This is a genomic window from Caulobacter sp. GW822-FHT01G02 (assembly GCF_058802865.1).
Window position 1 is genome coordinate 243590 of sequence record NZ_JBXAON010000008.1, and the last position, 54405, is coordinate 297994.

The following is a 54405-nucleotide window of genomic DNA, read 5'->3' on the forward strand; positions in this document are numbered from 1 at the left end:
GCGCCGAGCAGGTCTCGGCGCGCCGCCTCTTTCTTCAAACCCAAGTCCGGAGACAGTCCATGACCAAGTCGTCGATCGAAGGGGGAAGCACGGCCATCGCCGTGTCGGGGCTGCAGGCCCAGAAGAAGCGTATCCAGATCCTGGCCGAGAACATCGCCAACGCCAACTCGACCGCCAGAACCCCCGGTGGTGAGCCTTACCGACGCCAGATCCCGGTCTTCAAGGTCGAGCCCATGGGCGGCGACGAGGGGGTGGTGTTGAGCGGCGTGAAGGCCGATCCCAAGCCATTCCCGCAAGCCTATGACCCTGGCCACCCAGCGGCCAACGCCGCCGGCTACGTGCTCTTGCCCAACGTCAACAGCCTGGCCGAGAGCCTCGACCTCAAGCAGGCCATGAAGGCCTACGAGGCCAATCTCAACGTCCTCGACACCCAGGACGCGATGGAGAAGGCCACCCTTTCCATTCTCGACAAGAAATAGACGCCCGGATCGCGCCCGAAGCCCACAAGTGATCGGTTTCGTGCGTTGATCCCTCAAACTTGGCAGGCGCGTTTCGGCGCAGGGGAAAGGGAGACGTTTTCGATGGGAGCAGGACACGATCACGGCGCGAGCCAGGCCAATGGCCGAAGGCTCGCCATGGCCCTGGCGCTGACCTCCACATTCCTGATCGCCGAGGTCGTGGCCGGCATCGCCTTCAACAGTCTGGCGCTGTTGTCGGACGCCGCGCACATGTTCACCGACGCCGCCGCCCTGGCCATCGCCCTGGCGGCAATCCAGGTCGGCCAGAAGAAGGCGAACGAGGAGTTCACGTTCGGCTATCGGCGATTTGAAATCCTCGCCGCGGCCTTCAACGCCATCCTGCTGTTCGGCGTGGCCATCTACGTGCTGGTCGAGGGCGTCAAGCGCATCGTCAATCCCGAGCCGGTCGGATCGGTGGGGATGTTCATCGTCGCGGTGCTCGGCCTGGTCATCAACCTGATCTCCATGCGTCTGCTCAGCAGCCACAAGGACAAGAGCCTCAACGTCAAGGGCGCCTATCTGGAGGTCTGGGCCGACATGCTCGGCTCGCTGGGCGTGATCGTCGGCGCCGTCGTCATCAAGGTCACGGGATGGCGCTTCGTCGATCCGATCGTGGCCATCGGCATCGGCCTCTGGGTGCTGCCGCGCACCTGGATCCTGCTGAAGGACACCTCCCGCATCCTGCTGGAAGGCGCCCCTCCGGGAATGGCCTTGGCCGGCGTGCGCAAGGCCATCACCGAGATGCCCGGCGTCGCCAGTGTCCATGAGCTGCACCTGTGGACCACCGGTGCTGACCAGGCCGTCTGCACCGTCCATGTCGTGCTGGCCGACGGGGCAGTGGGCGAGGATGTCCGCAAGGCCATCGCTGCGCGGCTGGAGACCGACTTCGACCTGCATCACGTCACGATCCAGACCGAGGTCGTGGAGTGCGCCGAGGAAGATCCGCACGCCTAGGCGGCCGGCTGAATGAGCGTAGGGCGCGTCCGCGTTCCGGGGCGCGCCAGGATTTTAGCGAGTGAGGTGACCCCGTGGCCCAAGACGACCTGCACATCCTGAGGATCTATCTCGACGCCGGCGCGACCTTGAACGGCGTGGCCTATGACGCGGTGCTGATCGAGCGCGCCCGCACCATGGAGATCGCCGGCGCGGCGGTGCTGCGCATCGAGGAGTCTTTCGGCGAGGCGGTGCTGCACGGCGCCAAGGCCCGCGACCTGGCGCCCGAACAGCACCTGATCGTCGAGATGGTCGATACCCGGTCCAAGCTCGACGCTTTGGCCGCGACGCTCGAAGTGGCGGCCGATGTCGGTTTGGCGACCTTGGGCAAGGTCCAGGTCGTCGCCTATGGCGGCCACCGTCATCACAGTGCGCCGCCCGCCTGAGGCCGCGATCAAGCCAGCCCTGACCCGCAAGGGTCTATGTCGAGGAGCCGAAGATGACCGATCCAAAATCCCCGCCCAAGCCAGATCCCCAGCCCGCGCCGCCATCCGATCGTTCGCCCCCCGAAGAGGGCGGCATGATCGACGAGGGCGGCGTCTATCGCGGCAATGTCGAAGGCGTCGAAAGTGAAACCGAGACCCGCCGCGACGGCGGGATGATCGGCGAAGGCTAGGGCGCGCGGCACCAGGAGCGCCACCCGCGTTCGGGGACGCTCGGGCGCCAACCCGCCGACGTCGGGGGACGACATGTATCCAGCAGACCTCAAATCCCTGACGGGCTTGCGCATCGTCGCGGCCGCATGGGTGCTCGTCTATCACTTCCGAAACCGGCTCGGCCTCGACCTCGAGCAGGTCGGCATGATCGACAAGGGCTACCTTGGGGTGGACCTGTTCTTCATCCTGTCGGGCTTCATCCTGTCCCACGTCTATGTGCGCGCCTGGGCGGAAGGTCGCTTCCCCTACGGCTCGTTTCTCTGGGCGCGCCTGGCGCGGCTCTATCCGGTCCACCTTCTGACTCTCGGCGCGACCATCATGCTGTGGGGGCTGGGGCGCTGGGCCGGCGCCCGGTTCGAGGCCGCGGCCTTCGATCCGGCCGCCATCCCCCAACACCTACTACTGGTCCACGCCTGGTGGGCGACGCCGACCGTGCAGTGGAATTTTCCCTCCTGGTCGATCTCGGCCGAGTGGTTCGCCTACCTGACTTTCCCCGCCTTCGCCCTGGCGTCGTTGACCCTGCGCCGACGTCCGATCGTGGCGGTCGTCCTGGCGGCAACCCTGTTCTTTTCGCTCGACGCCATCGTTCAGGCCTACGGCGGATCGCTGACCAGGCTGACCGCGCACGGCGGCGTGCTGCGGATCATCCCGTCCTTCGCCATGGGCGTGGCGCTCCATAGGCTCGGTTCGACCCGCGCGCCGCCCACGCTGGTGGCGCACACTGGCATGGGCGTCGCCGTGGTCTGGATCGTCGTGGCCGCGACGCTGGGCCTGGCCGATCGCTGGACCTGGCTGGGTCTGGCGGCGCTCATCTACTGCACCGCCGAGACGGCGAAAGCCGGGCGGGGGGGAGTCCTGGCCGCGCCGCTGATGGTCTATCTGGGCGAGGTCTCCTACGCCGTCTACATGACCCACCTACCGGTCGACATCGCCTATTTCGAGCTGCTCGATCGCTTCGTGCGGCCGGTCGGCGGCTGGGCGTGGGTGGCCTGGGGCGGTGTCCTGGTCTTCTGCCTGTTCGTCTCCGTCGCGGTCTATCATGGCGTGGAGCGTCCCGCGCGCGGCTGGCTACGCCGCCATGATCCGTTCGTCAGGCGGCCCGAGCCCCATCAGCCGGCCTGACGAGCGGGCCTTGGCCTTAAGTCTTCAGCCCTCCACCTCCGTCCGGGTGGAGGAGCGCAGGACCGCGTCGTAGAGCGCGCCGTCCTTCTCGGTCCCGTCAAACAGGACGACGAACTCGCTGACCGTGGAGCCGCGGGTGAGCGACACGTGCGCCACGAACGTTAGGGGCTCGCGGACCTTGGCGGTCGACTCCAGCCGTCCGTTCCGTCGGTCGAAAACGAACCTCTGTCCAAGGCCGTCGGCGCGCAGCGTGGCGACGACGACTTGGTCGGCTTGGAGGCTTCCCAGGAGCGGGGTTACGCGGAAGTTCCAGGCCGCCCGGCGGCGAATGATCTCCAGCCGAATGGCCCCATTGTCGAGATAGATGCAATGGGGGTCTCCGCCATCGCCGTCGTGGTAGAGCGCCAGCACCCCCTCGAACCGGTGCATCCAGACCAAGATCAGTACGGCGATCAGGGCGATGAAAACCAGCAGCACGGCGGCCGTCAGGGCCCAGGGGTGGGCGGCGGCATAGAGCGTCAGATCGTGGATCGGGGTCACGAGGCGTTGCTTCCGGCTAGTGACGGGTAGGACAGGAGGGGGCCGGCGCGCACCGACGCGCAGAGCCGCGGCATGCGGCCGATAGATTTCTGAGACATGGAATTCCTCGAACACGAAGGGCGCGGCCGTGGCCGCGCGGTCTAGGCGATGGATTCGAGATCGGGTTTGGGCGGACGGTCTTGCGGGTTGCTGGTCAGGCCCGTGCTGCGGTCGTTCGTCAGGTGGAACCGGACGACCATGGCGAGCGAGACCGTGGGTTCGATCGCATGGGCGGTCGACCCAAAGAGGGAGGGGCCATCGGCATGGTGCTGATGGGCGCCCGAGGCGGGCGATTCTGAGGTCTGGAGATCGGTCGCCGTCGACGGCGCCGAGACGCGATCATCTGTCCTACCGATGGGGCGCTCCGGGTCCTCAGCGATCGTGGAGGGCGCGGCCCCGAAGAGGTCGGCGTCAAGATGGGTCCGGTCGACCGGCATCAGCAGGGCGAGCACCGCCATTAGCAGGGCGGCCATGGCCACCACCACCTGACGAAGCTGCCCTAACACGCCAATCCCCACGGTCCCCCGCTAGCTGCAATGCCGACACTCTTGCGCTTTCGGCCGATATCTTCAACGCTGCAGGCCGGTTGCGAGTGTGTTCAGCTATCCGTTTCGGACAGCGTTCCGGGCTGCCCGCGGGCTGAGGCCGTCTTTGACCCACTGCTTCACATAGTGGCTCCCGATATGGGCATTCGCCGGACCTGATGCCGATCCCAGCTTTCGGCCAGGGCGGGATACGCAAGACGTCCGGCACGTTCAGGAACGAGCGATTTAGGCTCCATCCCGCCGCCTGAGGCTGCCGCACCGCCCCGGCCTGATGACCCTTGAAGGTGTCGAGGGCTAAGTACTCGACGCGGCGGCCCACTGGAGGTCAATTTCATCTAAAGCCGGCTAGATCGAGGTGAGGCGGGCTGTAGCACTCACCCGCAACACCCGCTGCAATTTTTCTGAATCGGTGGGCACGGAACGTCGCCGTAGGAGCAGTAGACGCAGCAATCGCCCGGCTTGGGCTTCAGCACCGCGCCACAGCCTCGGCAGTCGTAGAAATACTGACAGGCGTCGGTAGGCATGGTCTCGGTCGCCTTGTGGCCGCATTGCGGACAGGTCAGGGTCGACTGAGGTTTGATCTGGACATCGCTCATCGGCGCGCACTCCGGATCAGGCCCAGGGCCCAAGGTTCGATGATCGGCTGCCAGAGCATGGCAAGGACGACGAGAAGGGTGGCCGCGCCCAACAGACCCACCTCCAGCCGCGAGGGGGCAGCGCAGGCGTTGTCGATCCGACACCTCCGCGCCCGTCGCCAGGTCAGGGCCCAGCCCGTGCCGATGGCGCCCAGCGCCAGAAGGGTGAGCCAGGCACGCTGACCCGCGATCCAGCCAAGACCGCCCAAGCCCAGGCCCGCCAGCGCCAGGGACATCGGCAAAATGCAGCAAGCCGCCCAGGCCAGCACCGCACTGGCCGCCGCTGTCAGCGCGGTCCAGCTCAAGGCCGCCTCCGTCATGCGCCGGGGCGTTCCGTCGCCCGGTGTCCCAAGCCCGCGTCTTGTCATCACGCCATCACCTGCTGTTGCGATCCGCGCCAAGATGCCATCTGTAGCGACTACAGACTCAAGCCCTAATCGAAGACCGCGAACCATGGCTGGCCAGGCAATTCAGATCGGCGAACTTGCTCGTCGTACTGGCTGCAACATCGAGACGATCCGCTATTACGAGCGGATCGGCTTGATTTCCGCGCCCCTGCGCCGAGGACGCTACCGGACCTATGAGACCCGGGACGTGCAGCAGCTGAGCTTCGTGCGTAGAGCGCGGGAGCTGGGGTTCAAGTTGGATGAAGTCCGCGCGCTTCTGAACCTGGCGACCGATGAGACCGCCGCCTGCGCCGAAGTTCGCGACTTGGCGGCGGCGCACCTTCACGACGTCCGTGCGCGGATCGCCGACCTTAGGCGGATGGAACAAGTCTTGGCGGACGCCGTGACAGCTTGCGAGACCGGACAAGATCCAGGTTGCCCGCTGATCCAGGCGCTCAGCGCGAAGGGCCAAGGAACAGGGCGAGGCGCGATTTCCGCCGCGACGGCGCCGGAGCCTTGATCTTCGCCGATGACCGGATCGGCGGGCGCGAGTTTTGGTTCGAGCCCGCCCACCGGCCGCTATGGCTTGCTGATGGCGGTGACCTCGCCCGCGCCGTCATGGAGCTTCAGGTCGAAGGCGACATGATCGCCGATCGCGACGCCGTCCAGCAGGGCCGGCGCGATCTTGAAGCCCATGGTCATGGCCGGCCAGCCGGCCTGGGGGATGGCTTCGTGGTCGAGGGTGATCGTGCCGGCGGCCATGTCGATCGCCTTCACGACGCCGACGCCCTTGGCCATCTTGTCGGCCGGAGCCATGTCCATGCCGGCCATCGCGTTGCTCGCTGGAGCAGGAGTGGCGGCGGGAGCTGGAGCGGCGGGCGTCGCGGGCGCTTCGGCCTTGCGGCCGCAGGCGGCCAGGCTGGTCGTCGCTAGCAGGGCGGCCAGGGTCAGGGACAGGGTCTTCATCGGGTTAATCTCCTAGGCTGAAGTGGAAGCAGAAGCGGGGGGGCGGGCCTGGCGGCGGCGCAGCAGCAGGTAGCCGGCCGGGATCACGAACATCGACAGCAGCGGCGCGGTGAGCATGCCGCCGATCATCGGGGCGGCGATGCGGCTCATCACTTCGGAACCCGCGCCATGACCCCAGAGGATCGGAGCTAAACCGGCCAGGATCACCGCCACGGTCATGGCCTTGGGCCGTACCCGCAGCAGGGCGCCTTCCCGCACGGCGGCCTCGACCTGATCGGACGTCGGGTCCGGTCCTAGCGCCTCCATGGCGTGCTTGAGATAGATCAGCATCACCACCCCGAACTCGGCCGAGACGCCGGCCAGGGCGATGAAGCCGACGCCGGTGGCCACCGACTGGTGGAAGCCCGCCAGGTACAGCGTCCAGATCCCGCCGGTCAGGGCGAAGGGCAGGGTGGCCATGATCAGCCCCGCCTCGTCGAAGCGGCGGAAGATCACGTAGAGCAGCACGAAGATGATCAGCAGGGTGGCCGGCACGACGATCTTCAGCCGGTCGGCGGCCCGTTGCAGATATTCGAACTGGCCGGAGTAGGAGACGCTGACGCCGGGCGAGAGCCGCACCTTCTGGCTCACAGCCCGGCGTAGGTTGCCGACCACCGAAGCCAGGTCCCGGCCTCGCACGTCGACATAGACCCAGGTGGTCGGGCGGCCGTTCTCGCTCTTGAGCATCGGCGGCCCGTCGGCGATCTGGATCTCCGCCACCGTGCCCAGGGTGATCTGTGCGCCGCCAGGGGTGAGGATCGGCAGGGCCCGCAGGCCTTCCAGGCTGTCCCTCATTTCGCGCGGATAGCGCACGCTGATCGGATAGCGGGCCAGGCCCTCGACCGTCTGACCGATGGTCTCGCCGCCGATCGCGCCGGAGACGATCGACTGGACGTCGTCGATATTGAGCCCGAACCGCGCGGCGGCGGCCCGGTCGATGCGGACATCGACATAGCGCCCGCCGGTCAGTCGCTCGGCCAGGGCCGAACTGACGCCCGGCACGCTCTTGGCCACGCCCTCGACCTCGCGGGCGATGCGGTCGAGTTCGGCCAGGTTCGCGCCCGACACCTTGACCCCGATCGGGCTCTTGATGCCGGTGGCCAGCATGTCGATGCGGTTGCGGATCGGCGGCACCCAGACATTGGTCAAGCCAGGCACACGGACACGCTGGTCGAGTTCGGCGACCAGCTTGTCGGGGGTCATGCCCGGCCGCCACTGGTCGCGCGGCTTGAAGCGGATCGTGGTCTCGAACATCTCCAGCGGGGCCGGGTCGGTGGCGCTCTCGGCGCGGCCGGCCTTGCCGAACACGCTGTCGACCTCCGGCACGGTCTTGATCATCCGGTCGGTCTGCTGGAGGAGCTGGCCGGCCTTGGCCGCCGACAGGCCCGGCAGGGCCGAGGGCATGTAGAGCAGATCGCCCTCGTCCATGTTGGGCATGAACTCCCCACCCAGGTGGGCGAGCGGCCAAGCGGTGGTCGCGAAGGCCAGCAGCGCGACCAGCAGGGTGGTCCTGGGCCGGCGCATCACCCGGTCGAGCAGCGGACGATAGGCCGCCGTCAGCACGCGGTTGACGGGATTGGCCGCCTCGTCGGGGATCTTGCCGCGGATCAGATAGCCCATCAGCACCGGGATCAGGGTCACCGAAAGGATGGCCGCCGCCGCCATGGCGTAGGTCTTGGTGAAGGCCAGGGGGCGGAAGAGCCGGCCTTCCTGGGCCTGCAGGGTGAAGACCGGGATGAACGACAGGGTGATGATCAGCAGGCTGAAGAACAGGGCGGGCCCGACCTCGGCGGCGGCCTCGGTGATCACCGCCCAGCGGGCCTCGCCGGTCAGGATCTCGCCCGGATGCTCATGGGCCCAGCGCTCGAGCTTTTTGTGGGCGTTCTCGATCATCACCACGGCCGCATCGACCATGGCCCCGATGGCGATAGCGATGCCGCCCAGCGACATAATGTTGGCGTCCACGCCCTGGCTCTTCATCACCAGGAAAGCGGCCAGGACGCCCAGCGGCAGCGAGATGATCGCCACCAGGGCCGAGCGCAGATGGCCCAGGAAGAGGGCGCAGACCAGGGCCACGACCAGGAACTCCTCGACGAGCTTGCCGGTCAGGTTGTGAACGGCGCGGTCGATCAGGCCCGAGCGGTCGTAGGTGCTCACCACCTCGACGCCAGGCGGCAGGCTCTTCTTCAGCTCGGACAGCTTGGCTTTCACCGCCGCGATGGTGGTGCGGGCGTTCTCGCCCGAGCGCAGGATCACCACGCCGCCGGCGACCTCGCCCTGGCCGTTGAGTTCGGCGACGCCGCGCCGCATTTCCGGGCCGACCTGGATCGTGGCCACGTCGCCGAGGCGCACTGGGACGCCGCCGGCCGCCGTCTTCAGCGGCACGGCCTGGAAGTCCTCGATCGTCTTCAGATAGCCGGTGGCGCGGACCATGTATTCGGCCTCGCCCAGCTCCAGCACCGAGCCGCCGGTCTCGGCGTTGGCGCCTTTCAGCGCGGCGACAACCTGTTGGTGCGTGACCCCGAAGCTGGCCAGCTTCTGCGGGTCGAGCACCACCTGGTACTGGCGGACCATGCCGCCGATCGCCGAGACCTCGGCCACGCCCGGTAGGGTCTTCAGCTCATAGCGCAGGAACCAGTCCTGGATCGATCGCAGCTGGCTGAGGTCGTGGCCGCCGGTCTTGTCGACTAGGGCGTACTCGTAGACCCAGCCCACCCCGGTGGCGTCAGGACCCAGGGCCGGACGGGCGCTCTCCGGAAGACGGCCCTGGACCTGATTGAGGTACTCCAGGACCCGCGAGCGGGCCCAGTAGAGGTCGGTCTTGTCGTCGAAGATCACATAGACGAAGCTGTCGCCGAAGAACGAATAGCCGCGCACGGTCTTGGCGCCAGGGACCGAGAGCATGGTGGTGGCCAGCGGATAGGTGACCTGGTTCTCGACCAGCTGCGGGGCCTGGCCCGGATAGCTGGTGCGGATGATCACCTGGGTGTCGGAGAGATCGGGCAGGGCGTCGATCGAGGTCGACCGCACCGCCAGGCCGCCGGCCACGATCAGCGCCAGGGCGCCCAGCAGCACGAAGAAGCGGTTGGCGACCGACCAGCGGATCAGGGCGGCGATCATGCGCCACCGCCGATCTTGGCGATGCGCCGGATGATCGGGTCGGCCGGCGGCGGGTCGAAGGCGAAGCGGACCTGGTCGCCGGCCTTCACGCCCTTCAGCAGCCTCGGGTCGGCGCGGAAGGTCATGGTCATGGCCGGCCAGCCGATGGCCGGCACGGGGCCGTGCGAGAGGGTGACGCCGTCCGGGGTCACCTGCTCGACGCGGCCGGTGGCTTCGGCCAGGGCCGGCTTGGCCGCCGCCGTGGGCTTGGCCATGGTCATGTCGCTCGGCGAGGTCGAAGGACCCGACGCCGGAAGCGGCTGAACCTGCAAGCCTGCCAAGCTGGCCTCGGAGTCGATCAGGAACTGGCCCGACGCGATGACCTTCTGACCAGAAGACAGCCCAGCCAGGACTTCCGTCCGGCCGCCAGCTTCGCGCCCGGTCCGGACCTCGACGGCCTGGTAGCGGCCGCCGTCGGCGGCCAGCATCACCACGTCGCGCGCCCCGGTGCGGATCACCGCCTCGGACGGGATCAGCAGGGCGGTCCGCGTCGCCGCGTCGAAGGCGATGGTGGCGAACAGGCCAGGCTTGAGGCGGCCGTCGCGGTTGGCCAGTTCGATCCGCGCCTGCAAGGTGCGGCTGTCGCCCTGGGCCTGCGGGAGCACGGCCTGGACCGTCCCGCGCAGGGTCTCGCCCGGATAGGCCGCCAGGGTGACGCCAACGCCCTGGCCCGGACGCAGCTGCCCGGCCTGCGCCTCGGGCACGGCGGCCGTGACCCAGACCCTCGAGAGGCCGTTGATCTCGGCCAGGGTCTGGCCCGCGCCCACGGTCATGCCGGCGCGCACGTCGAGCTTGGAAACGACCCCGCCGAGCGGCGCGGTGATGGTGATCGTGGTGCGCGGCCGCCCGTCTCGGTCGAGACCGGCGACCACGCCGTCGGGCATGCCCAAGAGGCGCAGGCGCTGGCGGGCGGCGGCGCTCAGGGCCGCGTCTCCGGTGCGCCGGACCGCCAGATATTCGGCCTGGGCGCCGCCCCATTCGGGAACCAACAGGTCGGCCAGCGGCGCGCCGGCGGCGATCACGTCGCCCGGCGCGCGGCCATAAACCCGCTGCACGAAACCGCCGCTGCGGGCCTGGACGACGGCGACGTCACGCTGGTTGAAGTCGACGATCCCGGTGGCGGTCAGGCCGCTGGAAAGCGCGCCTTCCTCCACGGTCGCCAGCCGGAAGCCGAGGTTCTGGGCGGCCGAGGGGTCGATCCGCACCCCCGCCGCCGGACCACTGGTTTCGGCCTCGCCGGCGTATTTGGGCGTCAGCGGCATGTCCATGAACGGCGACTTGCCCGGCTTGTCGAAGTGCTGGGCCGGGACCATCGGGTCGTACCAGTAGAGCACCTTGCGGCTCTCGGCCGAGGTCGCCGGCATCGGCGGCTTGGCGGTCAGGCGGGCCAGGCCATAGCCGCCGGCCCCGGCCAGCACGACCAGGGCGGCGCCGGCGCCGAGCAGGGCCTTCATCGAGGGGGAGGGGGTCATTGATCGTCGCTTCCGTAGGTGAGGGTCAGGCGGGCGGCGTCGATGGCGACGGCGGCCTCGCGATCTAGGGTGGTGAGCTGGGCCTCGGCCAGGCTCGAGAAGGCGATCAGCACGTCGGGCAAACCGGCCGCGCCGGAGCCATAGGCGGCGGTCTCCAGCTGGGCCCGCTGCTTGGCCAGCGGCAGCAGCGTGTCGCGGGCCCGCAGCCATTGCTCGTGATGCATGACGTGGTCGGCCAGATCGGCCTCGAGCTGGGCGCTCAGCGCTCGGCGGGCGTCCTCGCGCTGGGCGTCGGCGCGGCCGGCGCTGGCGGTGCGCGCGGCGATCATCGGATCCTGGCGGCTCTTGCCCCACAGCGGCAGGCTGATGCTGACCCCGGCCGAGACCATGTCGCCGAACATCGGGTCGCGGCGCTGGTAGGCCACTTCCCAGCTCCAGTCGGGCTGCTTGTCGGCCTTGGCCAGGGCGACGTCGGCCTGGGCTTGGCGGGCGGCGGCGTCCTTGGCCAGCACGGCGGGATGGCGGTCGATCGCGGCCCGAAGACTGGCGGGGGGGAGATCGAGGTCGGGCGCCGGACCGAGCGCCTCGGGGTCGGGATCTCCGGTCCAGCGGGTCAGGGCCGCACGGGCCCTCCCCAGGGCCGAGACCGCCTCGCTGCGGCGATCCGCCAGGGCCGCGCGCATCTGCGCGGCCTCCAGCGCCTGGGCGGGCCGCGAGCGTCCGGACGCGACGCCGGACGGGGCGGCGCTCCACAGGGGAGCCAGCTGGGCGACCACCCCGTCCAGGGCGGCGAGCTTGCGCTGGGCGTAGAGCAGTTCGATCCAGGCCAGCGCCGTGGCGACCCGGACCTGGCGGGCCTCGACCGCGCCCTCGGCCCCGGCCGCGACGATGTCGGCCTGCGCCCGGCCGATCCGCGCCTGGCGCTTGGCGGCGCTGGGCATGTCCTGGCTGAAGCCGACCTTGCCCATGGTCATCTCGTCGGTTCCGAACCGGCCGGCCGGCGGCCCCGAGACCGGGAAGTTGTCGAGGCCGACGGCGAGCTTGGGATCGGGCAGGGCGCCGGCCGCCTTGGCCGAGGCCTTGGCGGCCTCGACCTGCAGGGCCGCGGCGCGCAGCGCCGGCGCATTGGCCGCGGCCGCGTCGAGGCTCTGGGCGTAGGTCAGGGGCGCGGCGTGGGCGACGCTCGCCAAGCTCAGCCCGGCCAGAAGGGGGAGAATACGCATGGAGACGAAAATCCTGGAGGAAGCCGTGAGGGGCCAGCGCCCCGGCGAAGCGTTTGCAGCCGCTTCGCCGGGGCCGGACGGGACGGGCGAAGACAGGGGATCGGCCCCACCCGTCCCGGCCGAGCTAGCGAGCCAGGCAGGCCGGTTGGGCGGCCCGCAAATAGCCGCAGGCGCGTGGCGTGGCGGCCGAGACGGTCGTCGCGGAAGCTAGGCCGGAGACGAGCGCCAGCGCGGGAAGGCGGGGAGACATGAAGGTCATCCTTGAAGATCGAAAAGCCAGCCGGCGAAAGCGCGGGCGATCACGCGCGCCCGGCAGGACCGGGGCGTGAAACCAGCGATGGCGGGGATCGGCCCTCGGGCCGGTCCTAGGCGATCGTTCGGGGGGGCGGATCTTCGGGGATGAGGCGGTGGGTGCGGCCGCTGGTGTTGGACCAGCGGGTCTCGACGCGATAGCCGACGGCGATCGGGGTCTCCGAGCCCGGGCAGGGGGCCGCAACGGACAGGGCGCAACTGATCGCGCAGGCCTTGGCGCAATCCTTGGCCGACATGGTCTTGCCGTGATCGCAGCAGGGCTCGGCCTGGGCCACGTCGTCGCCGGCGGGGGCCATGGCGATCATGCTCATCGCGTCCATGCCGGCCATGTCGCAATCAGCCCGCGCGGCGTTGACCGCCAGCGGACTGAACGCGAGGGCCACGGCGGCCAGGAAAGCGAGCGCATGCCTTAGCATCGGGCGAGCTTAGCGCGGTCACACGGCCTCGTCATGTCCGGACAATCCCCGAATGCGATTTGCCGCGACGCGCGCGGACTGGCGACGGCTTGGAGGCGGGGCCTGAAAGCCGCCATCTGGTCCAATACGCAGCGGCCTGGACCATCCCTCGACCTTTGGCGCGGTCGCGGTGAATATTTTCAGAGGCGGAACGGGGGCGCCGTTCGCCGGTTGTGGGAGCATCGCAACCCGCTGGAAAACCTCGCCCCGGCGCGTGGTTGCGCCGGGCTCCAGGAGCGGAAAACAGTCATGGCCGAGCACCACGCGCCCAAAGACCATCAACACCACAGGCCCTACCTGCGCCTGGCCGCCATGACCGTGCTGTCGTTCCTGGCCATGTATGTCCTGATGTACGCCATGGTCGACAGGGCCGCGAACATCCATCCAAGCTTCAACCAGGCCTACATGGCCGGCCTGATGACCGCGCCGATGGTCATGCTCGAACTCGTGCTCATGGGCATGATGTATCCGCGCAAGGGCCTCAACCGCGGCTTGGTCGCGTCCAGCCTTGTCATCGGGGTCTTGTGCTTTGCGGCCATTCGCCAGCAGTGGCTGGTCGGCGACCGCGAGTTCCTGCGCTCGATGATCCCGCATCACGCTGGCGCGATCCTGATGTGCGGACGCGCGCCGGTGAAGGATCCTGAGATCCGCAGCCTTTGCGCCACGATCATCAAGGGCCAGCAGCAGGAGATCGACCAGATGAGCGCCATGCTCGCGCCCCTTCGCTGAGCATCGCCCGGTCGCCCCCGCGGCGATGGCGGGGGTCAACGCAACGGCCAGCGGGGGATGAAGGCGGGAACCCGCGCCCTGTAGTCGCGATAGGCGTCGCCGAACTGCGCCAGCGCCGCCTGCTCCTCGTGACGGGCCAGGCGGACGTACATCACCACCAGCACGGGGAACATCGCCAGCGTCAACAGCGTGGGCCACTGCAGCAGGAAGCCTAGCATCACCAGGATGAAGCCGGCGTACTGGGGATGGCGCACCCTGGCGTAGACCCCCGTGGTGGCCAGCTCCCGGTGGCGCTGACGGGCGTGCAGCGCCACCCAGCCGACCGAGATCAGCCAGAACCCGGTCCCGATCAGCACGAAGCTGGCGATATGGAACGGTCCGAAGTGGGGATTGACCCGCCAGCCGAACATCATCTCCAGCAGGTGGCCGGCGTCGTGGCTCCACCAGTCGACACTGGGAAAACGCGACTGCAGCCATCCCGAGAGCAGGAAGATGGTCAGGGGGAAGCCGTACATCTCGGCGAACAGGGCGACGATAAAGGCGCTGAACGCGCCGAAGCTGCGCCAGTCGCGGCCGGTCGCGGGCTTGAAGAAGCTGAACGCGAACAGGATGAAGACGGCGGCGTTGACCAAAGCCAGTCCCCAGAGGCCGTAGCCGTAACCGGGATGGGTCATCGCCGCTGCCTCTCGACCGGTTCGTTGGGATTGGCCGGCGCGTCCGCCGGGATGCGGCCGGGCGCGTCCTCTCGCCCGTGCTGATGGGCGCCATGGCCATGGTGCATGAACAGGTGCATCAGCGGACAGGCCAGTAGGAGCAGATAGGGCAAGACGCCGAGCACATGCGCGGCGTGCTCGGTGGTCAGGAAGAAGCCGGCGATCAGCAGGAACCCGACCAGGACGATCGTTCCGCGCCGACGCAGCTTTTGGTGTTGAACATCCATGGATCGCTCACTTCAGGCCTTGACGCCCTATCATAGGCCCGCGACCCGGGCGCCAAGTATAGGTAGAGGCCGCAGCGGCGGGTGGGGGCGGCGCCCGCGGGTCCCCGGAGGCAGGCGGCGATGTCTGCGGCCTTTGCGTATTGGCCCGCGGCGACCGAGCCTGAAAGGCTGCGCGGCGAGCATCATCACCAGAGGCAAGCCGCCCATGCACAGAAACAGGAAGAAGCAACGGCTCCACGGCAATTTCGGAACGGCCGCCCTTGAACGCGAAGCGCGCATCGACCTTGCCGAGCGGCCGGCCGGCGGCCTTGCCGTGGCCTTCCTCGGCGCGTCGGGCACGGTGACGGGCTCGCGCTACCTGCTGGACGACGGCCAGACCCGGATCGTGGTCGATTCCGGTCTGTTCCAGGGGGCCAAGGACCTGCGCCGCCTCAACTGGGCGCCGCTTGCGCCCGAGGTGGCCGACGTCGAGCAGGTGCTGCTCACCCACGCCCATCTCGACCATTCGGGCGCCCTGCCACGCATGGCCCGCCTGGGATGGGATGGGACCGTCCTCAGCACGCCGGCCACGGCGGCCCTTTGCCAACTGCTGCTCGCCGACAGCGGGCGCATCCAGGAGAAGGACGCGGAGTTCGCCAACCGCCACGGCTTCTCGCGCCACGATCCGGCGCTGCCGCTCCACACGGAGGCCGACGCGCGCCTGGCCCTGCGGCTGTTCGAGACCATCGGGTTTGGCGAATGGCGCTCGCTCGCCGACGGGATCAGGACGCGCTACCATCGCGCCGGCCACATCCTCGGCGCGGCGTCGATCGAGATCGACTGGAAGGGCCGGTCGGTTCTCTTCTCGGGCGATATCGGGCGCTATGACGACGCGGTGATCAAGGACCCCGAACCGCCGGCGCGGGCCGACTACGTCATCGTCGAATCCACCTATGGCGACCGCCGCCATGACCGCGTGGATCCGTCGCGGGCGCTGGGAGACCATATCGAACGGTGCATCCGACGCGGGGGAACCGTGGTGATCCCCGCCTTCGCGGTCGGTCGCGTCCAATCGCTGCTCTATCATCTGTCCCGTCTGCGCGCGGACGGCCGGCTGCGTGATGCGCCGATCTATCTGGACAGCCCGATGGCGATCGACGCCAGCGGGCTGATGTGTGATTTCATGGACGAACACAGGCTGAGCCGCGCGGCATGCGAAGCCGCGTGCGGCGTCGCGCACTATGTGCGCGAAGTCGAGGAATCCAAGGCGCTGACCGCGGACGCCACCCCCAAGGTGATCATCTCGGCCAGCGGCATGGCGACCGGTGGCCGCGTCGTGCACCATCTCAAGCGGTTCGCCCCGGATGAGCGCAACCTCATCCTGTTCTCCGGCTTCCAGGCGGCCGGCACGCGCGGCGCTGCGCTCGTCTCGGGGGCCCGGACGATCAAGATCCACGGCGAACACGTCCCCGTCCACGCCGAGGTGGCGAACCTGACCATGCTGTCGGCCCACGCCGACAGCGACGAGCTCATGCGGTGGCTGGGCGCCATGCAGGCGGCGCCGCGGCATGTCTATGTCACCCATGGCGAGCCGGCCGGCGCGCAGGTCCTGGCCAAGCGCATCGGCGAGGAACACGGCTGGCCTTGCACCGTCCCGACCCTCGGCAGCTGGGGGCGGCTGGCGTGAGCGTCCCAAGGCACGAGCAGGCCGACGCGAGGCCGGCGTCGGCCACGCTGCGCGCGCGTCGCATGGGGCTCACCGCGGCTGGCGGCGACATGATCGCGGTGATGCGGCACGACTGCCCGGTCTGCCGGTCCGAGGGCCTGGGGTCGCGCGCCCAGGTCGTCCTGCGCGCCGGCGGCCGCGAGGCGGTGGTGTCCTTGTTGCACAGCTCGGGCGACACGCCAGACCCCGGCGAGATCGGCCTTTCCGAGACCGCATGGGCCCGGCTCGGGGTCAAGGCGGGCGACCGCGTGGAGGTCGCCCACGCTCCGCCGTTGGCCTCGCTGCGGGCGGTGCGCCGCCGGATCTATGGAGAGCGCCTGAGCCAGGCGGCCTTTTCGGCGATCGTCGCGGATATCGCCGAGCATCGCTATAGCGACGTCCACCTCTCGGCGTTCGTCACCGCCTGTTCGGCGGCGCCGCTCGATCAGGCCGAGACGATCGGACTGACCAAGGCCATGGTCGAGGTCGGCGAGCAGTTGAGCTGGCCTGGGCCGATCGTCGTCGACAAGCACAGCGTCGGCGGCTTGCCGGGCAACCGCACCACGCCGATCATCGTCTCGATCATGGCGGCCGAAGGCCTGGTCATGCCCAAGACCTCCTCGCGCGCGATCACCTCACCGGCCGGCACCGCCGACACCATGGAGGTTCTGGCGCCCGTCGACCTCGACATCGCCGCGATCCGCCGGGTGGTGGCGCGCGAGGGGGGCTGCATCGCCTGGGGCGGGGCGGTTCGGTTGAGCCCGGCCGACGACGTGATCATTGGCGTCGAGCGGGCGCTCGACATCGACGCGGTCGGCCAGCTGGTGGCCTCGGTGCTGTCCAAGAAGATCGCCGCCGGCGCGACCCACCTGGTGATCGACGTTCCTGTGGGACCGACCGCCAAGGTGCGGAGCCTGGAGGCCGCGCGGGATCTCGAGGCGGCGCTCACCTCGGTGGCCGCCGCCTTCGGCCTGCGCACGCGGGTGATGTATGGCCCTGGGGCTGAGCCGATCGGACGCGGCATCGGGCCGGCGCTGGAGGCGCTGGACATACTGGCCGTGCTTCAAGGCGAGCCCGGCGTCGAGGATCTCGCCCATAGGGCCTGTGAACTGGCCGGGGGATTGTTCGAGCTGGCGGGCGTGGCGGCCCCTGGCGCTGGCCTCGCGCGCGCGCGGCAAAGCCTCGAGAGCGGCCGCGCCTGGGCCAAGTTCAAGCGCATCTGCCAGGCCCAAGGCGGCATGCGCTCGCCGCCGGTCGCCCGCTTCCAGCGAGACCTGACCGCGCCCTCCAGCGGCCGGATCGCCAGCATCGACAACCGCAAACTCGCGACCGTCGCCAAGCTCGCGGGCGCGCCGATGGCTAAGGCGGCCGGGGTGGCGGTCCACGCCCGGCTCGGCCAGTCGATCGTCGCGGGGTCGCCCTTGTGCACCCTTCACGCCGAGAGCCCCGGCGAACTGGACTATGCGGCCGCCTTCGCCTTGAGCGACGGGGCGATCTTCGCGATCGCGGCGCCATGACGCCGCCGATCGTCTTCGCCTTGGACGGCGGCGAGCGCCTGGCCCAAGCCCTTGGCCCAGCGCTCGGCGCGGAGGCAGGGGTCCTGCTGCAGCGCCAGTTTCCAGATGGCGAGACCTACCTTCGGATCGACAGCGACGTCACCGAGCGCGATGTCATCCTGGTCTGCGGCCTCGAGCGTCCGGACGCGAAATTGCCGCCGCTGCTCTTCGCGGCGGACACGCTGCGCGAGCTTGGCGCGCGCGGGGTGGGCCTGATCGCGCCCTATCTGGCCTACATGCGCCAGGACACCCGTTTCCATCCGGGCGAGGCGGTCACGTCGCGTATTTTCGCGGCGGTGCTCTCGCGCCACCTCGACTGGCTGGTGACCGTCGATCCCCACCTGCACCGCCATCACGCCCTGGCGGAGATCTACCGAATCCCCAGCCAGCTCGTTCACGCCGCGCCGCTCATGGCGTCGTGGATCAGGCGGAACGTCGCCCGACCGGTGATCGTCGGGCCCGATCTGGAGAGCGAGCAGTGGGTGGCGCAGGTGGCGGCCGGCGCCGACGCGCCGTTCCTGGTCTGCCAAAAGCAGCGGTCCGGGGATCGTGAGGTCGACATCTCGATCCCCAACGCCGGCGCCTTCCTGGGCCGCCAAGCCGTGCTCGTCGACGACATCGCCTCGTCGGGCCGCACGCTCGCCGTCGCGGCCCGCCAGCTCAAGGCCCTGGGTTTTGCGCCGCCGGACTGCGTCGTGGTGCATGCGCTGTTCGCCGGCGACGCCGCCCAGGTCCTGGGCGAACACGTCGCGCGCATCGTCAGCACCAACACGGTCGCCCATGCGTCGAACGCCATCGACATGACGCCGGCGATCGCCCAGGCCGTGCGCGCCCTGCTGTGAACGGCGTTCGCCAATCCTCGGCCAGCCGCCGGGAGGCGAACGGCGAAGCCTCTTGACCCTGGACCCCGGTCCAACCCGCACAAGGCGTCCGCGAAGCGGCGCCGCATTCGCCGCTGCAGCCTGGCGCCCGCTCAGTTCGCCTGAGGAGGCCCATGGGGGACAAGCGTGTCGTTCATATCGTCGACGACGAGGAGACGATCCAGCGGTCGGTCGGCTTCATGCTCCGCGCCACGGGCTTCAGCGTCGAGACCTATCCGTCGGGGACGGCGTTTGTGGCCGTCGCGACGCAGGCCAAGATCGGCTGCGTCATCCTGGACATGCAGATGCCGGGCCTGGGCGGGCTTGAGGTTCAGGTCGCCCTGGCCGATATCGGCGTCGACATGCCGGTCGTCGTGCTGACCGGCAATGGCGATGTCGCCCTGGCGGTCCGGGCGATGCGGGCCGGGGCCGTCGACTTCCTGGCCAAGCCTGTTGAAAAGGCCATGCTGCTCGAAGCGCTCCATCGCGGCTTCGCGCGCATCGACCGGGCCGATGGCCGGGCGGCCGAGGAAGCCGAGGCGCAGGGCCGCGTCGAGGCCCTGTCGCCGCGCGAGCGGGATGTCCTCGAAGGTCTCGCCCAGGGGCGCGCGAACAAGGCCATCGCCTATGATCTCGGGATCTCCTCGCGCACGGTCGAGGTCTGTCGCGCGAGCCTGGCACGCAAGCTCGGCGTCCAGACCTTGGCCCAGACCCTGCGGATCGCCTTCGCGGCGGGGATGGGACGGCCGCCGCGAGCCTAGACGCTCGCCGCGGCGGCCGCCCCGGCGATCGCTAGTCCGCGATCAGATGAAACCGCTCGACCAGCTTGGCGATCTCGGTGCCTTCCAGCGTCTTCAGCAGCAGCTTGCGCAGGATGGCGGGGCCGGGGATCTCGATGCCCTCGCCATCCCGCAGCGGCGCGACGGCGGCCAGCAGAGTGCGAATGTCATAGGTCGAGTTGAACACTTCGGGCACGCCGCGCTCGACATCGAGCAGCGTGTAGACCGCCTCCATCGGCGTGCGGACCGAATACTCCGTGGTGAAGATGCAGTCGCGCTGCTTGGACTCGGCGAACTGGCCGATGAAGGCGAAATTGACGGCCCCCGCCGGGACCACGTCCGGCCGGTCTCCGGCCTGGCGGGGCATGAAGAAGGCGGTGATATAGGGCATCATCACCGGCACGGTCCTGGCGCCGCTCGCCGCGAGATCGGCGATATCCTCGACCGGGACGCCGAGGTGATAGAGCCATTCCTGGGTGATCTCCTCGCCAGTGCAGGCCTGCATCGGCTTTTTCACATAGTCGCCGGGCCGATCGACGAACAGGGCGTAGAACCAGGCCACGAGCTGGTCCTTCGGCTGCTTCTTGAAATGGGGCTGGCGGCTGACCGTCCAACTCAGCAGCCAGCTCGAATCCTTGGCCGTGACGATGCCGGCGGTGACCACCTTGCCGCTGAACGGATCGCGCTTGGCGATCTTGCGGATGTACTGCGGAATACGCGCGTCGAGCGTGGTGATGGTCGCCGACGCCCATTTGGTCTGCGCAATATGGGCCCCGAACACGTCGGGACGTCCGAAGGCCGGGTCCTTGGCCGCGATGCGCCGCCACAGGTCCCAGGCGGGCGCCGGGCCTTGATTCAGCTTGGCCGGGGTCTGATGGTCGCCGCTGTCGGAATTTTCGGTCAGCGACCCGATGGTGATGAACACCAGATCGTCGGGGCCAAGATCGACGCCGCCCTCGGCGCCCTTCTCGATCCAGCCGATCCGCGTCGCCTGCTTGCGTTCGGCGTCGATCGCGAAATCGATGTCGGTGACCTGAACGCCGTAGCGGAACCGGACGCCCTGATCCTGCAGCCACTTGACCAGCGGCAGGACCATCGACTCGTACTGATTGTACCGGTTGAACTTGAGCGACGAGAAGTCGGCGAGCTGGCCGATGTGGTGGATGAAGCGGTGGAGATAGAGTTTCATCTCCAGGGCCGAATGCCACTCCTCGAACGCGAACATCGTACGCCAGAACAGCCAGAAATTGCTCTTCAGGAAATCGGGGCCGAACACCTCGTTGATCCGCTTGTTCTCCATCTCTTCGCGGGTCGCCAGGAAGACGGAGAGGAGCTCTCGTTGGGCCTTGTCGTTCAGCGTCAGCAGCGCCTTGTCGGGCACATCCTGCCCGCGGCTCTGCGTGACCCGCTGCAGCGAGACGTTCGGATCGTCCTTGTTGAGCCGGTAGAATTCGTCGAGGACGCTGGCGTCTTCGATCTCGAGCGAGGGGATCGAGCGGTAGAGATCCCAGAGGCACTCGAAATGCGCCTCCATCTCGCGCCCGCCGCGGATGACGAACCCCTTTTCCGCCACGTCCAGGCCATCAAGGGCGCCGCCGGGAAGCTCCAACTCCTCGAGAAGCGTGATGCGCTCGCCCGCGACGCCGCCGTCCCTGATGAGGAAGGCCGCGCCCGCCAGGCCGGCGAGGCCCGCGCCGACGAACCAGGCCGTCGCCCTGTCGGCCCGCTCCGGCTTGCGGGGACGGACGAACGCTTCATAATTTCCGCGGCTGTAATGCATTGGCGGGCTCCTAGGGGCGGCGAGCGGTTTGGGCGGCGGCTTCGGGACGAGCGCGCATGCTCATATCTTCTGCCGATTGAGCCGCAGCGCGTTGGTGACCACGCTGACCGAGGACAGCGCCATCGCCGCGGCCGCGATGATCGGCGAGAGCAGGATGCCAAACAGCGGATAGAGCACGCCGGCCGCCACGGGCACGCCCGCGACGTTGTAGATGAAGGCGAAGACCAGGTTCTGGCGGATGTTGGACATGGTCGCCTGGCTCAGCCGCCGCGCCTTGACGATGCCGTTGAGGTCGCCCTTGAGGAGGGTGACGCCCGCGCTCTCGATCGCCACATCGGTCCCCGAGCCCATGGCGATGCCGACATCGGCCGCGGCGAGGGCCGGCGCGTCGTTGACGCCGTCTCCGGCCATGGCGACCACGCGCCCCTCGCGCTTGAGACGCGCGACGACGGCGCTCTTCTGGTCGGGCAGGACCTCGGCTTCCACTTCCTCGATGCCCAGACGCCGCGCGACCGCCTCGGCCGTGGTGCGGTTGTCGCCCGTCAGCATCACCACCCGGATGCCTTCGGCCTTGAGGGCGGCCAAGGCTTCGGGCGTGGTCGCCTTGACGGGGTCGGCGATGGCGAAGGCGCCGCCGACCCGGCCGTCGACGCCGATGAAGATCGCCGTGGCCCCGTCGCGGCGAAGGGCGTCGGCCTGCTCCGCCAGGGCCTCGGTCGCGACGCCCTCGTCGGCCAGGAACCGGGCGTTGCCGAGCACGATGCGGCGGCCCTCGACGGTTCCCAGCGCGCCGCGCCCGGTCGGGGAATCGAAATCGCTGACCTCGGCGACCGCGACGCCGCGCGCCTTGGCCGCTTCGACGATGGCCAGCGCCAGCGGATGTTCGGACGCCCGTTCGACGGACGCGGCCAGCCGCAGCAGTTCGACCTCGTCAAACCCCGCCGCGGGCACGACCTGCGTGACCGCCGGGCGGCCCTCCGTCAGCGTGCCGGTCTTGTCGACGACCAGGGTGTCGACCTTCTCAATATGCTCGAGCGCTTCGGCGTTCTTGATCAGGACGCCGACGCCCGCGCCCCGGCCGACGCCGACCATGATCGACATCGGCGTGGCGAGCCCCAGCGCGCAGGGACAGGCGATGATCAGGACGGCGACGGCGGCCACGAGTCCGTAGGCGAAGCGCGGCTCGGGCCCCCAGACGCTCCAGGCGATGAAGGCCAGGACCGCCACGCCGATGACGACCGGGACGAACCAGCCGGAGACCTGGTCGGCCATGCGCTGGATCGGCGCGCGCGAACGCTGGGCCTCGGCGACCATCTGGACGATGCGGGCGAGCATGGTGTCGCGACCGACCTTGTCGGCGACGATGACCAGCGCGCCGGTCTGGTTGAGCGTGCCGCCGATCACCTTGTCGTCCTTGGCCTTCGTGACCGGCATGGACTCGCCGGTGACCATCGACTCGTCCAGCGAGGAACGGCCGTCCTCGACCACCCCGTCGACCGGGACCTTTTCGCCGGGCCGCACGCGCAGACGATCGCCGACCGTCACCAGATCGAGGCTGACCTCCGCCTCCGACCCGTCCGCCGCGATGCGGCGCGCGGTCTTGGGCGCCAGATTGAGCAGCGCCTTGATCGCGCCCGATGTGCGCTCGCGCGCCCGCAGTTCGAGCACCTGGCCCAGCAGCACCAGCACGGTGATCACCGCCGCGGCCTCGAAATAGACCGCCACCACGCCGTCGGTGTTCTGGAACGCGGGTGGGAAGACCTGGGGCGCGAGCGTGGCGACGACGCTATAGATCCAGGCCACGCCCGTCCCCATGGCGATCAGCGTGAACATGTTGAGGTTGCGGGTCTTCAGCGAGGCCCAGCCACGCTCGAAGAACGGCCAACCGGCCCATAGGACCACCGGGGTAGCCAGGGCGAACTGGACCCATATCGAAACCGGCATCGGGATGATGTGATGCAACGCGGGGAATAGATGGCCGCCCATCTCGAGGATCAGCACCGGGATGCTGAGAGCCAGACCGACCCAGAAGCGGCGGGTCATGTCGATCAGCTCATGGCTGGGACCGGCGTCGGCGGTCACCGTCGCCGGTTCGAGCGCCATGCCGCAGATGGGACAGGCTCCGGGATGGTCCTGGCGGATCTCCGGATGCATGGGGCAGGTCCAGATGACGCCTTCGGGCGCGGCCGACGCGGCCGACGCGGCCGGCGCGCCGAGATAGCGGTCGGGATCGGCGATGAATTTGGCCCGGCAGCCCGCGCTGCAGAAGTGGTGCGGCTTGCCGGCGTGCTCGGCATGGTGCGCGGTCTTGGCCGGGTCCACGCTCATGCCGCAGACCGGGTCCTTCACCTGGTCGGCCGCCGGGGCGCCATGCGCCGTGGGCTTGGTCTCGTTCATCCGCGCGTTCCTTTCGCCAGCAGCCCTTGTAGGGTCTGAGATCGTGCCGGGGTCAATACGTACTCTCCTCAGACCCGCGGCTGGAGAGGGCAACAGGCCGCGAGGCGTTCGACAAGCCGCGCGGGCGCCAAGCAACGGCGCGGCCGCACTTTGCGCTGAAATTCTGAGGGGACCGGCCGGCCCGCGCGTAAACGCGATAGGACCCCGCGGATACAAGCGAGACCGTGACCCATGGATGCACTATCGGACCCGCGCGCGTGGGGGCTGAAGGCTGGCGCGCGGCGTTGTCGGGCGGCCTGCCGGTCCGGCCCCGCGGGGTGTCGCCAAGCTCGCGCTCGCGCCGCATCGCCGCGCCTGCGCGCCGCGGATCTGGCCTGAGCCGGCGGCATGCGCGACCAGGATCAAGGCCCCGAGGCGGGCGTGGCCGCCGTCGAGCAGCTTGCGCGGCTGTTTCTGCGCCAGGCCGGCGGCTATGTCCTGACGCTGCTTGCCGCCTCGGGACGGGTCCTGAGCTACAATATCGGCGGCGAACGGATCGAATGCTGGTCAGCCGATCACGTCGTCGGCCAGCAGCACGATGTCTTCTATCCGCCCGATGAGATCCACGCCGGGCGTCCCCGGGCGGATCTCGCCGCGGCCTTGCGCGACGGCGTGCTGGAGCGCGAGGCCTGGCGGGTCTGCGAAAACGGCGCTGAATACCTCGCCCGCCTGACCGTCACGCCGCTGTTCGACGCGGGCGCGCATCGCGGCTTCGCCTGCATCGCCCGCGACATCACCGACGAGGCCGCGGTGCGCGCCTCCATCGAAACGCGCGAGCAGCATTTGCAATCGATCCTGGCGACGGTGCCGGACGCGATGATCATCATCGACGAGGCCGGCGCCATCACCTCGTTCAGCGCGGCGGCCGAGCGCCTGTTCGGCTATCGCGAGGCCGAGCTGATCGGCCGCAATGTCGCGTGTCTGATGCCCGAGCCGGACCATGGCCGGCACGACGCGTACATCAACCACTACCTGCAGACCGGCGAGCGCAGGATCATCGGCGTCGGCCGCGTCGTGGTGGGGCTGCGACGTGACGGGTCGACCTTCCCGATGGAGCTTTCGGTCGGCGAGGCGGGCGAGAACGGCCAGCGGCTGTTCACCGGCTTCATTCGCGATCTGACCGCCAAGGAGCAGGACGAACTGAAGCTGAAGGCGCTTCAGGCCGAGCTGGTTCATGTCTCCCGGCTGAGCGCCATGGGCACCATGGCCTCGACCCTGGCGCATGAACTCAACCAGCCTCTGGCGGCCGTCTCGCTCTATCTGGAGACGATCCGCGACATGCTGGAAGCCGAGCAGGGGGAACCCTTCGCCACCTTTCGCCGGGTCATGGACGAGGCCGCGCAGGAAACCCTGCGCGCTGGCCATATCGTGCGCCGCCTGCGCGACTTCGTGGCGCGCGGCGAGGTCGAGAAGAGCCTGCACGACCTGGCGCAGGTGATCGGCGACGCCGGCCAGCTGGCGCTCGTGGGCGCGCGCGAGCGGGGGGTGCGCAGCTTCTTCGATTTCGATCCGGCGGCCACGCCCGTCCTCGTCGATCGGGTGCAGATTCAACAGGTCCTGGTCAACCTTATGCGCAACGCCATCGAGGCGATGGCGGACACCCCGATCCGCGACCTGAGAATCGCCACGCGCCTGCGCGGCGACGGCCTGATCGAGGTCACCGTCGAGGATAGCGGGCCGGGCATCGCCGAGGACATCGGCGAGCAGCTCTTCACGGCGTTCGTCTCGACCAAGGCCGACGGCATGGGTCTGGGGCTCTCGATCTGCCGGACCATCATCGAAGCGCACGGCGGGCGGATCTGGGTCGAGGCGCCTGAGCGTGGCGGCGCCCGGTTCCATTTCACCTTGATCCACGCGGGGGCGGAGGAGGATTATGGGGGATAGGCGGATCATACACCTCGTCGACGACGAAGAGGCGATCCGGCGCGCGGCCGGGTTCGCCTTGAAGACGGCGGGCTTTGGCGTGGAGACCTACGCTTCGGGCGTGGAGTTCCTGAGGGCGGCCCGGTCGACGACCCAGGGCTGCGTCATTCTCGACGTGCGCATGCCGGCGATGGACGGCCTGGAGGTGCAGACCGCCATGGCCGAGCGCGGCATCCAGATGCCGGTCATCGTGCTGACGGGTCATGGCGATGTGTCGGTCGCGGTTCAGGCGATGAAGGCCGGCGCCGTGGATTTCCTCGAAAAGCCCTTCGAGAAGGCCGCTCTTCTCCATGCGGTCGAGCGAGCATTCGCGCGTATCGACGACGCCGACGTCCGCGCGATCGAGGCGTCGGACGCGCAGGTGCGCATCGCCAGCCTCACCCCTCGTGAGCGCGAGGTGCTGGAGGGCTTGGCCCAAGGCCATCCCAACAAGACCATCGCCTATGACCTTGGATGCTCGTCACGCACCGTGGAGGTGCATCGCGCCAGCCTGATGACCAAGCTGGACGTGCGCAACCTGTCCGAGGCGCTTAGGATCGCCTTCGCCGCCGGGATGGGCCGCAAACCCAAGTGACTGCGACGTTTACGTAGCGACCCGGAGGCGGCGGACATGCGACGGTCACCAGGCTTTCAACCGGATGCCTTCATCGCGCGATGTTATCGGTCAGTTCCTCGCCGCGCGATCGCCGCTATACGGTCCTCGTCTCCGACGATGATCCTGGCGTGCGACGCGGCCTCCTCCTCATGCTTCGAGCCCGCGGCTACACGGTGAGCGGCTACACCACGGGGAGCGCCCTTCTGGCTGATCCGCGCGCTAGGGAAGCCGATTGCGTGATCCTCGACTACCGGATGCCCGACATCGACGGCCTGACGCTCCTGGATCATCTCCGGCGCCAGGGCTGGCGCGGCGGCGCCATCCTGATCTCCGGCTTCTACGACGAGGATCTCGAGCAACGCGCGCGCGCGGCCGGCTTCGATCAGGTGATCCCCAAGCCGGTGATCGGCCGGGCGGTGCTCGAAGCCTTGCGTCGGCAGTCGGGGATGTCGCGCGACGCGCATTGACCCGACGCCAGCCCATGGCCCTGACCGTTGGAGGTCAGTAGCGGGCGAAAACCCGCGCGCCGGCCGGCCCGAAGGCCACGACATCGTAGTGTTGCCGCGCCCCGCTCGGCGCCGCCATGCCCTCCGAGCCGATCGGCATGCCGCCGACGGCGAGCCCCTTCACGCCAGCCGGCCGGGCGGCCAGGAGACGCTTCACCTCGGCGACCGGCACATGACCTTCGATAACGAAACCGTCGATGATCGCGGTGTGGCAGGAGGAAAGCGCCGGCGGCAGGCCGGATTGGCGCTGCAGGCGCACGCGGGCGACCTGATCCCTGACGATGACCTTTCTGTCCAGTTTCGCACGGACGGCCTGGGCCCAGGCCTCGCAGCAACCACATCCAGGGTCGCGATAGAGCAGGATGTCGCCAGCCGCCAGCGCGGCGCTGGGCAAGGCGAGCAACAGCAGAACGGCGGCGAGGCGGATTTTCATGGGCGGACTCCTTGGCGTGAAGCTGGGCGCGTGGCGGACGCGGCTCTCGGACGTGGCGGCGCTGTCACGCCCTTTCCCCGGCTGGATGGACCGGTGTCGCCGTCCGGCGCCATATCGCCGGCAGAAGCGCGAGCAGACCGAGCGACAGCCAGCCGATCGCTTCGACGACGGCCGCTTGCCGATGGGGTGACACGACGGCGAGCGACATGGGCGCCAGCGCCTGGCCGAGGCTCGCGGCTGTATGCTGCAGCCCAAGCATGACTCCAGAGGGCCGCATGGGGCCGCTGATCCAGAAGCTCGTGACCAGCCGAAGACTGGCTGAGCTCCAGCCGGCGACGGCGATGAGACCGGCCATTTCGACCACGGTCGTTCCAAACCGAAAGAGAAACAGCGACAGGGCTAGAAGCGCGAGCGTGAGGCAGGCCAGGCGTCGAGGCGCGGTCACCAGCCAGGTGACGCGGGTGTGGAAAAGCTGAGCCGCCAACATCGCCAGCCCGCAGAGACTGAGCATCCCGGCGATCGCCTCGCGGCTCAGCGCGCCCTCGGAGCGGGTCACGAGCAGGCTGACATGCATGGCGGCGAGTCCGCCGCCGCCGACGATGGTGACAAGCAGGAGGACAAGCGTGACGACGCGCGGCGGGGCTTGCAGGCGACGTCCCTCGGGACGGGCGGCACAGCGGGCCGGCAAGCGCACAATGCCGGTCGTCAGCGCCAGCGCCAGCACGGCGATGACGAGCGCGAGCACCAACAGCGGCGTGCGGGGAAAGAGCGACGCGGACGCTTCGGCGAGCAGGGGGCCGAACAGGTCGCCAAGAAACATGAAGGCCGTCAGCCAGGTGAAACGCCTCGCCTGCTCGTCCCGGCCACCGGGTGCGAAGTTCGTTGACAGCAGCGCCAGCGGGATGATGGCGGCCGCGGACAGCCCAGCCAGCAAGCGAAGTCCATACAGCATGGGGAGCGGGACCGCCCCGACCGGCGCGGTCGCCAGCGCGAGGACGACCAGGGCCGTGCGCAGAATGATCCGGTAGTCGATGCGGTCGGCGAGCCATCCCCAGAGCGGCGCGAAGACGAGCGCCGCCAGCGGGTGGGCCGCCGTCAAACTCGCGACATGGACATCGTGGATGCGCAGCGCCAAGTCGGCCTGGCCTCCGTCGACGAGGGTCGGGAGAAAGGCGAGGACGGCGGTCTGGCCCGCAGACGCCGCCGCGACCGCGAGAAGCAACAGGATCGACGCAGCCGTCTGGCTCCGGCCAGGGCTATCGTCCGCCGCAGAACACGTCAGGCCGTCTTCCGGTCGCCAAGGCGCCGCGCAGCGCCTCACCACCATGATCGCAAGCCGACAACCACCCGATGCTCGGCCGGGCGCTGGCGATCGGCACGTCGGAAGTCGGCGGTGTCGTCCAGCGCCCGCTCCCAGACGAAGCCGACATAGGGCGCGAATTTCCGCGAGACCTCGTAGCGCAGCCGAGCGCTCAGCTCGACGTTGCTGAAGCCGCCGCCGAGCTCACGGTCGGTCGAGCGCTTGGAATAGAGGTTGGTTTCGACCTGCGGGGTCAGGATGAGGCGATTGGTGAAGCGGACCTCGTAGGCGCCCTTGGCGCGGGCGCCGAGGCGGCCGTCGTCGCCGACGTAGCCGGTCAGCTGGACATCGAACCAGTAGGGCGCCAGGCCCTCGACGCCGGCGGCGAGCCAAGTGGTCGCCCCCTTGCCGAGATCCTGACGAACGCCCAGCAACGTGCCCCAGAACGGGCTCTTGCTGCGCCACCACAGCGCCTCGACGCTGCTCTCCGGATCGAGGCGATCCTTGGAGTTCTTGAGGCCCTGGCTGCGCAGCCAGAGCTTGCTGTCGTCCTGGCCCTGGGTGACGAGGACGGTCCAGCCGACGCCCTGCCCCTCGTTGCCGCTGGCGAACTCCAGTTCGTCAACGAGAACCTTGGGGATCGACAGCTTGTCGGCCATCTCGTAGCCCGGCAGCGTCGAATTGCGATAGCCGTCCGCATAGTCGTCGGAGTTGCGGGCGTCCGGCGGAGCCTTGCCGCCCTGCATCCGTCCCATGTCCATGGTCATGCCGCCGGCGGGCGTCCCCGCGCCGGACATATCCATGCCGGACATATCCATGCCCGCGTGATCCGCAGGCGCCGCGGGGGAGGCCGTTGGGGCCGGGCTCGGCGGCGGTGGCGCGGCGTGCTGATGGGGGGCGTCCTGGGCGATTGCGGGCGCGGCCACGGCCGAAACGCTCAGAGCCAAGGCGAGCAGAGACGCTCGCGAGAGGGCCAGACGGGTCATGCGACGACCACCTCCCGGAACATGCCGGCCGCCATGTGGTAGAGCAGATGACAGTGGAAGGCCCATCGCCCCATGGCGTCGGCGGTGACGCGAAAGCTGATCCGCTGGGCGGGCTGGACCACCACGGTATGCTTGCGGACCTGGAACGCGCCGTCCGGGCCTTCGACATCGCTCCACATGCCGTGGAGGTGCATCGGGTGGGCCATCATCGTGTCGTTGACGAGAACGATGCGCAGCCGCGCGTTCGGCTTGAAGTGGAGCGGACGGGAATCGTTCAGCTTGATCCCGTCCAGCGTCCAGATGAAGCGCTCCATGTTGCCGGTGAGGTGCAACTCGATCTCACGCTCCGGCTCGCGAGGATCCGGATCGCCGCCGGGCGTGCGAAGGTCGGCCAGGGTCAGCACCCGCCAGGACCGCTCGCGCAGGCCCGCGCCGGGATCGTCGAGATTGGTGCGCGGATAGTCGACGCGCATGTCGGTGTTGGCGCCGTATTCGGTGCGCGCGTGACGCGCCTTCGGGGGCGTGTCCGCCATGCCGTGGCCGGCGTGTTCGCCGCCCATGGCGGCCATGGCGCCCATCATGTCGACCGGATCGAGCCAGGTCCGCGCATCGAGCGCCGGCGTCGGCGCCGTCATGCCGGGCGCTGGGGCGATGACGCCGCGGGCGAAGCCGGTCCGGTCGATCGATTGGGCGAAGATCGTGCGGGCGCCGTCGCCCATGGTGAACTCGACGTCGTAGGTCTCGCCCGGCCCGATCCGGAACTCCTCGACCGTCACCGGCTCCACCGGCTGGCCGTCGGTCGAGACGACGGTCATCGCGACGCCGGGAATGCGCACGTCGAAGAAGGTCGCCGTCGCCGCGCCCACGAACCGCAGGCGAACCCGCTCGCCGGCGGCGGCTATGCCCGTCCAATTCCCGGCCGGCGGCGTTCCGTTCATCAGGTAGGTGTAGGTGGCGGCCGAGACGTCGCTGTAGTCCGTCGGGTTCATCCGCGACCGGTTCCACATCCGCCGCCGCGTCAGGGCCTGGCCCGCCCCCAGGCGGCTCACATCATCGAGGAAGTCTCCGGCGGTCGGCTGCGCGAAATTGTAGTAGCTGCTCAGCTTCTTGAGGTTCGTGAAGATCTGCAGCGGCGGTTCGTCCGACCAGTCGCTCAGCAGGATGGCGTAGTCCCGATCGGGCGCAGGTCCGGTCGGCGCGCGCGGCTCGACGATGATCGCGCCATAAAGCCCGGTTTGCTCGGCCAAGGTGTGCGCGTGATACCAGTAGGTGCCCGCCTGACGCAGCTCGAAGCGATAGGTGAAGGTCTCGCCGGGCGCGATCCCGGGAAAGCTGATGCCTGGTACGCCGTCCATCTCGGCGGGCAGGATGACCCCGTGCCAGTGGATGCTGGACATCTCCTTGAGGCGGTTGCGGACGCGCAGGGTGACGGTGTCGCCCTCGCGCAATCGCAGCACGGGGGCGGGCACGGCGCCGTTCACCGCCGTGGCGATCCGACGCTTGCCGGTGAAGTTGACCGGCAGTTCGGCGATCTCGAGATCGAATTCGGTCCCGCGCAATTCGGCGGTCGCGGCGGCGGCGGGGCCCGCCAGCAGCGCCGGCGAAACTCCGGCCACCGCCCCGCTGACCGCCAGGCCCTGGACGAAGCGGCGCCGTGTGGCCGGCAAGGTAGGACTGTCGAACATGGTTTGCTCGCGGTTCGTCGCGGGGGGGATTAGGCGAGGTCGAGGACGATGCGGCCCTCGATGTCGCCGTGGTGCATGCGCGCGAAGACGTCGTTGATCTTCTCGAGCGGTTCGGTGTGGACAGTCGCGTGAACCTTGCCCTCGCCGGCGAAGGCCAGCGCCTCCATCAGGTCGAGCCGGGTGCCGACGATCGAGCCGCGGACGGTGACGCCGTTGAGCACGGTGTCGAAGATCGACAGCGGAAAATCGCCGGGCGGCAGGCCATTGAGGGCCACCGTGCCGCCGCGCCGGACCATGCCGAGCGCCTGCTGGAAGGCCTTGGGCGAGACGGCGGTGACGAGGACGCCCTGCGCGCCGCCGATCGCCGCCTTGATCGCGGCGGCGGGATCCTGCTCTCGGGCGTTGACGGTCACGGCCGCGCCAAGGCGTGTCGCCAGATCGAGCTTGCGGTCGTCGATGTCGACCGCCGCCACGTTGAGCCCCATCGCCTTGGCGTACTGCACGGCCATGTGACCCAGGCCGCCGATGCCGGAGACCACGACCCACTCGCCCGGCTTGGCCTCGGTCGCCTTCAGTCCCTTGTAGACGGTAACGCCCGCGCACAGGATCGGCGCGATGTCGATAAAGCCGACATTGTCCGGCAGGTGGCCGACATAGTTGGGGTCGGCGAGGACGTATTCGGCGAAGCTGCCGTTGACCGAATAGCCGGTGTTCTGCTGGCTCTCGCACAGGGTCTCCCATCCCCCCAGGCAATGCACGCAATGGCCGCAGGCGGTGTAGAGCCACGGCACGCCGACCCGGTCGCCCTCCTTGACGTGGGTGACGCCCGACCCGACAGCGGCGACGTGACCGACGCCTTCATGGCCAGGAATGAAGGGCGGGTTCGGCTTCACCGGCCAATCGCCCTCGGCGGCGTGCAGGTCGGTGTGACAGACGCCGGTGGCGGCGATCTTCACCAGGATCTGTCCGGGACCGACCGTGGGGATCGGCGCTTCCTCGATCACCAGCGGCGCGCCGAATTGGCGGACGACAGCCGCCTTCATGGTCTTGGCCATGGCTGTGCTCCTTTGCGAGGGATCAGAAGAGACCAAGGCCGTGCTCGTCGTAGGAGACGAGCAGGTTCTTGGTCTGCTGGTAGTGATCGAGCATCGCCTTGTGGGTCTCGCGTCCGAACCCCGAGGCCTTGTAGCCGCCGAAGGCGGCGTGGGCCGGATACTGGTGATAGCAGTTGGTCCAGACCCGTCCGGCCTCGATGGCGCGGCCGAGGCGATAGGCGGTGTTGCCGCTGCGGCTCCAGACGCCGGCGCCCAGACCATAGGGGGTGTCGTTGGCGATCGCGATCGCCTCGTCGAGGGTCTTGAAGGTCGTCACCGACAACACTGGGCCGAAGATCTCCTCCTGGAAGATCCGCATGCTGTTGTCGCCGACGAAGACGGTCGGCTGCACGAAATAGCCCCCGTCGAGTTCGCCTCCGGGCAGCGCCCGCGCGCCGCCGATCAGGCATTGCGCGCCCTCGTTCTTGCCGATCTCGATATAGCCGAGGATCTTGCGCAGCTGGTCTTCGGACGCCTGGGCGCCCAGCTGGGTCGCGGGGTCGAGCGGGTCGCCCTGACGGATCGCCGCCACGCGGGCCACGGCCCGCTCCATGAACCGGTCGAAGATCGATTCATGGATCAGGGCGCGCGAGGGACAGGTGCAGACCTCGCCCTTGTTGAAGGCGAAGAGCGTGAACCCTTCCAGCGCCTTGTCGAAGAAGGCGTCCTCCTCATCAAGGACGTCGGCCATGAAGATGTTGGGCGACTTGCCCCCGAGCTCCATCGTCTGCGGGATCAGGTGATCGGCCGCGGCGTGCATGATCGCCTTGCCCGTGACCGTCTCGCCGGTGAACGAGACCTTGGCGATCCGCGGGTTGGCGGCGATCGCCTGGCCGACGGTTCGGCCGGGCCCGGTCACGACGTTGAGCACGCCCGGCGGCAGGATGTCGGCGGTGAGTTCGGCGAGCATCATCAGCGTCAGGGGCGTCTGGGACGCTGGCTTGATGACCGTGCAGTTGCCGGCGGCCAGCGCGGGCGCGATCTTCCAGGCCGCCATCAGCAGGGGGAAGTTCCAGGGAATGATCTGGCCGACCACGCCAAGCGGCTCGCGGAAATGGTAGGCGATGGTGTCGGCGTCGATCGTCGAGATCGCGCCTTCCTCGGCCCGGATGCATCCAGCGAAATAGCGGAAGTGATCGACCGCGAGCGGCACGTCGGCGCCGCGCGTCTCGCGGATCGGCTTGCCGTTGTCGAGCGTCTCGGCGAGCGCCAGCAGGTCGAGGTTCTGCTCCAGGCGATCGGCGACCCGGCTCAGCAGCCGGGACCGCTCGGCCGGCGACAACCGCGCCCAGCCGGCCTTGGCGCGATGGGCGGCGTCGAGCGCCAGTTCCACGTCGGCCGGACCCGACAGGGCGAACTCGGCGATCCGGTCGCCATTGATCGGGCTGTGGTCGGCGAAGTACTCGCCCGTGGTCGGGGCCGACCAGGCGCCGCCGATGAAGTTGTCGTAGCGCGCCTTGAACAAGGGCGCGGCGCGCATCGTCTCGATGGCCTTGTGGAACATCGCTTGGCTCCCTGCTGGTGACGACGAGCCTAGTGGCGGGCGCGGCCGAGGATATCCGTAGATGTCACATCGCCTGGCGGCGCCCGGACGTGAAAGAACCTGCCGGGCGTGCTCGCCCGGCAGGTTCTTCGGCGCGTCGCGGCTTGAGCGGGCGTTACATGTCCTTCATGGGCATGGCGGGATCCTTGGCGTCCTTGGGAGCCATGGGTTTGCCTTTCGGGGCCATCGGCTTGTCCATGCAGCAGCCCTTCATGGGCTTCTTGGCGGCGGGATCCTTGGGCGGCGTGGCCGGCATGTTCGCCATCCCCTGTTGATGGTCCTTCATCATCTGGTCGTGCATCTGCTGGCCGCCATGGTCCATGCCCTGCATGTGGGCGTGGTCCGGCGGGGTCTGGGCGGAGGCGGCCGGCGCGGGCTGGGTCTGGGCCTTGGGCGCGGGGCCGTCGGCGAATGCGGCGGTCCCCATGGCCAGAAGGCCGACAGCGCCGGCCACGACTGCGATCTTGCGCATCATTTCTGATCTCCAACTTATGACGTTCGCGTCCGATGGCGTCGTCTGCATCTCGAACGGCGTGACGCTTGCAATGCCCGCAATTGGCGGCCGCGCGTATACGTAAGGTCCGAAGGCGCGGTCAGCGCGACATCTGTCGGCAGCCCGCGGCGCACACCCTGCACGTCTCGGCGCACTGGGCCATCGGGGCGTCGGCGCGGGGTTTCGAACAGGCCGCCGCGCACAGGTCGCAGGCTTCGGCGCAGGCGCGGCAGAGCACCGGGTGCAGGGCCGAGCCGCGGAGCATGGAGTTGGCGGTCGCCTGGCACAGCTCGGCGCAGTCGGTGAGCATGGCGATCAGGTCGGGGGCGGCGAGCGCGCCGCCTTGACCGAGGGCGTAGGCGGCGGTCTCAAGGCACCGGCGATGGGAAGCCAGGCAGTGATCGATGCAGTCGCTCATCGACATCGCCATGCCGGGCATGGCGTCCATGCCCTTCATGTCGTGGGCCTGGGCGGCCGCCGCGGCGGGCTGGGCGGCGCCGGCCGCCAACAGGGCGGCTCCCGTGAGCAGGTCTCGTCGTTGCAGCATGTCAATCTCCCGGCGGGTGGGCGGGTCTGGTCAGACCCGCGGTGAGGAAGGTTCGCGGCCCGTGGCCCTGGCCATGCGCGTGTCCTCCCAGGGCCAGTGGCCGTTGATCTCGACGCCGAGCGAGATGCTAAGGAAGGTGCGCACGAAGACCAGACCGGCCAGGACGATGAGATCGTCCAAGGTCGGGTTGATGACGAGCGACTTGACGATGTCGCCGGCGACCAGGAATTCGAGGCCAAGAAGGATGCTTCGGCCGAGGGCGGACCGGAACGCGCCATAGGCCTTGGCCCGGTCGCCCGATCGGGCCCGCAGGGCGAACAGGATCGTCGCCAGCGCCGCGCCGCTGAGGATGGTCAGCGTGCCCGCCAGCTCGAGGATGATCACCGCGAGCCTGAAGAAGGCGCTGAGCCAGCCGGACTCAATGGTGATCATACCAGCCTCGGCGGCGGATGTTGTTGAAGCTGTCGGTGGTGTGACAGGCGTAGCATTGTTCGACGCGCGCCTTGGAGCCGGCGGCGCGCTGGGAGACCATGCTGAAGTGCTCCATGAAATGACTGGGCGGCGCGGTGTGGCACTCCGAGCATTGCGTCGAGCTGACCGACGGATGCCGGAAGTTGGGAACCTTCCAACTGCTGGTCGCGTGGCAGCTGGCGCAGTCCTGGCCGAAGAGTCCCAGATGCGGATCGCGGACGGAATGGCAGCTTGCGCAATTGAGCGCGGCTTCGGGCGGCAAGGCGTGCGGATTGGGTGGCGAAACAGCCGGCCCTCGCCACACCGCCGGATCGAGCAACGCCTGATGGTCCATCTTCACGATGGCGCGCGCGCCTTCGTGCTCGACGTGGCAAGCCGTGCACTCCTTGGCCTGGGCATGGAACTGGGTCGACTGTTTGTTTCCGAAATCGGTGCTCGCGTGGCAGGCGACGCAGGTCTTGCTCTCCACGCCCTTGAGAGGCGTGTGGCAACTGGCGCACTGCGCGCCGAAGGCTTGGTGGGCCGGCGACAGGGGGCCTGGCGCGACAAGCTGAGCCACCGGTCCGGCGCCGGGCGGCGCGCTTGTCTGCATCATCGCCGCGACGCCCAGCAGCGCCAGGCCGGCGGCGACAAAGATCCAGTAGAGGAGGCGGTCCCGCATCATAGCCAGCGCAGCCCGAAATAGATGGCCGCGGCGATGTGCAAAAGCAGCACCAGGTAGACCAGCGCCCCCAGGACAGCGTGCAGCCACCGCCAACGCGACAACAGCCGGTTGGTCGCACCCTCCGCGCGGATGGCGAACTCGGTGTCGGCCAAGGCCGCGGCCAGGGCCTCGGCCCCATCGGGCGGCGGCGCCGGCGGTTCGCCGGCGACGAAGAACAGCCGCTTCCAGCGGGAAAGCGCAACGGCCGCCGCCGTCGGCGCCGGGGGCGCCGGCAGGTGGAGATACGCCGCTTGCAGGGACGCCAGCTCGGAGCGGCGGCCGCGCAGGGCCCGCGCCGTCTGCGCCAGCAGGTAGCGGCCGACGAAGCCGCTGAGGACCGTCAGCAGCACAAGGCCAGTCAGCGTTAGGCCGACGGGGCTGCCGAACTTGTGGGCGGCATGAACCAACCCCAGGATCGGAGCCAGCACGCCCGCATACACATGCAGGGCCAGCAGCGTCGGCTTGCTGACGAACCGGCCTGTCCACCGTTCCGCCGCCTTGACGTGCTTGACCACCACATAGGGCAGGGTCAGCAGCATGAGGACGGCGGCGACGACGCCGATGACGCCGCCGACCAGGCTGCCGGGAAAGCGCGGCGCGACGTGCAGGACGTAGCCCAGCGGAAAGAGCAGCAGGAAGGCCACAAGCAGGCCGACGGCCATGTCGCCGCGCTCGCGCATCAGGCCTCCACCACGAGCGGCTGGCCCGTGCTCTTGGCCTGGCAGGCCAGGATGTAGCCCTTGGCCTTGTCGGCGGGATCCAGGCCGGTCTCCACCGCCATGGTGACCTCGCCCGAAATCAGCCGGGTGACGCAGACGCCGCATTCACCCGAGCGGCAGGCATAGGGGATTTCCACCCCCGCGCCCTCCGCGGCTTCCAGGACGGTCTGGCCGGCGGGGAGCGGGGCCGACACGCCCGCCACGGAAAAGGTGATGGTGGCCGCGGCGACCGCCGGCGTGGGGGGCGCGACGACGCTCGGGGATGACGGCGCGGGGGGCGGCGCCTTGACCTCGAGCTCGGCCGCGTCGGCGGGCAGCGACGCGGGCCCGAAGGCTTCGGTGTGAAGTTGAGCGTCCGGGACGCCCAGAGCGGCCAGCTCCCGGCGCATCGCGGCCATCATGCCCGGCGGCCCGCACATGTGAATGCGGCGGCGGGCGATGTCTGGGACCGCGTCGAGCAGCATCTGGCGGGTGAGCGGGCCTTGCGGCCCCAGCCAGACCGTGCCGGCCGAGCGTCGCATGGCCGCCATCACGTGCAGATTGGAGAACCGCCGCTCGAGCCGCTCGAGCTCCTCGCGGAAGACGAATTCGTCGGTCGAACGGGCGCCGTACAGGAAGAAGATCTCGCCCGACCAAGCCGTGTCGGTCAGGTAGCGCAGGACCGACATCATGGGGGTGATGCCGACCCCGCCGGCGATCAGCACGATGCTGTCGGCGTCGGTTCCGGTGAAGGTGAACGCGCCGAAGGGGCCCGTCGTCTTCAGCAGGTCGCCGACGGCGACCTTGTCGTGCAGAAAGCACGACACGACGCCCTGCTCCTCGCGCTTGACCGTTAGCTCGACATAGGCGCGCTGCGTCGGCGAGGAGGCGATGGTGTAGGATCGCCGCGAGGGCTTGCCATCCACCGGCTCCACCTCGACCTGGAGAAACTGGCCGGGCAGAAAATCGAAGGGCAGCCGATCGGCGGCCGGGTCGGCCAGCCGGAAGGTCTGAATCGTCGGCGTCTCCCGCACGATCTGGACCACCCGCAACGGGCCAGACCAGCTCCTGGGCTTGCGCAGCGACGCCCCGGCGGGCGGCGCGGCGTTGCTCGGCGTGAGCGTTTCAGCGCCCGGCTCAACGGCCGCCGCCTGGCGTGGCGAGGCCGTCGCGGTCACCGGGGCGGGCGCGGGGGCCGTCGACCCGCCGGCGTCGACGATCTTGCGGACCCGCCGCAGGCGCGCGACCTGCAGGCCCAGCAGCATCGCGCTGACCATCGCCAGGACGAACATCAGCATGAAATGGGGCGGCGAGACGCCGAGCCACCGGATCGGCGCCGCGTGCGGCGGCGCGCCCAGGCTCATCTGATCCCGAAACCAGGTGATCGCCGCCGGCTGCGGGGACGCGCCGCGGTCGAGGGCGGCGAGCGCGGCCGATCCGCTCGCGAAGAGGTCGCTTGCTTCACGCAGGCGCCGCGCCGCGCTCGCCCGGGCGGCCGGATCTTCGGACCGCGCGGCGGCGGAGGCCTCGGCGGCCATGGCCAGTCCGCGCTCCACGCGCGCTTGGGCCTCGCCCATCAACCGGTTGCGCCCCTCGGCGCTGAGCGACGGGGCGGCGAGCAGTTGTGAGACGAAGGGCGTGCGCCGGGCGCCATGCTCGCCTTCGCCCTCCATCATCTCGTCCATCATTCCGCTCATGCCGGCTGCCGCGGGGCTCGGCGCGGCGCCCATGACGCCGGCGTCCGCCATCGCGCCGCCTTGCGCGCCCGGATGGTGGGCCGCGTGCTCGTCGCCTTCCTGGGCGATGGCCGCCGTCGAAAGCAGAAGGCAGGCGGCGGCCAGACCCAAGCTCCATCCCTGTCGGCTGGTCGTCCCGCGCATCGGGCTTGCCCTCGTCTTCACATGTCCTTCATCGGAGCCGATGGGCTCATCGGCGCGGCGTCGGGTTGGGGCGTCGTCCCCGTGGCCGCGCCGCCCTGGCGCATGGCGTGGTGATCCATCTCCTGACGATGATGGCGTTCCATCGTCGCCGCGTCGTGATCGGCGTCATGTTGCCCGGCGGCGTTGTTCGAAGGCGCCGTCGAGCCGCCGACGCCGGGATCCGGATCGGCGGCGCTGGGGACCGGGGCCGCGGCGGGCGACGGGGCCGGGGCCTGGACCGAGGCCGCGGGCGGCGGGGGCTCAGCGCCCTTGTCGCCGCAGGCGGTGAGGGCGAGCGCCGCGGCGCCGATCACAAGCGCCTGGATGGGCGCGCGAAGTGTGTGGCGGATGTCGATCATGGCAAGTTCCTCCCTGGAGATCATGGGCTCGACACCGATGGCCTTCGCCGCGGACGGGCGCGCCAGGGGCGAGCGGTGGAGCCGGCGAGGTCGCCGGCCAAGGATTGACGTGTCGCCGCGCGCCCGGGCGGGTCAGAGCGCCTCCCGCGGTGCGTCGCCGCGGGCGTCCGACCGCCGGACCCGTCTTTCGGCGAGGAAGGCCAGGATCGGACAGTCCGAGGCCGCCACGTCCATCGGGCAATCGTCGGCCAGCGCGCTGAGCACGTCACGGATATCCGACAGCCGCTGAATGCGGCGTTCGGCGTCGCGGATCTTCTCGCGGGTGATCTCCAGCACCGCCGACGCCTTGGCGGTGTCGGAGGCTTGAAGCGCGAGCAGGTCGGCGGTTTCGGCGAGCGTGAAGCCGAGCTCCTGCGCGGCCCGGATGAAATGGAGCCGCAGGAGGTCGGCGTCCTCATAGACACGGTAGCCGGCGCCGGTCCTGCCCGGATCGCGCAGCAGGCCGGTGCGCTCGTAGTACCGGATCGTATCGCGCCGCACGCCGGCGGCTGCGGCGAACGCGCCGATCTTGAAGGTCGTCATGATACTCGTCGCCTCGCTCGTTGGACGAAAGCCCAAGGTCAGCGGAGGGGCGCGCCCGCCGGTCGCTCCGGCGAGACGGCGTGGGCCATCCCGCCGCTGGCGAACCGATCGCCCGCTCAGTTCTTGCGCAGCTCGACGATGTCGTGCTTGGCCGGCGTACCGTCGGCGACCGTGACATGGGCGAAGTGGTCGTCGAAGACGTGGTCGATCTTCACGTGCCCGACGAGGTCGCGCCGATAGGACGGCGGGGCCTTGTTGGGCCCCGGCAGCTGCTTGACGCGGTAGACTTCCAGGGTCTGGCCGACCTCGGCGCCGTCCGCCTTGCCGATGCAGATCACGGTGCCGTTGCTGTCGTTCGCGACGATCGAGCCCTTCATGAAGAAGGTGTGGCCGATCCCTTGCGCCAGAACCGGCGTTGCAACGAGCATCGCGATGCCGGCCAAGCCGGCGATGACGGACGTCTTGATCATCTTTGACTCCTTAGATGAATAGGTTTGGAGATGAGTAGATGCGCCGCCGTTTGATCTTCGACGGGAAGAAGTTGTTCTTCGAGTCAGGGACTAGGGTCCTACGTCCCGGGTCGGAATACGTAGATTCCGAAGCGCAGGTTTTGGCCCTCGTCTCGCGCGACGGGGCGCCAGGCCGCGGCGGCGATCGCGCCGCTCCGAACCTCGGCCGTCCTGGGCGCGGGCGCGTCCCCCCGGGGGGCGATCGCCATGCGGGGCCGGGGCGTGCGTGGCTTTCACCCGCACCCGAGCGTCGCCAGCGGCCCAACACCTGTGGATCCGTGCGGACGTTTTCAGCATATGGTTTTTCTCCGCGTCGTGCGCCGGACGCACGGCCGGCCCGGGGGCGCGTCGCGCCTGAGGTGAGGGGGTGGACCGCGGGCCGCGTATGTAGGCGTGCAGAGTCAGGGGATCGACGATGAGCGACCAGCTCGACGAACTTTTCGAGGCGTTGCGGCGCCAGCCGCACGCCCAGCTGCCCGGCCTGGAAGGCCAGGTGTGGGCCAGGATCGACAGCTGGCGCGACGGCCGGCGCGCGGCGAACGCGCTCGTGCCGCTGCGCGCGGCCTCGGTGGTGGCGGCCCTGGGCCTGGGCATGGTCGGCGGCAGTCTCGCGGCCAACGCCGCCGCGCGCGCCCCCTCCGAGATCTCGGCGTTTTCGGTCGACGCGCACCTGGCGCCGTCGACCCTGCTCGGCGGGCGCTGACATGCGCCGGATCTCGCGCGGGGCGGCCCTGACCGTCGTCCTGGCGCTGCTGGCCGGGATCGCCGGCGGCTGGCTCGGCTCGGGCCGGTTCTTGCCGATGCATCACGCCCAGTCGCTGCACGAGATGGTTCACCACGAGCTGAAGCTCAGCCCGGATCAGGATCGCCGGCTCGAGGCGCTCGAACAGGATTTCGCCGTGCGTCGCCGCGCCCGGGAGGCCGAGCTGCGCGCGGCCAACGCCCAACTGGCCGCCGCCATCCAGGCGCGCCACGAATACGGGCCCGAGGTCGAGGCCGCGGTCGAGCGTTTCCATGTCGCCATGGGGGCGCTGCAGCTGGAGACGGTCCAGCACGTCCTGGCGATGCGTAAGGTGCTGACCCCCGAGCAGGCGGCCAAATTCGACCGCCGCGTCAGCGAGGCGCTAACGAACGAGACGCCGTGACCGCCGGCCTTGGCGAGGACGAGGACGGCGCGCTGGCCAGGCGCGCGGCGCGCGGCGACGAGCGCGCCTTCAGCACGCTGATGCGGCGTCACAAGGGCGCCTTGCACGCCTTCGCCCGGCGCCATGTCGGCGACTCCGAAGCCGCCCACGAGGTGGTGCAGGAAAGCTTCGTGGCCGCCTGGAAGGCGCTGGATCGCTATGATCCGACCCGGCCGTTCGGCGCCTGGATGCGGGCCATCGTCCTGAACAAGTGCCGCGACCGGGGGCGTCGCCTGCTGGTTCGGCGGCTGATCCTGGGCGAGCGGTCGATCGACGCGCCAGGCGCGCCCGATCCCGCCGACCCCGCGCCGGGCCCCGAGGCGGCGAGTCTGCGCGCCGAACAACTGTCGCGCCTGGAGGCGGCGATCGCGCGCCTGCCCGACCAGCTCAAGGAGCCGCTGATCCTCACCTATCTGGAAGGCTATTCACAACAGGACGCCGCGGCGGTCCTGGGCGTCAGCGTCAAGACCATCGAGATGCGCGCCTATCGCGCCCGCAAGCGGCTGGCCGACTGGCTGGTCGATCCCTGACTTTTTTCGCCCGCCGGCGAGGGGGGCGACGGTTTGGCGCGTAGCCACCTAGAGATCGCGTCGCGGCCGTCCCTCACGGCCTGCCGCCGGCGCGTCATCGTCAAAGGGCTGTCATGCTTCGATCCAGCGCGGCTTTCGATCGCCGTCGTTTTCTCCAATCGCTCGCCGTCCTCGGCGGCGGCGCCACCCTGGCGAGCCTGCTGCCGTCCTGGGCGCGCGCGGCGGGCGATCCCGGCCGCGCGCCGGCCGCCCTTTCGGGCGAGGACATCAAGCTGACCATCGGCCACACGCCGATCACGGTCGACGGCAAGGCCGGCCACGCCGTGACGATCAACGGCACGGTTCCTGGCCCGCTGATCCGGCTGAAGGAAGGCCAGCATGTCCGCCTGTCGGTGACCAACACGCTCGACGAGGACACCTCGATCCACTGGCACGGCCTGCTCGTGCCCTTCCAGATGGACGGCGTGCCCGGCGTCAGCTTCCCGGGCGTCAAGCCCGGCGAGACCTTCACCTACGAATTCCAGGTCCGCCAGGCGGGCACCTATTGGTACCACAGCCATTCGGGCCTGCAGGAGCAGATGGGCCACTATGGGCCCATTATCATCGATCCGGTCGGTCCTGATCCGGTGGCCTTCGACCGCGAGCACGTCGTGGTGCTGTCGGACTTCAGCCGCCTGCACCCGCACCAGATCTTCAAGAAGCTCAAGCAGCAGAGCGGCGCATTCAACTACCAGCGCCAGACCCTCGCTGGGCTTCTGGCCGGCAAGGACCAGACCCTGGCCGAGCGCCTGGACTGGGCCAAGATGCTGATGGACCCGACCGACATCTCCGACGTCACCGGCGCGGCCTACACCTTCCTGGTCAATGGCCATGGCCCCGCGGACAACTGGACGGCGCTGTTCGCGCCCGGCGAGCGCGTGCGCCTGCGGTTCATCAACGCCGCGGCCCAGTCGGTCTTCAACGTCCGCATCCCGGGGCTGCGCATGACCGTGGTCGCCGCCGACGGCCAGCACGTGCGGCCCGTCGAGGTCGACGAGTTCCAGATCGGCAACGCCGAGACCTATGACGTGATCGTCCAGCCCGCCGAAGACAAGGCCTTCACGATCGTGTCGGAGTCGGTCGACCGCTCTGGGTTGGGCCGCGCCACCCTGGCGCCGCGGCTGGGCATGAGCGCCGAGGTCCCGCCGCCGCGCGAGCGGCCGCTGACCACCATGCGCGACATGGGCATGGATATGGAGGGAATGGACATGGGGGGCATGGACCATGGCTCCACGGACATGTCCGGCATGGATCACGCGGCCATGGGCGCCAAGGCCGCGACCCCCGCGCCCGGCATGGCGCCGCCGCGCCAGCGCGGAAGCGACGTGATGGGCAAGATGGACAAGGGCGGCATGGACATGTCCATGCGCAATCCGGACAACGCGCCTCAGGTCAGGCTCGGTCCGGGCGTGCAGTCGATCGCGCCGATGCCGATGGATCGCACCGGCGAGCCTGGCCAGGGCCTCGAAAGCGTCGGCCACCGGGTCTTGGTCTATCGCGACCTGGTGGCCCTCGAGCCGAATCCCGACCCGCGCGCCCCGGAGCGATCCCTCGAGATTCACCTGACCGGCAACATGGAGCGGTTCATGTGGGGGTTTGACGGGCGCAAGTTCAGCGATAGGCCGCCGCCCTACGCCTTCCGCCACGGCGAGCGGGTCCGGGTCACCCTGGTCAACGACACCATGATGGCCCACCCCATCCACCTGCACGGCCACTTCTTCGAACTGGCCTTCGGACCGGCGGGCCACATGCCGCGCAAGCACACCGTCATCGTCCTGCCCGGCGGCCGCGTCAGCTTCGACTTCACCGCCGAGACCGGCGACTGGGCCTTCCACTGCCACATGCTCTATCACATGCACGCGGGGATGTTTCAGGTCTTCAGCGTGCGCGACACCCCCGCGGAGGGCGCGCGATGAAGGCCTCGCTGATCGCCCTCTTGCCGGTCCTGTGGGCCGCGCCGGCCCTGGCCCAGCACGCCGGCCACGCCGGCGCGCCAGCCGCGCCCAGTTCCAAGCCTGCGCCGGCGGCCCCGCCTCCAGCCGCCGACCCCCATGCCGGACACGACATGGGCGCCATGCCGGCCATGGCCATGCCTCAGACGCAGGTCGCGCCGGCGACCGACCCCCACGCCGGCCACGACATGGGCGCCATGCCCGGCCTGGCTGTCTCCGGTCAATCGGAACGCCCGGCCGAAGCGATGGGACCGCCGCCCTTGCCCGATCACGAAACAGCTCCGCCGGCGCCGCCCACCGACCATCTGGCCGACAGGGTCTTCGATCCGGCCGCCATGGACCGGGCTCGCGCCGTGCTCCGGCAGGAGCATGGCGGCGCCCAGGTCTCGCAGGTGATGGCCAACCTCCTGGAATACCGCGCCCAGGCCGGGGGCAACGGCTATCACTGGGACGGCGAGGCTTGGTTCGGCGGCGACCTCAATCGCCTGGTGATCAAATCCGAGGGCGAGGGCGGCCGTCACGGCGTTCAGGCCAGCGAGGTGCAGGCGCTCTATTCCAGGCCCGTGGCGCTCTATACCGACTTGCAGGTGGGCTTGCGCCAGGATGTCGAGCCCAAGTCGCGCACCTATGCCGCCGTCGGGTTCGAAACCCTGTTGCCCTACTGGATCGAGGCGGGCGGAGCGGTGTTCGTTTCCAGCAAGGGCGATGTCCTCGCGCGCGCCGAAGGGGCGATCGACTGGCGCCTCACCCAGCGCCTGATCCTGCAGCCGCGCACCGAACTCAACTTCGCCGCCCAAGACATCCCCGCAGCGGCGATCGGTTCGGGGCTCTCGAGCGGCGAGCTCGGATTGCGCCTTCGCTATGAGGTTCGGCGCCAATTCGCGCCATATGTCGGCGTCGCCCTATCCAAGCGGTTCGGGCGCGCCGCGGACTTCGCCCGGCTGCGCGGCGACGAGGTCACCGAGACCAGTTTCGTGCTCGGCCTGAGGGCCTGGTTTTGACCATCGATCCTAGCGAGGCTTCCATGAAGATGCTGTCCATCGCTCTTGCGAGCGCCCTGACCCTGCTGGCCCAGCCGGCGGCCGCCCAGATGAGCGCTATGGACCCTGCGGCGCATGCGGTTGAGGCGAGCGCGCCGGTCGAGGCGGTCGGCGTCGTGCGCGCCATCGACGCCAAGGCCGCCAAGATCACTCTGGCCCATGAAGCGATCCCGGCGCTGAAGTGGCCGCCGATGACCATGGCCTTCAAGGTCGCTGATCCGACCCTCCTGAAGGGCCTGAGCGTCGGGACCAAGGTGCGCTTCAAGCTGCGGGGCCAGACCATCGTCGGCCTGACCGCGCTCTAGCGCCCATCGGGCCGGCGCTCGCCGGCTCCAACCATTGCCTCGGGGGAGGGGCCATGTATCCGTCGGACATCCGTCCGCTCACGTCGTTGCGCATCTGCGCGGCGCTGTGGGTGCTCGTCTATCATTTCCGCAACCACCTGGACCTTGGTCTCGAGCGCTTTGGCCTGGCCGCCAAGGGCTACCTCGGCGTCGACCTCTTCTTCATCCTGTCGGGTTTCATCCTCAGCCACGTCTATACGCGGGCCTGGGCCGAGCGACGGTTCAACTACGGCTCCTTCCTTTGGGCGCGCCTGGCGCGGGTCTATCCCGTCCATCTGGTCACCCTGGCCGCGACGATCGCCATCTGGCTCGCGGCCTTGAAGCTGGGCGTCCGCTTCGATCCCCAGGCGTTCGACCCGCGCATGCTCCCCCAGCACCTGTTGCTAGTGCATGCCTGGGGCACGACGCCCACCGTGCAATGGAACTTCCCCTCCTGGTCGATCTCGGCTGAGTGGTTCGCCTACCTCGGCTTTCCGGTCGCGGCCATCGCCTCGGTGTCGCTGAGGCGTTGGCCACGCCTCTTCGTCCTCGCCGTGCTCGCCCTGTTCGTCGCCATGTTCCTGACGGCCCAGGGGCGCGGGGTGCTGTTCACCGACATGAGCGCCCAGATCGGCGCCTTGCGGATCATCCCGGCCTTCCTGATGGGCGCGGCCCTGCATCGCTTGGGATCGAGCCTGAGCCTGCCGGCCGGCATGGCCGGATTCGGCGCGCTCGCCGCGACGGTCTGGGTGGCGATCGCCGCCAACCTGCGACTGAGCGATCTCTATATCTGGCCGGGTCTGGCTATGCTGATCTTCTGCCTGGCCGAGACGTCCAAGGCCGCGAAGCCAGGCGCGATGTCGGCGCCGGCGCTCGTCTATCTCGGCGAGGTCTCCTACAGCCTCTACATGGTCCACCTTCCGGCCGACATCGTCTATTTCCACGCTCTGGAAAGGCTGGCGCCAGACCTGTCCGGCGCCGGGATCGCCTTGGCCTGGGCAGGAGCGTTCGTGGCCTGTCAGCTGGCCGCGATGGTCGCCTACCATCTTGTCGAACGGCCTGCGCGTAACTGGTTGCGGGCGCGCGATCCCTTCGCGCGGCGCCCCACGCCCGAGCCGGCGCACGAACCGGTGCTCTGAACGTTGCGGCTATTGCGCGCTGATCGGCGCGAGACGCCCTAGCCAGGCGACCACGGCGACGAGCGCCATCGCCGCGCTCAGTTCCAGCACGAGACTGCGGCGCAGCGCCTTGACCGCCGTGCTGGGCGGCGCCGGCTCGACCAGGGCTTCGCGCAGGGCCGGGGTCAGGCGAAACCGGTTGGCGGCGGCCAGCACGACCATGGCGCCGAAGAGAACGAGCTTGAGAAGCAGAAGAAGCCCGTAGGGCGTGCGGACCAGGGCCGCAACGCCCATGGGCCCGACGAGGAACCAGCTGTTGATCAGGCCGCTGGCGACCAGCACGGCGACGACGCCCGAGCCGATGCCCGAGAAACCCGCCAGGGCGGCATGGAAGGTCGGCGCCTGTCGCGCGTCACGCCGACTGACCCCGGCCAGCCCCAGAAAGAACACCAGGGCGCCGACCCAGACGGCGGCCGCCGCGAGGTGGGCGATGTCGGCCGCCAGGTGCAGGCTCCCGCCGAAACCTTCGGTGGCCGCGCCGTGGCCCATCCAGGCCATGCTGGCCGCAGCCACGGCCCCCAACGTTGATACAGCGATCCAGGCGGCGCGGCCGGGCGGCGCGAGCAGAAGCACGTGCAGCGCCACGACCGCGGCCAGGGCCCGTGCGAGCGAGGCCGCGCCCATCGCCATCTCGCTGATCACCGAGGTCAGGATCGAGGGATCCAGCGCCGCGGAAAGCGACCCGGCGACCACGGCCGTTTGCAGCACAAGACCCAGGAGACTGGCCACGACCAGCAGCGCGGCGCAGCCCGCCAGGAGCCGACGCGGCCAGCCCAGCGCCACGGCGCTGGACGGACCCGCGGCCGGCAGGGCGTAGAGCGCGAAGAGCGCCCCGCCCGCCAGGACGAAGCACGTCACATATTGCGCCCAGCGAACGAGGACTACCGCGGTCTCCATCGGCTACTTCACCGTGAAGGCCAGGGTCCCATCCATGCGGTGACCGTCATCGGCGGCGGCCGCATGCCAGGTGAGCTTGTAGGCGCCCGCCATCAGCCGGCCCTTGGGCACGCCCGTGATCGTCTTGCGGTCGGCCGAGACGGTGGTCTTGACCGGCGCCTTCATGCCGTCGGCCATGGCCAGCTCGAAGCTCGAGAAGGCTGGGGCGAGCTTTTCATTGAAGGTCAGGCGGATGGTCTTGGGCGCGGCGACCGTGGCGTTGGCGGCGGGGTCGGAGGCCACCAGCTTGGCGTGGGCGCTGGCCTGGCCGCCGGCCAGGATCGAGGCCGACAGAACGGCGGTGGCGAGGAAAGCGCGGTAGGTCATGGGGCGGTCCTGTTGAAAGGCGACTTTGTCCTAAGTTCCTACGCGGGCGGCGGCCCAACCCCTCAACAACGCCCGCGCCAGTCAGCGCCTAAAGCCGCACCGCCCGCAGGCGCAGCGCATTGCCGACCACGCTGACCGAGGACAGAGCCATGGCCGCCGCGGCGATCGCCGGCGACAGCAGCCAGCCGAACACCGGATAGAGCACCCCGGCCGCGATCGGCACGCCCGCCACATTGTAGGCGAAGGCGAAGAACAGGTTCTGCCGGATGTTGCCCATCACCGCTCGCGAGAGGCGACGCGCCTTGACCAGGCCCTCCAGGTCCCCGTGCAGCAGCGTGACCCCGGCGCTCTCGATGGCGACGTCCGAGCCCGCGCCCATGGCGACGCCGACCTCGGCCGCCGCCAGGGCCGGCGCGTCGTTGACGCCATCGCCCGCCATGGCGACCTTGCGGCCTTCAGCCCGCAGGCGCTTGACCACGGCGGCCTTCTCGTCGGGCAGGACGTCGGCCTCGACCTCGTCGATGCCCAGCCGCTTGGCGACGGCCTGGGCGGTCGTGCGGTTGTCGCCGGTCAGCATGACCACGCGCACGCCGTCCGCCTTCAGGGCTTCGACGGCCTTCTGGGTGGTCGGCTTGACCGGGTCGGCGATGGCCAGCACGGCGGCGACCACTCCGTCGATGGCGACATAGATCGCCGTGGCGCCGTCCTGGCGCAGCGCGTCAGCCTGGTCGGCGAGCGGCGCCGACGCCACGCCTTGCTCGTCCAGGAAGCGGGCCGAGCCGATCGCCAGGACGCGCCCCTCGACCTTGCCGACCACGCCCTTGCCCACGGGCGAGTCGAAGTCTTCGGGATGCGACAGCGGCAGCTCCAGCGCCGCCGCGGCTCGAACGATCGCGTCGGCCAGCGGATGCTCGCTGGCCCGCTCCAGGCTGGCGGCCAGGCGCAGGATCTCCTCCTCCGTGAACCCCGCCGCCGGGCGGATCGCCGTGACGGCCGGTCGGCCTTCGGTAAGCGTGCCGGTCTTGTCGACGACGAGGGTGTCGATCTTCTCGAAGCGCTCCAGGGCCTCGGCGTTCTTGATCAGGACGCCGGCGGCCGCGCCGCGGCCGACACCGACCATGATCGAGATCGGCGTGGCCAGCCCCAGGGCGCAGGGACACGCGATGATCAAGACCGAGACCGCCGCCACCAGCGCGAAGGCCATGCTCGGCGGCGGACCGAACGCCGCCCAGGCGCCGAAGGCGATCAGAGCGACGAGCATGACGGCCGGCACGAACCAGCCCGATACCTGGTCGGCCATCCGCTGGATGGGCGCGCGGCTGCGCTGGGCCTCGGCCACCATCGCCACGATCTGCGAGAGCAGGGTGTCGGCGCCGACCTTGTCGGCGATCATCAGGAAGGAGCCGGTCTTGTTCAGGGCGCCGCCGATCACCTTGTCGCCCGGCGACTTGTGGACTGGCATGGACTCGCCGGTCACCAGGGACTCGTCGACCGAGGCCTCGCCCATCAGCACCCGACCGTCGACGGGGATCTTCTCGCCGGGGCGGACGCGCAGATGGAAGCCGGCCTGGATCTCCTCGACGGGAATCTCGAAGTCCTCGCCGTCGAACATTCGGCGCGCGGTCTTGGGCGAAAGGTCCAGCAGCGCCTTGATCGCGCCGGAGGTGTTCTCGCGCGCGCGCAGCTCAAGCACCTGGCCCAGCAGCACCAGGACCGTGATCACCGCGGCGGCCTCGAAATAGATCGGCGTCGAGCCGTCGGGACGGCGGAAGGCGGCCGGGAAGAGCTGAGGCGCCAGGGTGGCGACCACGCTGTAGGTCCAGGCCACGCCGATGCCCATGGCGATCAGCGTGAACATATTGAGCTGGCGCGTCGCCAGCGAGCGCGCGCCACGCTCAAAGAAGGGCCAGCCGCAGCCCAGAACCACGGGTGTGGCCAAGGCCAATTGGACCCAATTGGACACCCCTGGCGTCAGGTGAAGCGCCATCAGTCCGATGTGGCCGCCCATTTCCAGCGCGAAGACGGGCAAGGCCAGGGCCAGGCCGATCCAGAACCGGATCGTCATGTCGCGCAGTTCGGGATTGGGGCCGCTGTCGGCCGTGACGGTCAGCGGCTCCAAGGCCATGCCGCAGATCGGGCAGCTGCCCGGGCCGGACCGCCGAATCTCTGGGTGCATCGGGCAGGTATAGATCGCGCCCGGCGTCGCTTCGGACGATGCCGCCTTCGGCGCGGCGACGTCTTGCAGGTAGCGTTCAGGCTCGGCGTCGAACTTGCGCGCGCAGCCGGTCGAACAGAAGTGGGAATGCCACCCCGCATTCAGGCGGTGCTCCGGCGCGGTGGCCGGATCCACGCTCATGCCGCAGACGGGATCGCGATGCTCGCCGACTGGGACGCCAGGGTGGTGATGGCCATGGTGTGAGTTCGAACCGGACATCACTTCTCTCCATGCGTCACACGATAATTCGCAATACGCATGCCTCGAAGCTATCCCTCGTTGGGCTAGATCAAACGGCGACGGCCACTGCCGGTTTCTCAGTTGTTGGCGAGGCCGATTATGATCGCTACCCCAGTTGGCGTCGTTCGCTGGGTAGCTTTATTTCCGATAATCTTTGTTAGACGTGAAATATCGTTATATTGGCGGATTTTATTTTTATGTTGTCCCTGACTCCGATAGCTGCGAGTCGCAGCCCGCCTTGGATCTGTTGCCACGTCGTTCCGGGTTTTCACGATTTTCTGACTCCAATCGTGCGACTGGCTGATCGCAATTGCTGCGACTGGCAAAGTGCGTCGAAGCCAGGCGTCGAGCACAGTGCTGGTGATCCGGGCTGTTCGGCCCATCCTCCACTTCACCCTTGAGCGCAAATGTGACACCACCGCGCCGCGCATCCTGCCGCATAGCAAGGTAAAGGACGTTAGTCCGTCGGTGGCCGGGTGAAAATGGCGTCTCAGGTCCTTACTGGATTTCCATTCATACATAGCCAACCGTCTCCGAGCTCACCTCCGCATAGGACATGGGGCCGCAAATCCCTGGTGGAACTAGACAGTAGGGGCTGGATTTATCCTTCGCTGCGATAGGGCTGCGCGTTGAACTAGGCAACGACGAGGAGGGACAGCTGACCGCCCCGGAGAGCACCCAGCGGCTGTTGATGAGGCAGCGCCATCAAGCGTTCGATTGGACCGCAACGCCAATCGGGCCGATGGCGTCATGGCCTCGCGCGCTCCAGACAGCCTTGAGCATCGCGCTCGGGTCTCGACAGCCCATGTTCATCGCCTGGGGCCCCGAACTTACGTTTCTCTACAACGACGCCTACGCGGAGATTCTCGGCGACAAGCACCCCGGCGCGCTGGGACGCCCGTTTCAGCAAGTGTGGTGGGACATCTGGGATGACATCAAGCCGCTGGTGGACCGCGCCCTGGCTGACGAAGCCACCTGGTCCGAGAACCTGCCGCTCACCATGAACCGCCGCGGTTTCCTGGAGGAGACTTGGTGGACCTTCTCCTATTCGCCGGTGCGCGATGACGACGGGCGGATCGGAGGAATGTTCTGCTCCTGCTTGGAGACCACCATTCAGGTGCTGGCGGAGCGCCAAAACACCGAGCAGCGACAGCGCCTGTTCGAACTCTCACGAGACTTGTTCGGCGTCGCGACGACCGACGGCTACCTCAAGTCGGTCAACCCGGCTTGGTCGCACGTTCTGGGGCGCACGGAGGAAGAGCTGCTTACGCGGCCGTTTTCCGAGATCATCCACCCCGATGACCTTGGGACGACCGCCGAGGTGGTGGCCGCCTTGGCGAGAGGCGAAGCGGCGCATCAGTTTCACGTCAGGCTCCTCAAGGCCGATGGCGAAGCTATCGCATTCGCCTGGTCGGCGGTGCCTGACGCGGCCTCCGCATCAGGCATCTTCTATACGGTGGGCCGCGACATCACCGAAGAGCTCCGTCGCGACGAGATGCTTCGGCACAGCCAGAAAATGGACGCGATGGGACAGCTGACCGGCGTGAATGGCCGAGACGCCATGCCGGAGGGCGGGGTGCTCACGATCCATGTGGGGCTGGAGACTTTTCACCACCAACATGGATCCGAGCTGAGGCCCGGGCGGTACTTGCAGCTCTGCGTCCACGATACGGGTGTGGGCATGGACGAGGCCACTCGGGTCAAGGCGACCGAGCCTTTCTTTTCGACGAAGGGCATCGGTCGCGGCACCGGCCTTGGGCTATCCATGGTCCATGGCCTGGCGGCTCAACTCGGCGGCGCGCTCTCTTTGGAAAGCGCTCCTGGCGAAGGCACCACGGTGAAGATATGGCTTCCGCTGTCGGGCGCCGATCCAACCGCGCTTGCATCGGCCGCGGAGTCTGCGCCTGGGCCGCATTCCGGGACCGTGTTGCTCGTCGACGACGAAACCCTCGTGAGGTCCAGCACGGCCGACATGCTCGCTGATCTCGGATACAGGGTTGTCGAAGCCGAAAGCGCCGCACAGGCGCTCCGCAAGCTCGACGAGGAGATCGAAATACAGATCCTGGTGACCGACCACCTGATGCCCGAGATGACTGGCGCGGAGCTAGTCGTCGCCGCGCGCCGCCGTCACCCTGGCCTGCACTGCCTGATTGTCTCGGGCTATGCCGAAGAGTCGGGTATCTCAGCCGACTTCGTGCGGCTCACAAAGCCGTTCCGACAGGCCGAGCTTGCCGAGAAGCTCGCGGGTTTGGCCGCCGGGCTGGAGAATTGAATGAGCCAATCCTCGCGCGCAATTTGATCGCTCGGGTGGCGCCGCCTAGCCGCCCCACGCCAGGCGCGGAACTTGGCTTTTCCTCGGGACTCGACATTCGTTCGCCCGATCGAGAAGAACGCGATTTTCAACGAGGTCCATCGCCACGCCCCGGTAGTGCTAGGGCTCAACGTCAACCCCGTTTTCTCAATCTCCCGCCTCGATGATGGATTTGATCCTGGTCGCCAACGCATCCATCGGGAATGGCTTGCTCATGACGTGCATTCCCGGTTCCAGGTGGCCGTTGGAGATCGCCGCGTTCTCGGCATAGCCGGTGATAAACAACACCTTCAGATCCGGTCGCCGGGTACGGGCCACGTCCGCCATCTGCCTGCCGCTCATCCCGCCCGGAAGGCCTACATCGCTGATCAGCAAGTCGAGATCGAGGTCCGATTGCAGCACCTTCAAGCCTGCGGCCGCGTCGGCGGCTTCGATGCATTCGTAGCCAAGCTCGGCCAAGGTGTCGGCGATCAGCATCCTTACCGTGGGCTCGTCATCGACCACCAGCACCGTTTCCCCGTTCGCGCGGGGCGGGCGGACCACGGCTTGTTCCTCGGCGGCGTCCGAAGGCTCGCCCCTATGCCGGGGCAGGTAGATCTTCACCGTCGTTCCTTGCCCAAGCTCGGAATAGATGCGCGCCTGGCCGCCGGACTGCTTGGCAAAGCCATAGATCATCGAAAGGCCCAGACCCGTTCCCTGTCCGACGGGCTTGGTGGTGAAGAACGGGTCGAAGGCCCGAGCGATCGTCGCCGCGGACATCCCGACGCCGGTGTCGGTGACGCTGACGGCCACATATTGCCCCTTGGCCATGTCCCGCTCGACCGCACCAACCGGGTCGACCCAGGTGTTGGCCGTCTCGATCGTTATGCGGCCGCCGCCGGGCATGGCGTCGCGCGCGTTTATGCAGAGATTGAGGATGGCGTTTTCAAGCTGGTTGGGATCGCAGAAGCAGGGCCACAGGCCCGCCGCCAAGACGGTCTCGATCTCGACGCCAGGGCCCACCGTCCGGCGGATCAGGTCCTCGACGCCGGCGACAAGCTTGTTGGCGTCCAGCGCCTTGGGCTCGAGCGTCTGCTGGCGCGAGAAGGCCAGCAGACGGTGGGTAAGGGTCGCCGCTCGCGTGGCGGCGCCCTGGGCCGCAGTCATGTATCGCTCGAGGTCCGTCAGCCGGCCTTGGGCGAGCCTGGCCTTCATGAGTTCGAGACTGCCGGTGATGCCGGTCAGCAGGTTGTTGAAATCGTGGGCAAGACCTCCGGTCAGCTGGCCGACGGCTTCCATCTTCTGGGCCTGGAACAGAGCTTGCTGCGAACGCTCCAGCTCAAGCTCGATTTCGCGGCGCTCAGTGAGATCGCGCGTGACCTTGGCAAAGCCGATGAGCTCCCCGTCATCGTCACGGATCGGGTCGAGCACGACGCTGGCCCAAAAGCGGCTGCCGTCCTTGCGCCGGCGCCAGGCTTCCGCCGTGAAGCGGCCGTCGCGCCTTGCGGTCTCCAGCGCCTTGGCGGGAAGCCCCGCCTCGACATCCTCGGGCGTGTAGAACTTGGAAAAGTGCGCGCCGATGATCTCGTCGGCGGTGTAGCCCTTGATCGCTTGGGCGCCAGTGTTCCAGTTGGTGACGTAGCCTTCGGGATCGAGCATGTAGATGGCGTAGTCGCTCACGCCCTGGACGAGCAGCCGGAAACGCCGCTCAGCTTCGAGGGCGGCCTGGGCGGCCTCGCGCTGCTCGGTGATGTCCCGCGTGATCTTCGCAAAGCCGGCGATCCGGTCGCCGTCCCAGATAGGATCGACCACCACCATCGCCCAGAAGCGCCCGCCGTCCTTGCGCACGCGCCAGCCTTCGGCGGCGAAGCGGCCTTCCGCCGCGGCGCGTCTCAGCACCTCGGCCGGCAGGCCCGCATCGCGGTCTTCCGGCGTATAGAACCTCGAAAAATGCTCGCCGATGATCTCGTCCGCGCCGTAC

At 68.9% G+C, this 54405-nt stretch carries 55 protein-coding genes (1 of these 55 running past the window's edge); 22 read left to right on the top strand and 33 right to left on the bottom strand.

What is annotated here, in order from left to right:
- Positions 1 to 59 precede the first annotated feature (59 nt).
- The 5 genes from flgC to AC1RNC_RS22570 all read left to right on the top strand — a co-directional run bounded on the left by flgC (position 60) and on the right by AC1RNC_RS22570 (position 3289).
- Positions 60 to 479: a flagellar basal body rod protein FlgC gene (gene flgC / locus AC1RNC_RS22550; protein ID WP_062099726.1), complete on the top strand. Its 420-nt coding sequence runs from the start codon at positions 60 to 62 to the stop codon at positions 477 to 479.
- A gap of 102 nt (positions 480 to 581) precedes the next feature.
- Positions 582 to 1472 (top strand): cation diffusion facilitator family transporter, encoded by an 891-nt coding sequence (locus AC1RNC_RS22555; RefSeq protein ID WP_492888341.1) that lies wholly within the window; start codon positions 582 to 584, stop codon positions 1470 to 1472.
- A 74-nt stretch (positions 1473 to 1546) separates the two neighbouring features.
- The gene (locus tag AC1RNC_RS22560) at positions 1547 to 1897 is read left to right on the top strand and encodes a DUF190 domain-containing protein (protein WP_492086177.1); all 351 of its coding nucleotides are present in this window, start codon (positions 1547 to 1549) and stop codon (positions 1895 to 1897) included.
- A gap of 53 nt (positions 1898 to 1950) precedes the next feature.
- A complete protein-coding gene (locus AC1RNC_RS22565) occupies positions 1951 to 2127 on the top strand; it encodes a hypothetical protein (RefSeq protein WP_492086176.1) in 177 nt (58 codons plus the stop codon).
- 73 nt (positions 2128 to 2200) lie between these two features.
- Positions 2201 to 3289 (top strand): acyltransferase family protein, encoded by a 1089-nt coding sequence (locus AC1RNC_RS22570; RefSeq protein ID WP_492086175.1) that lies wholly within the window; start codon positions 2201 to 2203, stop codon positions 3287 to 3289.
- A 24-nt stretch (positions 3290 to 3313) separates the two neighbouring features.
- On the opposite strand, the gene AC1RNC_RS22575 is transcribed toward AC1RNC_RS22570, so the two are convergent.
- From AC1RNC_RS22575 to AC1RNC_RS22590, 4 genes are all read right to left on the bottom strand, one after another.
- Positions 3314 to 3829, bottom strand: coding sequence for a hypothetical protein (locus tag AC1RNC_RS22575; protein ID WP_492086174.1), 516 nt, complete (start codon positions 3827 to 3829; stop codon positions 3314 to 3316).
- Positions 3830 to 3969: 140 nt separating this feature from the next.
- Positions 3970 to 4341, bottom strand: coding sequence for a hypothetical protein (locus AC1RNC_RS22580; RefSeq protein ID WP_492888342.1), 372 nt, complete (start codon positions 4339 to 4341; stop codon positions 3970 to 3972).
- 446 nt (positions 4342 to 4787) lie between these two features.
- Positions 4788 to 5009, bottom strand: a complete 222-nt coding sequence (locus AC1RNC_RS22585) for a GDCCVxC domain-containing (seleno)protein (protein ID WP_492086172.1) — start codon at positions 5007 to 5009, stop codon at positions 4788 to 4790.
- A complete protein-coding gene (locus AC1RNC_RS22590; RefSeq protein WP_492086171.1) occupies positions 5006 to 5353 on the bottom strand; it encodes an MFS transporter permease in 348 nt (115 codons plus the stop codon). The genes AC1RNC_RS22585 and AC1RNC_RS22590 overlap by 4 nt, the downstream gene beginning before the upstream one ends.
- A gap of 148 nt (positions 5354 to 5501) precedes the next feature.
- Here AC1RNC_RS22590 and AC1RNC_RS22595 point away from each other — a divergent pair, with 148 nt between their 5' ends.
- Positions 5502 to 5954: a MerR family transcriptional regulator gene (locus tag AC1RNC_RS22595; RefSeq protein WP_492086170.1), complete on the top strand. Its 453-nt coding sequence runs from the start codon at positions 5502 to 5504 to the stop codon at positions 5952 to 5954.
- Positions 5955 to 6013: 59 nt separating this feature from the next.
- On the opposite strand, the gene AC1RNC_RS22600 is transcribed toward AC1RNC_RS22595, so the two are convergent.
- The 6 genes from AC1RNC_RS22600 to AC1RNC_RS22625 form a co-directional block, all read right to left on the bottom strand.
- On the bottom strand, positions 6014 to 6400 hold the full coding sequence (locus tag AC1RNC_RS22600) for a copper-binding protein (protein ID WP_492086169.1): 387 nt from the start codon (positions 6398 to 6400) through the stop codon (positions 6014 to 6016).
- A 12-nt stretch (positions 6401 to 6412) separates the two neighbouring features.
- A complete protein-coding gene (locus AC1RNC_RS22605; protein ID WP_492888343.1) occupies positions 6413 to 9559 on the bottom strand; it encodes an efflux RND transporter permease subunit in 3147 nt (1048 codons plus the stop codon).
- Positions 9556 to 11070 (bottom strand): efflux RND transporter periplasmic adaptor subunit, encoded by a 1515-nt coding sequence (locus AC1RNC_RS22610; protein ID WP_492888344.1) that lies wholly within the window; start codon positions 11068 to 11070, stop codon positions 9556 to 9558. The genes AC1RNC_RS22605 and AC1RNC_RS22610 overlap by 4 nt, the downstream gene beginning before the upstream one ends.
- Positions 11067 to 12293, bottom strand: coding sequence for a TolC family protein (locus AC1RNC_RS22615; protein WP_066681845.1), 1227 nt, complete (start codon positions 12291 to 12293; stop codon positions 11067 to 11069). Before AC1RNC_RS22615 ends, AC1RNC_RS22610 begins: the two co-directional genes overlap by 4 nt.
- 124 nt (positions 12294 to 12417) lie before the next feature.
- Positions 12418 to 12543 carry a hypothetical protein gene (locus AC1RNC_RS22620; protein ID WP_255357039.1) on the bottom strand — a complete coding sequence of 42 codons (126 nt, stop codon included), beginning with the start codon at positions 12541 to 12543 and terminating at the stop codon, positions 12418 to 12420.
- Positions 12544 to 12658: 115 nt separating this feature from the next.
- A complete protein-coding gene (locus AC1RNC_RS22625; RefSeq protein ID WP_062099714.1) occupies positions 12659 to 13021 on the bottom strand; it encodes a hypothetical protein in 363 nt (120 codons plus the stop codon).
- A 288-nt stretch (positions 13022 to 13309) separates the two neighbouring features.
- Here AC1RNC_RS22625 and AC1RNC_RS22630 point away from each other — a divergent pair, with 288 nt between their 5' ends.
- On the top strand, positions 13310 to 13789 hold the full coding sequence (locus AC1RNC_RS22630) for a DUF305 domain-containing protein (RefSeq protein WP_062099713.1): 480 nt from the start codon (positions 13310 to 13312) through the stop codon (positions 13787 to 13789).
- Between the two features lie 35 nt (positions 13790 to 13824).
- On the opposite strand, the gene AC1RNC_RS22635 is transcribed toward AC1RNC_RS22630, so the two are convergent.
- Both AC1RNC_RS22635 and AC1RNC_RS22640 read right to left on the bottom strand, forming a co-directional pair.
- Entirely contained in the window at positions 13825 to 14463 is a 639-nt protein-coding gene (locus tag AC1RNC_RS22635; protein ID WP_062099712.1) for a methyltransferase family protein, read from the bottom strand.
- Entirely contained in the window at positions 14460 to 14729 is a 270-nt protein-coding gene (locus tag AC1RNC_RS22640; RefSeq protein ID WP_062099711.1) for a DUF2933 domain-containing protein, read from the bottom strand. Before AC1RNC_RS22640 ends, AC1RNC_RS22635 begins: the two co-directional genes overlap by 4 nt.
- A 133-nt stretch (positions 14730 to 14862) precedes the next feature.
- Between AC1RNC_RS22640 and AC1RNC_RS22645 the strand changes: the two genes are divergently transcribed.
- The 4 genes from AC1RNC_RS22645 to AC1RNC_RS22660 all read left to right on the top strand — a co-directional run bounded on the left by AC1RNC_RS22645 (position 14863) and on the right by AC1RNC_RS22660 (position 19590).
- Positions 14863 to 16395 (top strand): MBL fold metallo-hydrolase RNA specificity domain-containing protein, encoded by a 1533-nt coding sequence (locus tag AC1RNC_RS22645; protein ID WP_492888345.1) that lies wholly within the window; start codon positions 14863 to 14865, stop codon positions 16393 to 16395.
- Positions 16392 to 17930 carry a thymidine phosphorylase family protein gene (locus tag AC1RNC_RS22650; RefSeq protein WP_062099727.1) on the top strand — a complete coding sequence of 513 codons (1539 nt, stop codon included), beginning with the start codon at positions 16392 to 16394 and terminating at the stop codon, positions 17928 to 17930. The genes AC1RNC_RS22645 and AC1RNC_RS22650 overlap by 4 nt, the downstream gene beginning before the upstream one ends.
- Entirely contained in the window at positions 17927 to 18811 is an 885-nt protein-coding gene (locus AC1RNC_RS22655) for a ribose-phosphate pyrophosphokinase (RefSeq protein ID WP_062099709.1), read from the top strand. Before AC1RNC_RS22650 ends, AC1RNC_RS22655 begins: the two co-directional genes overlap by 4 nt.
- Positions 18812 to 18963: 152 nt before the next feature.
- Complete coding sequence (locus tag AC1RNC_RS22660) at positions 18964 to 19590, top strand: response regulator transcription factor (RefSeq protein WP_062099708.1); 627 nt, start codon at positions 18964 to 18966, stop codon at positions 19588 to 19590.
- 31 nt (positions 19591 to 19621) lie between these two features.
- On the opposite strand, the gene AC1RNC_RS22665 is transcribed toward AC1RNC_RS22660, so the two are convergent.
- Together AC1RNC_RS22665 and AC1RNC_RS22670 are read right to left on the bottom strand one after the other, a co-directional pair.
- Positions 19622 to 21388 (bottom strand): oleate hydratase, encoded by a 1767-nt coding sequence (locus tag AC1RNC_RS22665; protein ID WP_062099707.1) that lies wholly within the window; start codon positions 21386 to 21388, stop codon positions 19622 to 19624.
- Positions 21389 to 21448: 60 nt separating this feature from the next.
- Positions 21449 to 23785 (bottom strand): heavy metal translocating P-type ATPase, encoded by a 2337-nt coding sequence (locus AC1RNC_RS22670; RefSeq protein ID WP_172274907.1) that lies wholly within the window; start codon positions 23783 to 23785, stop codon positions 21449 to 21451.
- Positions 23786 to 24172: 387 nt separating this feature from the next.
- Here AC1RNC_RS22670 and AC1RNC_RS22675 point away from each other — a divergent pair, with 387 nt between their 5' ends.
- From AC1RNC_RS22675 to AC1RNC_RS22685, 3 genes are all read left to right on the top strand, one after another.
- A complete protein-coding gene (locus tag AC1RNC_RS22675; RefSeq protein WP_062099705.1) occupies positions 24173 to 25708 on the top strand; it encodes a PAS domain S-box protein in 1536 nt (511 codons plus the stop codon).
- A complete protein-coding gene (locus AC1RNC_RS22680; RefSeq protein ID WP_172274909.1) occupies positions 25698 to 26321 on the top strand; it encodes a response regulator transcription factor in 624 nt (207 codons plus the stop codon). The genes AC1RNC_RS22675 and AC1RNC_RS22680 overlap by 11 nt, the downstream gene beginning before the upstream one ends.
- Positions 26322 to 26401: 80 nt before the next feature.
- Positions 26402 to 26809 (top strand): response regulator, encoded by a 408-nt coding sequence (locus AC1RNC_RS22685; RefSeq protein WP_101714500.1) that lies wholly within the window; start codon positions 26402 to 26404, stop codon positions 26807 to 26809.
- 34 nt (positions 26810 to 26843) lie between these two features.
- Here AC1RNC_RS22685 and AC1RNC_RS22690 read toward each other — a convergent pair whose 3' ends face one another.
- The 15 genes from AC1RNC_RS22690 to AC1RNC_RS22760 all read right to left on the bottom strand — a co-directional run bounded on the left by AC1RNC_RS22690 (position 26844) and on the right by AC1RNC_RS22760 (position 40131).
- Complete coding sequence (locus AC1RNC_RS22690) at positions 26844 to 27281, bottom strand: DUF411 domain-containing protein (RefSeq protein WP_062099702.1); 438 nt, start codon at positions 27279 to 27281, stop codon at positions 26844 to 26846.
- 64 nt (positions 27282 to 27345) lie between these two features.
- Positions 27346 to 28608: an MFS transporter gene (locus AC1RNC_RS22695; protein ID WP_062099701.1), complete on the bottom strand. Its 1263-nt coding sequence runs from the start codon at positions 28606 to 28608 to the stop codon at positions 27346 to 27348.
- The gene (locus tag AC1RNC_RS22700; RefSeq protein ID WP_156449520.1) at positions 28599 to 29384 is read right to left on the bottom strand and encodes a copper resistance protein B; all 786 of its coding nucleotides are present in this window, start codon (positions 29382 to 29384) and stop codon (positions 28599 to 28601) included. The genes AC1RNC_RS22695 and AC1RNC_RS22700 overlap by 10 nt, the downstream gene beginning before the upstream one ends.
- 179 nt (positions 29385 to 29563) lie before the next feature.
- Positions 29564 to 31252, bottom strand: a complete 1689-nt coding sequence (locus tag AC1RNC_RS22705; protein ID WP_172274912.1) for a copper resistance system multicopper oxidase — start codon at positions 31250 to 31252, stop codon at positions 29564 to 29566.
- A gap of 29 nt (positions 31253 to 31281) precedes the next feature.
- Positions 31282 to 32307: an alcohol dehydrogenase AdhP gene (gene adhP, locus AC1RNC_RS22710; RefSeq protein WP_062100020.1), complete on the bottom strand. Its 1026-nt coding sequence runs from the start codon at positions 32305 to 32307 to the stop codon at positions 31282 to 31284.
- Positions 32308 to 32329: 22 nt separating this feature from the next.
- The gene (locus tag AC1RNC_RS22715) at positions 32330 to 33850 is read right to left on the bottom strand and encodes an aldehyde dehydrogenase family protein (protein ID WP_062100021.1); all 1521 of its coding nucleotides are present in this window, start codon (positions 33848 to 33850) and stop codon (positions 32330 to 32332) included.
- A gap of 154 nt (positions 33851 to 34004) precedes the next feature.
- Positions 34005 to 34361 carry a DcrB/PsbP domain-containing protein gene (locus tag AC1RNC_RS22720; RefSeq protein ID WP_197425325.1) on the bottom strand — a complete coding sequence of 119 codons (357 nt, stop codon included), beginning with the start codon at positions 34359 to 34361 and terminating at the stop codon, positions 34005 to 34007.
- A gap of 121 nt (positions 34362 to 34482) precedes the next feature.
- Positions 34483 to 34929, bottom strand: coding sequence for a four-helix bundle copper-binding protein (locus tag AC1RNC_RS22725; RefSeq protein WP_062100023.1), 447 nt, complete (start codon positions 34927 to 34929; stop codon positions 34483 to 34485).
- A 30-nt stretch (positions 34930 to 34959) separates the two neighbouring features.
- Positions 34960 to 35361 (bottom strand): DUF1622 domain-containing protein, encoded by a 402-nt coding sequence (locus tag AC1RNC_RS22730; protein WP_062100024.1) that lies wholly within the window; start codon positions 35359 to 35361, stop codon positions 34960 to 34962.
- Entirely contained in the window at positions 35348 to 36061 is a 714-nt protein-coding gene (locus tag AC1RNC_RS22735; protein WP_231732075.1) for a cytochrome C, read from the bottom strand. The genes AC1RNC_RS22730 and AC1RNC_RS22735 overlap by 14 nt, the downstream gene beginning before the upstream one ends.
- The gene (locus AC1RNC_RS22740) at positions 36061 to 36783 is read right to left on the bottom strand and encodes a hypothetical protein (protein WP_062100026.1); all 723 of its coding nucleotides are present in this window, start codon (positions 36781 to 36783) and stop codon (positions 36061 to 36063) included. Before AC1RNC_RS22740 ends, AC1RNC_RS22735 begins: the two co-directional genes overlap by 1 nt.
- Positions 36783 to 38681, bottom strand: a complete 1899-nt coding sequence (locus tag AC1RNC_RS22745; RefSeq protein WP_492888346.1) for a 2Fe-2S iron-sulfur cluster-binding protein — start codon at positions 38679 to 38681, stop codon at positions 36783 to 36785. The genes AC1RNC_RS22740 and AC1RNC_RS22745 overlap by 1 nt, the downstream gene beginning before the upstream one ends.
- Before the next feature lie 17 nt (positions 38682 to 38698).
- Positions 38699 to 39079, bottom strand: a complete 381-nt coding sequence (locus tag AC1RNC_RS22750) for a hypothetical protein (RefSeq protein WP_066730188.1) — start codon at positions 39077 to 39079, stop codon at positions 38699 to 38701.
- Positions 39080 to 39211: 132 nt separating this feature from the next.
- Positions 39212 to 39661, bottom strand: coding sequence for a heavy metal-responsive transcriptional regulator (locus AC1RNC_RS22755; protein ID WP_062098120.1), 450 nt, complete (start codon positions 39659 to 39661; stop codon positions 39212 to 39214).
- Between the two features lie 116 nt (positions 39662 to 39777).
- Positions 39778 to 40131, bottom strand: coding sequence for a hypothetical protein (locus tag AC1RNC_RS22760; RefSeq protein WP_172274915.1), 354 nt, complete (start codon positions 40129 to 40131; stop codon positions 39778 to 39780).
- A 454-nt stretch (positions 40132 to 40585) separates the two neighbouring features.
- Here AC1RNC_RS22760 and AC1RNC_RS22765 point away from each other — a divergent pair, with 454 nt between their 5' ends.
- The 7 genes from AC1RNC_RS22765 (at position 40586) to AC1RNC_RS22795 (ending at position 46377) form a co-directional block, all read left to right on the top strand.
- Positions 40586 to 40873 carry a hypothetical protein gene (locus tag AC1RNC_RS22765; protein ID WP_066685866.1) on the top strand — a complete coding sequence of 96 codons (288 nt, stop codon included), beginning with the start codon at positions 40586 to 40588 and terminating at the stop codon, positions 40871 to 40873.
- Position 40874: 1 nt separating this feature from the next.
- On the top strand, positions 40875 to 41315 hold the full coding sequence (locus AC1RNC_RS22770; protein ID WP_062098114.1) for a periplasmic heavy metal sensor: 441 nt from the start codon (positions 40875 to 40877) through the stop codon (positions 41313 to 41315).
- Positions 41312 to 41884, top strand: a complete 573-nt coding sequence (locus AC1RNC_RS22775) for an RNA polymerase sigma factor (protein ID WP_066685867.1) — start codon at positions 41312 to 41314, stop codon at positions 41882 to 41884. The genes AC1RNC_RS22770 and AC1RNC_RS22775 overlap by 4 nt, the downstream gene beginning before the upstream one ends.
- A 113-nt stretch (positions 41885 to 41997) precedes the next feature.
- Complete coding sequence (locus AC1RNC_RS22780) at positions 41998 to 43839, top strand: copper resistance system multicopper oxidase (protein ID WP_062098112.1); 1842 nt, start codon at positions 41998 to 42000, stop codon at positions 43837 to 43839.
- The gene (locus tag AC1RNC_RS22785) at positions 43836 to 44876 is read left to right on the top strand and encodes a copper resistance protein B (RefSeq protein ID WP_066685871.1); all 1041 of its coding nucleotides are present in this window, start codon (positions 43836 to 43838) and stop codon (positions 44874 to 44876) included. Before AC1RNC_RS22780 ends, AC1RNC_RS22785 begins: the two co-directional genes overlap by 4 nt.
- Positions 44877 to 44899: 23 nt before the next feature.
- The gene (locus tag AC1RNC_RS22790; RefSeq protein WP_492841912.1) at positions 44900 to 45220 is read left to right on the top strand and encodes a copper-binding protein; all 321 of its coding nucleotides are present in this window, start codon (positions 44900 to 44902) and stop codon (positions 45218 to 45220) included.
- Between the two features lie 53 nt (positions 45221 to 45273).
- Entirely contained in the window at positions 45274 to 46377 is a 1104-nt protein-coding gene (locus AC1RNC_RS22795; protein ID WP_066685874.1) for an acyltransferase family protein, read from the top strand.
- A 9-nt stretch (positions 46378 to 46386) separates the two neighbouring features.
- On the opposite strand, the gene copD is transcribed toward AC1RNC_RS22795, so the two are convergent.
- The 3 genes from copD to AC1RNC_RS22810 all read right to left on the bottom strand — a co-directional run bounded on the left by copD (position 46387) and on the right by AC1RNC_RS22810 (position 50113).
- Positions 46387 to 47313, bottom strand: a complete 927-nt coding sequence (gene copD, locus AC1RNC_RS22800; RefSeq protein ID WP_184717258.1) for a copper homeostasis membrane protein CopD — start codon at positions 47311 to 47313, stop codon at positions 46387 to 46389.
- A 3-nt stretch (positions 47314 to 47316) separates the two neighbouring features.
- Positions 47317 to 47679 carry a copper homeostasis periplasmic binding protein CopC gene (gene copC, locus AC1RNC_RS22805; RefSeq protein WP_066685876.1) on the bottom strand — a complete coding sequence of 121 codons (363 nt, stop codon included), beginning with the start codon at positions 47677 to 47679 and terminating at the stop codon, positions 47317 to 47319.
- Positions 47680 to 47767: 88 nt separating this feature from the next.
- Positions 47768 to 50113, bottom strand: a complete 2346-nt coding sequence (locus tag AC1RNC_RS22810) for a heavy metal translocating P-type ATPase (RefSeq protein ID WP_492888347.1) — start codon at positions 50111 to 50113, stop codon at positions 47768 to 47770.
- A gap of 826 nt (positions 50114 to 50939) precedes the next feature.
- Between AC1RNC_RS22810 and AC1RNC_RS22815 the strand changes: the two genes are divergently transcribed.
- Positions 50940 to 52406: a PAS domain-containing protein gene (locus tag AC1RNC_RS22815; RefSeq protein ID WP_492888348.1), complete on the top strand. Its 1467-nt coding sequence runs from the start codon at positions 50940 to 50942 to the stop codon at positions 52404 to 52406.
- Between the two features lie 186 nt (positions 52407 to 52592).
- Here the strand turns inward: AC1RNC_RS22815 and AC1RNC_RS22820 are convergent, their stop codons facing one another.
- On the bottom strand, positions 52593 to 54405 hold the 3' portion of the coding sequence (locus tag AC1RNC_RS22820; RefSeq protein WP_492888349.1) for a hybrid sensor histidine kinase/response regulator. Its footprint extends 143 nt past the window's final position; the window shows 1813 of its 1956 coding nt (coding positions 144-1956); the start codon falls outside the window, past its right edge; its stop codon occupies positions 52593 to 52595.

What these genes read in the sequence shown, in the direction of transcription:
- AC1RNC_RS22670 (WP_172274907.1), bottom strand. Translation starts at nt 23,785, where the DNA reads ATGAACGAGACCAAGCCCACGGCGCATGGCGCCCCGGCGGCCGACCAG.
- AC1RNC_RS22570 (WP_492086175.1), top strand. Translation starts at nt 2,201, where the DNA reads ATGTATCCAGCAGACCTCAAATCCCTGACGGGCTTGCGCATCGTCGCG.
- AC1RNC_RS22715 (WP_062100021.1), bottom strand. Translation starts at nt 33,850, where the DNA reads ATGTTCCACAAGGCCATCGAGACGATGCGCGCCGCGCCCTTGTTCAAG.
- AC1RNC_RS22735 (WP_231732075.1), bottom strand. Translation starts at nt 36,061, where the DNA reads ATGCGGGACCGCCTCCTCTACTGGATCTTTGTCGCCGCCGGCCTGGCG.
- AC1RNC_RS22635 (WP_062099712.1), bottom strand. Translation starts at nt 14,463, where the DNA reads ATGACCCATCCCGGTTACGGCTACGGCCTCTGGGGACTGGCTTTGGTC.
- AC1RNC_RS22580 (WP_492888342.1), bottom strand. Translation starts at nt 4,341, where the DNA reads ATGGCCGCCCTGCTAATGGCGGTGCTCGCCCTGCTGATGCCGGTCGAC.
- AC1RNC_RS22585 (WP_492086172.1), bottom strand. Translation starts at nt 5,009, where the DNA reads ATGAGCGATGTCCAGATCAAACCTCAGTCGACCCTGACCTGTCCGCAA.
- AC1RNC_RS22740 (WP_062100026.1), bottom strand. Translation starts at nt 36,783, where the DNA reads ATGCGCGAGCGCGGCGACATGGCCGTCGGCCTGCTTGTGGCCTTCCTG.
- AC1RNC_RS22750 (WP_066730188.1), bottom strand. Translation starts at nt 39,079, where the DNA reads ATGATCGACATCCGCCACACACTTCGCGCGCCCATCCAGGCGCTTGTG.
- AC1RNC_RS22605 (WP_492888343.1), bottom strand. Translation starts at nt 9,559, where the DNA reads ATGATCGCCGCCCTGATCCGCTGGTCGGTCGCCAACCGCTTCTTCGTG.
- AC1RNC_RS22640 (WP_062099711.1), bottom strand. Translation starts at nt 14,729, where the DNA reads ATGGATGTTCAACACCAAAAGCTGCGTCGGCGCGGAACGATCGTCCTG.
- AC1RNC_RS22770 (WP_062098114.1), top strand. Translation starts at nt 40,875, where the DNA reads ATGCGCCGGATCTCGCGCGGGGCGGCCCTGACCGTCGTCCTGGCGCTG.
- AC1RNC_RS22700 (WP_156449520.1), bottom strand. Translation starts at nt 29,384, where the DNA reads ATGGATATGTCCGGCGCGGGGACGCCCGCCGGCGGCATGACCATGGAC.
- AC1RNC_RS22665 (WP_062099707.1), bottom strand. Translation starts at nt 21,388, where the DNA reads ATGCATTACAGCCGCGGAAATTATGAAGCGTTCGTCCGTCCCCGCAAG.
- AC1RNC_RS22600 (WP_492086169.1), bottom strand. Translation starts at nt 6,400, where the DNA reads ATGAAGACCCTGTCCCTGACCCTGGCCGCCCTGCTAGCGACGACCAGC.
- AC1RNC_RS22610 (WP_492888344.1), bottom strand. Translation starts at nt 11,070, where the DNA reads ATGACCCCCTCCCCCTCGATGAAGGCCCTGCTCGGCGCCGGCGCCGCC.
- AC1RNC_RS22630 (WP_062099713.1), top strand. Translation starts at nt 13,310, where the DNA reads ATGGCCGAGCACCACGCGCCCAAAGACCATCAACACCACAGGCCCTAC.
- AC1RNC_RS22810 (WP_492888347.1), bottom strand. Translation starts at nt 50,113, where the DNA reads ATGTCCGGTTCGAACTCACACCATGGCCATCACCACCCTGGCGTCCCA.
- AC1RNC_RS22660 (WP_062099708.1), top strand. Translation starts at nt 18,964, where the DNA reads ATGGGGGACAAGCGTGTCGTTCATATCGTCGACGACGAGGAGACGATC.
- AC1RNC_RS22615 (WP_066681845.1), bottom strand. Translation starts at nt 12,293, where the DNA reads ATGCGTATTCTCCCCCTTCTGGCCGGGCTGAGCTTGGCGAGCGTCGCC.
- copD (WP_184717258.1), bottom strand. Translation starts at nt 47,313, where the DNA reads ATGGAGACCGCGGTAGTCCTCGTTCGCTGGGCGCAATATGTGACGTGC.
- AC1RNC_RS22690 (WP_062099702.1), bottom strand. Translation starts at nt 27,281, where the DNA reads ATGAAAATCCGCCTCGCCGCCGTTCTGCTGTTGCTCGCCTTGCCCAGC.
- AC1RNC_RS22745 (WP_492888346.1), bottom strand. Translation starts at nt 38,681, where the DNA reads ATGCGCGGGACGACCAGCCGACAGGGATGGAGCTTGGGTCTGGCCGCC.
- AC1RNC_RS22655 (WP_062099709.1), top strand. Translation starts at nt 17,927, where the DNA reads ATGACGCCGCCGATCGTCTTCGCCTTGGACGGCGGCGAGCGCCTGGCC.
- AC1RNC_RS22680 (WP_172274909.1), top strand. Translation starts at nt 25,698, where the DNA reads ATGGGGGATAGGCGGATCATACACCTCGTCGACGACGAAGAGGCGATC.
- AC1RNC_RS22780 (WP_062098112.1), top strand. Translation starts at nt 41,998, where the DNA reads ATGCTTCGATCCAGCGCGGCTTTCGATCGCCGTCGTTTTCTCCAATCG.
- AC1RNC_RS22720 (WP_197425325.1), bottom strand. Translation starts at nt 34,361, where the DNA reads ATGCGCAAGATCGCAGTCGTGGCCGGCGCTGTCGGCCTTCTGGCCATG.
- flgC (WP_062099726.1), top strand. Translation starts at nt 60, where the DNA reads ATGACCAAGTCGTCGATCGAAGGGGGAAGCACGGCCATCGCCGTGTCG.
- AC1RNC_RS22695 (WP_062099701.1), bottom strand. Translation starts at nt 28,608, where the DNA reads ATGGTGGTGAGGCGCTGCGCGGCGCCTTGGCGACCGGAAGACGGCCTG.
- AC1RNC_RS22795 (WP_066685874.1), top strand. Translation starts at nt 45,274, where the DNA reads ATGTATCCGTCGGACATCCGTCCGCTCACGTCGTTGCGCATCTGCGCG.
- AC1RNC_RS22625 (WP_062099714.1), bottom strand. Translation starts at nt 13,021, where the DNA reads ATGCTAAGGCATGCGCTCGCTTTCCTGGCCGCCGTGGCCCTCGCGTTC.
- AC1RNC_RS22565 (WP_492086176.1), top strand. Translation starts at nt 1,951, where the DNA reads ATGACCGATCCAAAATCCCCGCCCAAGCCAGATCCCCAGCCCGCGCCG.
- AC1RNC_RS22815 (WP_492888348.1), top strand. Translation starts at nt 50,940, where the DNA reads ATGTTCATCGCCTGGGGCCCCGAACTTACGTTTCTCTACAACGACGCC.
- AC1RNC_RS22705 (WP_172274912.1), bottom strand. Translation starts at nt 31,252, where the DNA reads ATGTTCGACAGTCCTACCTTGCCGGCCACACGGCGCCGCTTCGTCCAG.
- AC1RNC_RS22685 (WP_101714500.1), top strand. Translation starts at nt 26,402, where the DNA reads ATGTTATCGGTCAGTTCCTCGCCGCGCGATCGCCGCTATACGGTCCTC.
- AC1RNC_RS22760 (WP_172274915.1), bottom strand. Translation starts at nt 40,131, where the DNA reads ATGATCAAGACGTCCGTCATCGCCGGCTTGGCCGGCATCGCGATGCTC.
- AC1RNC_RS22765 (WP_066685866.1), top strand. Translation starts at nt 40,586, where the DNA reads ATGAGCGACCAGCTCGACGAACTTTTCGAGGCGTTGCGGCGCCAGCCG.
- AC1RNC_RS22730 (WP_062100024.1), bottom strand. Translation starts at nt 35,361, where the DNA reads ATGATCACCATTGAGTCCGGCTGGCTCAGCGCCTTCTTCAGGCTCGCG.
- AC1RNC_RS22790 (WP_492841912.1), top strand. Translation starts at nt 44,900, where the DNA reads ATGAAGATGCTGTCCATCGCTCTTGCGAGCGCCCTGACCCTGCTGGCC.
- AC1RNC_RS22755 (WP_062098120.1), bottom strand. Translation starts at nt 39,661, where the DNA reads ATGACGACCTTCAAGATCGGCGCGTTCGCCGCAGCCGCCGGCGTGCGG.
- adhP (WP_062100020.1), bottom strand. Translation starts at nt 32,307, where the DNA reads ATGGCCAAGACCATGAAGGCGGCTGTCGTCCGCCAATTCGGCGCGCCG.
- AC1RNC_RS22595 (WP_492086170.1), top strand. Translation starts at nt 5,502, where the DNA reads ATGGCTGGCCAGGCAATTCAGATCGGCGAACTTGCTCGTCGTACTGGC.
- AC1RNC_RS22785 (WP_066685871.1), top strand. Translation starts at nt 43,836, where the DNA reads ATGAAGGCCTCGCTGATCGCCCTCTTGCCGGTCCTGTGGGCCGCGCCG.
- copC (WP_066685876.1), bottom strand. Translation starts at nt 47,679, where the DNA reads ATGACCTACCGCGCTTTCCTCGCCACCGCCGTTCTGTCGGCCTCGATC.
- AC1RNC_RS22725 (WP_062100023.1), bottom strand. Translation starts at nt 34,929, where the DNA reads ATGCTGCAACGACGAGACCTGCTCACGGGAGCCGCCCTGTTGGCGGCC.
- AC1RNC_RS22555 (WP_492888341.1), top strand. Translation starts at nt 582, where the DNA reads ATGGGAGCAGGACACGATCACGGCGCGAGCCAGGCCAATGGCCGAAGG.
- AC1RNC_RS22675 (WP_062099705.1), top strand. Translation starts at nt 24,173, where the DNA reads ATGCGCGACCAGGATCAAGGCCCCGAGGCGGGCGTGGCCGCCGTCGAG.
- AC1RNC_RS22620 (WP_255357039.1), bottom strand. Translation starts at nt 12,543, where the DNA reads ATGTCTCCCCGCCTTCCCGCGCTGGCGCTCGTCTCCGGCCTAGCTTCC.